53 protein-coding genes and 5 pseudogenes (1 of these 58 only partly in view) are annotated in these 57,471 nt (G+C 60.0%); 36 read left to right on the top strand and 22 right to left on the bottom strand.

The features are described from left to right. From FJ428_RS22660 to FJ428_RS22670, 3 genes are all read right to left on the bottom strand, one after another. A protein-coding gene (locus FJ428_RS22660; protein WP_140880264.1) for a branched-chain amino acid ABC transporter permease crosses the window boundary here: on the bottom strand, positions 1-219 show its beginning. It extends 768 nt beyond the left edge of the window; only the first 219 of its 987 coding nucleotides appear in the window; it begins with the start codon at positions 217-219; its stop codon lies off the left edge, out of view. 8 nt (positions 220-227) lie between these two features. Beyond that, entirely contained in the window at positions 228-1,100 is an 873-nt protein-coding gene (locus FJ428_RS22665) for a branched-chain amino acid ABC transporter permease (protein WP_140880265.1), read from the bottom strand. A 161-nt stretch (positions 1,101-1,261) separates the two neighbouring features. After that, positions 1,262-2,533: an ABC transporter substrate-binding protein gene (locus FJ428_RS22670; RefSeq protein ID WP_140880266.1), complete on the bottom strand. Its 1,272-nt coding sequence runs from the start codon at positions 2,531-2,533 to the stop codon at positions 1,262-1,264. A gap of 691 nt (positions 2,534-3,224) precedes the next feature. Here FJ428_RS22670 and FJ428_RS22675 point away from each other — a divergent pair. Genes FJ428_RS22675 through FJ428_RS22685 form a run of 3 tightly spaced genes read left to right on the top strand, consistent with a single transcriptional unit; the run spans position 3,225 to position 5,763 of the window. Continuing rightward, positions 3,225-4,034, top strand: coding sequence for an SDR family oxidoreductase (locus tag FJ428_RS22675; protein WP_140880267.1), 810 nt, complete (start codon positions 3,225-3,227; stop codon positions 4,032-4,034). A 25-nt stretch (positions 4,035-4,059) separates the two neighbouring features. Beyond that, entirely contained in the window at positions 4,060-4,287 is a 228-nt protein-coding gene (locus FJ428_RS30365; protein WP_348642861.1) for an NAD(P)-binding protein, read from the top strand. Between the two features lie 39 nt (positions 4,288-4,326). After that, positions 4,327-5,763 carry a glycosyl hydrolase gene (locus FJ428_RS22685; RefSeq protein WP_140880269.1) on the top strand — a complete coding sequence of 479 codons (1,437 nt, stop codon included), beginning with the start codon at positions 4,327-4,329 and terminating at the stop codon, positions 5,761-5,763. A gap of 345 nt (positions 5,764-6,108) precedes the next feature. On the opposite strand, the gene FJ428_RS22690 is transcribed toward FJ428_RS22685, so the two are convergent. The 7 genes and pseudogenes from FJ428_RS22690 to uxuA all read right to left on the bottom strand — a co-directional run. Next, complete coding sequence (locus FJ428_RS22690) at positions 6,109-7,773, bottom strand: ABC transporter ATP-binding protein (RefSeq protein ID WP_140880270.1); 1,665 nt, start codon at positions 7,771-7,773, stop codon at positions 6,109-6,111. Continuing rightward, on the bottom strand, positions 7,770-8,687 hold the full coding sequence (locus tag FJ428_RS22695; RefSeq protein ID WP_140880271.1) for an ABC transporter permease: 918 nt from the start codon (positions 8,685-8,687) through the stop codon (positions 7,770-7,772). Before FJ428_RS22695 ends, FJ428_RS22690 begins: the two co-directional genes overlap by 4 nt. 10 nt (positions 8,688-8,697) lie before the next feature. Next, positions 8,698-9,612: an ABC transporter permease gene (locus FJ428_RS22700; RefSeq protein WP_181167373.1), complete on the bottom strand. Its 915-nt coding sequence runs from the start codon at positions 9,610-9,612 to the stop codon at positions 8,698-8,700. Positions 9,613-9,681: 69 nt separating this feature from the next. Then, on the bottom strand, positions 9,682-11,187 hold the full coding sequence (locus FJ428_RS22705; protein ID WP_140880273.1) for an ABC transporter substrate-binding protein: 1,506 nt from the start codon (positions 11,185-11,187) through the stop codon (positions 9,682-9,684). A gap of 72 nt (positions 11,188-11,259) precedes the next feature. After that, entirely contained in the window at positions 11,260-12,165 is a 906-nt protein-coding gene (kdgD, locus tag FJ428_RS22710) for a 5-dehydro-4-deoxyglucarate dehydratase (protein WP_140825643.1), read from the bottom strand. A 63-nt stretch (positions 12,166-12,228) separates the two neighbouring features. After that, positions 12,229-12,981 (bottom strand): FadR/GntR family transcriptional regulator, encoded by a 753-nt coding sequence (locus FJ428_RS22715; protein ID WP_140880274.1) that lies wholly within the window; start codon positions 12,979-12,981, stop codon positions 12,229-12,231. Positions 12,982-13,267: 286 nt separating this feature from the next. Next, a pseudogene (gene uxuA / locus FJ428_RS22720) lies at positions 13,268-14,008 on the bottom strand (mannonate dehydratase); the annotation flags it as partial. Between the two features lie 121 nt (positions 14,009-14,129). On the opposite strand from uxuA, the pseudogene FJ428_RS22725 reads away from it, so the two are divergent. The 4 genes and pseudogenes from FJ428_RS22725 to FJ428_RS22745 form a co-directional block, all read left to right on the top strand. Next, positions 14,130-14,290 (top strand): annotated as a pseudogene (locus FJ428_RS22725) (mannonate dehydratase); the annotation flags it as partial. Positions 14,291-14,976: 686 nt separating this feature from the next. Beyond that, complete coding sequence (locus FJ428_RS22735; RefSeq protein WP_140880277.1) at positions 14,977-15,510, top strand: sigma-70 family RNA polymerase sigma factor; 534 nt, start codon at positions 14,977-14,979, stop codon at positions 15,508-15,510. Further along, positions 15,497-16,282 carry a hypothetical protein gene (locus FJ428_RS22740; RefSeq protein ID WP_140880278.1) on the top strand — a complete coding sequence of 262 codons (786 nt, stop codon included), beginning with the start codon at positions 15,497-15,499 and terminating at the stop codon, positions 16,280-16,282. The genes FJ428_RS22735 and FJ428_RS22740 overlap by 14 nt, the downstream gene beginning before the upstream one ends. 705 nt (positions 16,283-16,987) lie before the next feature. Continuing rightward, positions 16,988-17,182: a hypothetical protein gene (locus FJ428_RS22745; RefSeq protein WP_140880279.1), complete on the top strand. Its 195-nt coding sequence runs from the start codon at positions 16,988-16,990 to the stop codon at positions 17,180-17,182. 452 nt (positions 17,183-17,634) lie between these two features. Here FJ428_RS22745 and FJ428_RS22750 read toward each other — a convergent pair whose 3' ends face one another. After that, positions 17,635-18,060, bottom strand: coding sequence for a hypothetical protein (locus tag FJ428_RS22750; protein WP_140825569.1), 426 nt, complete (start codon positions 18,058-18,060; stop codon positions 17,635-17,637). Between the two features lie 349 nt (positions 18,061-18,409). Between FJ428_RS22750 and FJ428_RS22755 the strand changes: the two genes are divergently transcribed. From FJ428_RS22755 to FJ428_RS22770, 4 genes are all read left to right on the top strand, one after another. Further along, the gene (locus tag FJ428_RS22755; protein WP_224519016.1) at positions 18,410-20,380 is read left to right on the top strand and encodes an EAL domain-containing protein; all 1,971 of its coding nucleotides are present in this window, start codon (positions 18,410-18,412) and stop codon (positions 20,378-20,380) included. A 425-nt stretch (positions 20,381-20,805) separates the two neighbouring features. Continuing rightward, positions 20,806-21,042: an SDR family oxidoreductase gene (locus FJ428_RS30775; RefSeq protein ID WP_246675636.1), complete on the top strand. Its 237-nt coding sequence runs from the start codon at positions 20,806-20,808 to the stop codon at positions 21,040-21,042. A 170-nt stretch (positions 21,043-21,212) separates the two neighbouring features. Beyond that, complete coding sequence (locus FJ428_RS22765; protein ID WP_224519014.1) at positions 21,213-22,112, top strand: class I SAM-dependent methyltransferase; 900 nt, start codon at positions 21,213-21,215, stop codon at positions 22,110-22,112. A 515-nt stretch (positions 22,113-22,627) separates the two neighbouring features. Further along, complete coding sequence (locus tag FJ428_RS22770) at positions 22,628-25,249, top strand: EAL domain-containing protein (protein ID WP_224519013.1); 2,622 nt, start codon at positions 22,628-22,630, stop codon at positions 25,247-25,249. Between the two features lie 82 nt (positions 25,250-25,331). Here FJ428_RS22770 and FJ428_RS22775 read toward each other — a convergent pair whose 3' ends face one another. The 3 genes from FJ428_RS22775 to FJ428_RS22785 form a co-directional block, all read right to left on the bottom strand. Continuing rightward, positions 25,332-25,697 carry a response regulator gene (locus FJ428_RS22775; RefSeq protein WP_140825698.1) on the bottom strand — a complete coding sequence of 122 codons (366 nt, stop codon included), beginning with the start codon at positions 25,695-25,697 and terminating at the stop codon, positions 25,332-25,334. A 106-nt stretch (positions 25,698-25,803) separates the two neighbouring features. Further along, positions 25,804-28,506 (bottom strand): PAS domain S-box protein, encoded by a 2,703-nt coding sequence (locus tag FJ428_RS22780; protein ID WP_140825697.1) that lies wholly within the window; start codon positions 28,504-28,506, stop codon positions 25,804-25,806. A 259-nt stretch (positions 28,507-28,765) separates the two neighbouring features. Further along, positions 28,766-29,524: a Crp/Fnr family transcriptional regulator gene (locus tag FJ428_RS22785; RefSeq protein ID WP_224519012.1), complete on the bottom strand. Its 759-nt coding sequence runs from the start codon at positions 29,522-29,524 to the stop codon at positions 28,766-28,768. Between the two features lie 385 nt (positions 29,525-29,909). Between FJ428_RS22785 and FJ428_RS22790 the strand changes: the two genes are divergently transcribed. The 11 genes from FJ428_RS22790 to FJ428_RS22840 all read left to right on the top strand — a co-directional run bounded on the left by FJ428_RS22790 (position 29,910) and on the right by FJ428_RS22840 (position 37,762). Beyond that, positions 29,910-30,236 carry a low affinity iron permease family protein gene (locus tag FJ428_RS22790; RefSeq protein WP_140880310.1) on the top strand — a complete coding sequence of 109 codons (327 nt, stop codon included), beginning with the start codon at positions 29,910-29,912 and terminating at the stop codon, positions 30,234-30,236. Positions 30,237-30,628: 392 nt separating this feature from the next. Beyond that, positions 30,629-30,889: a hypothetical protein gene (locus tag FJ428_RS30780; protein WP_224519011.1), complete on the top strand. Its 261-nt coding sequence runs from the start codon at positions 30,629-30,631 to the stop codon at positions 30,887-30,889. A 593-nt stretch (positions 30,890-31,482) separates the two neighbouring features. Continuing rightward, positions 31,483-32,058 (top strand): hypothetical protein, encoded by a 576-nt coding sequence (locus tag FJ428_RS22800; protein ID WP_140819208.1) that lies wholly within the window; start codon positions 31,483-31,485, stop codon positions 32,056-32,058. A gap of 41 nt (positions 32,059-32,099) precedes the next feature. Then, on the top strand, positions 32,100-32,495 hold the full coding sequence (locus tag FJ428_RS22805; protein ID WP_140501411.1) for a phage holin family protein: 396 nt from the start codon (positions 32,100-32,102) through the stop codon (positions 32,493-32,495). Further along, positions 32,492-33,409 (top strand): hypothetical protein, encoded by a 918-nt coding sequence (locus FJ428_RS22810; RefSeq protein ID WP_140880280.1) that lies wholly within the window; start codon positions 32,492-32,494, stop codon positions 33,407-33,409. The genes FJ428_RS22805 and FJ428_RS22810 overlap by 4 nt, the downstream gene beginning before the upstream one ends. Before the next feature lie 53 nt (positions 33,410-33,462). Beyond that, on the top strand, positions 33,463-33,807 hold the full coding sequence (locus FJ428_RS22815; protein ID WP_224519010.1) for a SemiSWEET transporter: 345 nt from the start codon (positions 33,463-33,465) through the stop codon (positions 33,805-33,807). Positions 33,808-33,890: 83 nt separating this feature from the next. Further along, positions 33,891-34,808 (top strand): NAD(P)/FAD-dependent oxidoreductase, encoded by a 918-nt coding sequence (locus FJ428_RS22820; protein WP_224519009.1) that lies wholly within the window; start codon positions 33,891-33,893, stop codon positions 34,806-34,808. A 285-nt stretch (positions 34,809-35,093) separates the two neighbouring features. Beyond that, positions 35,094-35,612, top strand: coding sequence for a ferritin-like domain-containing protein (locus FJ428_RS22825; protein WP_140501426.1), 519 nt, complete (start codon positions 35,094-35,096; stop codon positions 35,610-35,612). A 34-nt stretch (positions 35,613-35,646) separates the two neighbouring features. After that, a complete protein-coding gene (locus FJ428_RS22830) occupies positions 35,647-36,000 on the top strand; it encodes a hypothetical protein (protein ID WP_140819202.1) in 354 nt (117 codons plus the stop codon). Continuing rightward, positions 35,997-37,283 (top strand): SDR family oxidoreductase, encoded by a 1,287-nt coding sequence (locus FJ428_RS22835; RefSeq protein ID WP_140880282.1) that lies wholly within the window; start codon positions 35,997-35,999, stop codon positions 37,281-37,283. The genes FJ428_RS22830 and FJ428_RS22835 overlap by 4 nt, the downstream gene beginning before the upstream one ends. Next, positions 37,283-37,762: a DUF2269 family protein gene (locus FJ428_RS22840; RefSeq protein ID WP_140819198.1), complete on the top strand. Its 480-nt coding sequence runs from the start codon at positions 37,283-37,285 to the stop codon at positions 37,760-37,762. The genes FJ428_RS22835 and FJ428_RS22840 overlap by 1 nt, the downstream gene beginning before the upstream one ends. A gap of 159 nt (positions 37,763-37,921) precedes the next feature. On the opposite strand, the gene FJ428_RS22845 is transcribed toward FJ428_RS22840, so the two are convergent. Both FJ428_RS22845 and FJ428_RS22850 read right to left on the bottom strand, forming a co-directional pair. Continuing rightward, positions 37,922-38,803: a manganese catalase family protein gene (locus FJ428_RS22845; protein WP_140880283.1), complete on the bottom strand. Its 882-nt coding sequence runs from the start codon at positions 38,801-38,803 to the stop codon at positions 37,922-37,924. A gap of 183 nt (positions 38,804-38,986) precedes the next feature. Then, positions 38,987-39,841 carry an SIR2 family protein gene (locus FJ428_RS22850; RefSeq protein WP_140880284.1) on the bottom strand — a complete coding sequence of 285 codons (855 nt, stop codon included), beginning with the start codon at positions 39,839-39,841 and terminating at the stop codon, positions 38,987-38,989. Between the two features lie 398 nt (positions 39,842-40,239). Here FJ428_RS22850 and FJ428_RS22855 point away from each other — a divergent pair, with 398 nt between their 5' ends. Then, complete coding sequence (locus FJ428_RS22855; protein WP_224718670.1) at positions 40,240-41,415, top strand: beta-glucosidase; 1,176 nt, start codon at positions 40,240-40,242, stop codon at positions 41,413-41,415. A 73-nt stretch (positions 41,416-41,488) separates the two neighbouring features. Here the strand turns inward: FJ428_RS22855 and glf are convergent, their stop codons facing one another. Next, on the bottom strand, positions 41,489-42,631 hold the full coding sequence (gene glf / locus FJ428_RS22860; RefSeq protein WP_140880285.1) for a UDP-galactopyranose mutase: 1,143 nt from the start codon (positions 42,629-42,631) through the stop codon (positions 41,489-41,491). 2 nt (positions 42,632-42,633) lie between these two features. After that, positions 42,634-43,806: a glycosyltransferase gene (locus tag FJ428_RS22865; RefSeq protein ID WP_140501397.1), complete on the bottom strand. Its 1,173-nt coding sequence runs from the start codon at positions 43,804-43,806 to the stop codon at positions 42,634-42,636. 387 nt (positions 43,807-44,193) lie between these two features. Between FJ428_RS22865 and FJ428_RS22870 the strand changes: the two genes are divergently transcribed. Continuing rightward, positions 44,194-45,117, top strand: a complete 924-nt coding sequence (locus FJ428_RS22870) for a hypothetical protein (protein WP_140880286.1) — start codon at positions 44,194-44,196, stop codon at positions 45,115-45,117. Positions 45,118-45,359: 242 nt separating this feature from the next. On the opposite strand, the gene nadE is transcribed toward FJ428_RS22870, so the two are convergent. After that, positions 45,360-46,199, bottom strand: a complete 840-nt coding sequence (gene nadE, locus FJ428_RS22875; protein WP_140880287.1) for an ammonia-dependent NAD(+) synthetase — start codon at positions 46,197-46,199, stop codon at positions 45,360-45,362. A 155-nt stretch (positions 46,200-46,354) separates the two neighbouring features. Between nadE and FJ428_RS22880 the strand changes: the two are divergent. The 12 genes and pseudogenes from FJ428_RS22880 (at position 46,355) to FJ428_RS22935 (ending at position 56,098) form a co-directional block, all read left to right on the top strand. Beyond that, positions 46,355-46,935 (top strand): annotated as a pseudogene (locus tag FJ428_RS22880) (DUF2243 domain-containing protein). Between the two features lie 30 nt (positions 46,936-46,965). After that, positions 46,966-47,127: a hypothetical protein gene (locus tag FJ428_RS30370; protein WP_181167365.1), complete on the top strand. Its 162-nt coding sequence runs from the start codon at positions 46,966-46,968 to the stop codon at positions 47,125-47,127. An 890-nt stretch (positions 47,128-48,017) separates the two neighbouring features. Then, positions 48,018-48,200, top strand: a complete 183-nt coding sequence (locus FJ428_RS22890) for a hypothetical protein (RefSeq protein ID WP_140880288.1) — start codon at positions 48,018-48,020, stop codon at positions 48,198-48,200. A 94-nt stretch (positions 48,201-48,294) separates the two neighbouring features. Then, positions 48,295-49,035 (top strand): annotated as a pseudogene (locus FJ428_RS22895) (lactate dehydrogenase); the annotation flags it as partial. Between the two features lie 50 nt (positions 49,036-49,085). Continuing rightward, complete coding sequence (locus tag FJ428_RS22900; RefSeq protein ID WP_224519007.1) at positions 49,086-50,594, top strand: plasmid partitioning protein; 1,509 nt, start codon at positions 49,086-49,088, stop codon at positions 50,592-50,594. An 89-nt stretch (positions 50,595-50,683) separates the two neighbouring features. Then, a pseudogene (locus FJ428_RS30785) lies at positions 50,684-51,085 on the top strand (hypothetical protein); the annotation flags it as partial. 47 nt (positions 51,086-51,132) lie between these two features. Next, positions 51,133-52,278 carry a GNAT family N-acetyltransferase gene (locus FJ428_RS30975; RefSeq protein WP_181167367.1) on the top strand — a complete coding sequence of 382 codons (1,146 nt, stop codon included), beginning with the start codon at positions 51,133-51,135 and terminating at the stop codon, positions 52,276-52,278. A gap of 74 nt (positions 52,279-52,352) precedes the next feature. Then, positions 52,353-53,798 carry an MmgE/PrpD family protein gene (locus FJ428_RS22915; RefSeq protein WP_224519006.1) on the top strand — a complete coding sequence of 482 codons (1,446 nt, stop codon included), beginning with the start codon at positions 52,353-52,355 and terminating at the stop codon, positions 53,796-53,798. A 226-nt stretch (positions 53,799-54,024) separates the two neighbouring features. Next, positions 54,025-54,216 carry a hypothetical protein gene (locus FJ428_RS22925; RefSeq protein ID WP_140880289.1) on the top strand — a complete coding sequence of 64 codons (192 nt, stop codon included), beginning with the start codon at positions 54,025-54,027 and terminating at the stop codon, positions 54,214-54,216. 207 nt (positions 54,217-54,423) lie between these two features. Next, positions 54,424-54,594 carry a hypothetical protein gene (locus FJ428_RS30385; protein WP_181167368.1) on the top strand — a complete coding sequence of 57 codons (171 nt, stop codon included), beginning with the start codon at positions 54,424-54,426 and terminating at the stop codon, positions 54,592-54,594. Between the two features lie 141 nt (positions 54,595-54,735). Continuing rightward, positions 54,736-55,479, top strand: a complete 744-nt coding sequence (locus tag FJ428_RS22930) for a DUF4142 domain-containing protein (RefSeq protein ID WP_140880290.1) — start codon at positions 54,736-54,738, stop codon at positions 55,477-55,479. 22 nt (positions 55,480-55,501) lie between these two features. After that, positions 55,502-56,098, top strand: coding sequence for a hypothetical protein (locus FJ428_RS22935; protein WP_140880291.1), 597 nt, complete (start codon positions 55,502-55,504; stop codon positions 56,096-56,098). 172 nt (positions 56,099-56,270) lie between these two features. Here FJ428_RS22935 and FJ428_RS22940 read toward each other — a convergent pair whose 3' ends face one another. From FJ428_RS22940 to FJ428_RS22950, 3 genes are read right to left on the bottom strand one after another with little or no spacing between them, the layout of a single operon-like run. Further along, the gene (locus tag FJ428_RS22940) at positions 56,271-56,477 is read right to left on the bottom strand and encodes a hypothetical protein (protein WP_140880292.1); all 207 of its coding nucleotides are present in this window, start codon (positions 56,475-56,477) and stop codon (positions 56,271-56,273) included. Then, on the bottom strand, positions 56,474-56,806 hold the full coding sequence (locus FJ428_RS22945) for a hypothetical protein (protein WP_140880293.1): 333 nt from the start codon (positions 56,804-56,806) through the stop codon (positions 56,474-56,476). Before FJ428_RS22945 ends, FJ428_RS22940 begins: the two co-directional genes overlap by 4 nt. A 10-nt stretch (positions 56,807-56,816) precedes the next feature. Then, the gene (locus FJ428_RS22950; RefSeq protein WP_140880294.1) at positions 56,817-57,326 is read right to left on the bottom strand and encodes a hypothetical protein; all 510 of its coding nucleotides are present in this window, start codon (positions 57,324-57,326) and stop codon (positions 56,817-56,819) included. Positions 57,327-57,471: the final 145 nt, after the last annotated feature.

The following is a 57,471-nucleotide window of genomic DNA, read 5'->3' on the forward strand; positions in this document are numbered from 1 at the left end:
CAGCGCGGTGACATAGGCGCCGAGCCCGAAGAAGGCCGAATGGCCGAAATTGATGTAACCGGCATAGCCGCCGAGTATGTTCCAGGAGCAGGCCAGCCCCGCCCACATCAGCGCGCCGGTGGCGATACGCAGCCAGTAGTTGTTGACCAGCATCGGCAGTAGCGCCAGCACGCCGATCACCGCGATCAGCAGGAGGAGGCCGGCCCAGCGTGGGTTCATGTCGGGTCTCACAAGCCGTGCCGCAGGATCCCGCGCGGGGATACGAGCAGGACGAGGAACAGCGTTGCGAAGATCGCCAGCAGCGAATAGCTCGACCCGACATAGGTCGCGACGAAGGCTTCGATGACGCCGAGCAGCAGCGCGGCGACAAGGGCACCGCCGACGGAGCCTAAGCCGGCAAGCACAGCCACGAAGAATGCGAACAGCGTATAACGCAGGCCGACCTCCGGATTGACCGAAAAAATTGCACCCATCAGCACGCCGGCCATGGCAGTGATGCCCGCATAGAGCCCGTAAACATTGGCGCTGAGGCGGCGGATGTCGACGCCCATCAGCGCGGCGTTCTGCCGGTTTTCGGCCGTCGCTCTGATCGCCAACCCATAGCGGGTGCGGTAAAGGAATATGAACAAGCCGCCGGCGATGGCGACCGCGAACACCGCCGCCGCCACGCGGATCAGCGGCACCGTCAACGGCCCGACGGCGAGGCTCTCGCCGCTCAGGGCCGTCGGAACGCTGTGGGTGTTGAAGCCCCACGCGGTCAGCATGCCGCCGCGCAGCAGCGTGAACAACCCGAAGGTCAGCGCCAGCGCCATCAATTCCGGCCGCGCCGTGCGGCTGTTGCGGACATTGTAGAGGATCGGCCCGATCAGGTAGCCGATGGCGCCGAACAGCACGAAGGCGACCGGGATCGCCAGGAATCCGTCGACGCCTAGTCCGGCGGCCATGTAGTAGCCGAGATAGCCACCCAGCACGACCCAGCCGCCCACGGCGAAATCGATGACATGCAGCACGCCGAAAGCGAGCTGGAATCCGATCGTAAAGGTGGCGATGACGCCGCCGATCAGAAGGCCGTTCAGCAAGGTCTGTAGGAAAAGATCCAAGGTGCAAACCGTCCCTCAGTCAGACAAGCGAAAGAGCGGGAATGCCACGGCAAGGCGAGCGCGCTCAACGGCATGGTCCGTCATTTTCCGCGCACGCGCAACCGTGGTTCCGCCAGCCAGGATAATGGCGACGAGGCCGCCCACACTCGGTCCAAAATGGCCTATTTCCAGGCCGGCAGCGGGTAAGTGAGGTCTGCTGCCGCGGCTTCCTTCGGCCCCACCGCCACGGTCTTGCCACCCTGAATCTGGATCAGCACCGGCACCGGCTGGACGTTGTCGTGGTAGTGGTTGCCTTCCTTCTCGAACTTGATCGGTCCATAGAAGGTCTGGATGTCGGTGGCGGCTATCGCGTCCTTCAGAGCCACCCTGTCTTCGGGCGTGAGCGCCGGCTTCTTGCCAAGCCGCTTGACGGCATCGCCGAAAACGAGTCCGCTGGCCGCGCAGGCCGCTTCGGTATAGTCGGGCTCGTGTCCAGACTTCTTTTGCGCCATCTCGGCAAACTGCCTTGCGGTGCCGAAGACGTCGTCCTTGTACGGCACCGATGGCAGCCACACGGAGACGCCGCAGGTGCCGTCGGCGTCAGCGGCAAGCGCCTGGGCAAAGGCCGGGTCGGTGACGCCATAGTGCATTATCAGCGCCTTGGGCCGGAAGTTGAGCGACTTCGAGGTCTTGACGACGTTGATCAGCGGCTCCTCATGGCCGCCGACGGCGACGATGTCGGGGTTGAGCGTTGCGATCTTGGAGATGACCGGGGTCAGGTCGCCCGAAGCCGGCACCAATTCGTAGGCGACGAGTTCCAGTCCGGCTTCCTTGGCCCCGTCGCGAAAACCTTCGCCGGTTTCCTTCGAGAAGGGCTCGTTGACACCAATCACCGCAATCGTCTTGGCCGTTGGGTTGGACAGTTTCGCGAGCACGGTCAGCGACTTGCCTGCGGTGGTGTCGACGGCCGGGATGATGCCGAAGTTGAATTCCGGCTTGGCCTTCCAGACGTTTGGCGATTCCGCGGAGCCGGAAATCATCGGCACCTGGTACTTCTGGCAGATCGGCTGCACGGCGATGGTGGAGCCGCTGGTATAGGGGCCGAACAGCACATCAACCTCGTTCTGCACGATCAGGCGCTCGGCAGCGTCGGCGCCGGTCGCTGGGTTGCTCTGGTCGTCACCGTAGAACATGTCGACCTTGAAAAGCTGGCCGGCGACCTCGACGCCGCCCTTGGCGTTTATGGCCCCTGCCCAGAGATCGTAACCGCGCTTGGTCAGGTTGCCACCGAGTATGTTCTCGCCCGACAGCGAGGTGATGACACCGGCCTTGAAGGTCGCCACCTGCGCGCGTGCCGTTCGCACGAATGGTATGCCCAACGTGCCCGCCGCCAAGCCGATGGCGCTGCCGCCGAGGAACCGGCGGCGCGAAAAACCTTTGCTTTTGATGGACATCATTCAACTCCCTTTGTCCGACTGTCAGATGGAACCGATGATGTTCTTGTTCATACCACAAGACGCGGTTGTGCGGCCAGGAAGATTGCCTCACCAGACGGCTTTGATGGGTTCGAAGGTCTTCGCTGGATCGAAAAGACGGAGAGCTTTGCGGGCGCTACAGTAGGGTTGAGGATGAGAAGGACGGTTCACACCGACCCCAGCGGCATAGTGCCCAGGCTGAAGGAACGGGCTGGCACGACAGGCCGAGGTTCCCGTAGAGCCTGATGCTCCCGGCGCTGTTGGGAACGGCGGTCGCCGAATGGTCGATGCAAAGACAAGTTTCGCCGTCTGATTGATTGCCCGCTTGAACTTCAGCACCTTGTCCAGCCGCTGAAGGGCAGAAACAGCACGCCCAATAGGCAGCGCACGGCGAACGTGGCGAGGATAGCGGGCATCGGATGCTTTCTTCGGGCTCCGGCCGAAGTTCGCGCCGGTCATTCGTGCGCGATCGGCGCGCTCCCGACCCACTCTTACGTTGGAGCGTCGGATTTGTTCGCAGGCCGGATCACATTCATGTTCCTGCGCGTTACCGCATTGTAATGGCGCCAGCCGGACCTTTTGGTCCGCGGTTGCGTTTCATGGGAGCCGGCTGACCTGGCAGTGGCGATTATTTTAGTTCCAGGCGAGCTTCTTTTCGAATGAGTTCTCCATGTCCGATCACAAGCCTCTCGCGCGGCAGAAAGCCATCGTAACGGGGGCCAATTCAGGCATCGGCGAGAGCGTCGCCGTTGCTCTTGGCCGGGCGGGCGCCGACGTGGTGGTGAACTATGTCGAAAACGAGGACGCCGCGAAGGCCGTCGTGGACCAGATCCATCAGGCCGGCAGCAAGGCGATCGCCCACATGGCCGATGTCTCGATGGAAGACCAGGTTGGAGACATGTTCCAGCGCACGGTGCGCGAGTTCGGCACCATCGACATCCTTGTCGCCAATGCCGGCCTGCAACGCGACTCAGCGTTTGCTGACATGCCGCTGGCGAGCTGGACTAAGGTTCTCGGCGTCAATCTGACCGGCCAGTTCCTTTGCGCCCAGGCTGCGACACGCGAGTTCCTGCGGCGCGGCGTGGTGCCGTCCGTCTCGTGCGCGGCCGGCAAGATCATCTGCATCAGTTCGGTGCACCAGGAAATCCCGTGGGCAGGCCATGCGAACTACGCCACCTCCAAGGGTGGCATCAAGCTGCTCATGGAAAGCATGGCGCAGGAGCTTGCCCCAAGACGCATCCGTGTCAACGCCATCGCGCCGGGTGCGATACGCACGCCCATCAATACCTCCGCCTGGGATACGCCCGAAGCGCTCAAGGGCCTGCTGACGCTGATTCCGTATGGGCGCATCGGCCTGCCGGAGGACATCGCGCGGGCAGCCGTCTGGCTGGCGTCCGACGAGTCCGACTACGTTGTCGGCACCACGCTTTTCGTCGATGGCGGCATGACCCTCTTTCCTGGCTTTTCGACCAACGGTTGATCGGAATGGGCGGCAATATGATCTCATCGTCATCGGAAGCGGATCTGGCGGCGCTTCGCTCGGCCATCATCTGGCGCGGAACGGACTGCGCGTGTCGCTCATCGAGCGCGGCGGCTACCTGCCGCGCTCGCGCGCCAACTGGGATTGCAAGACCGTGTTCGTGGTCGGCGCCTGCCAGACGAAGGAAACATGGCGCCGCAGGGATGGCGATGCGAGCTTCTTCTCTCGATCGCAGTGGTCAATCCCACTCTGACAATCATCGCCAACGCGCTGCGCGTGGCGGGCGGCTTGTATGACGGCGACATTTTCATGCGATCTCAACGGACCGGCGACGGCACTGCCGCATTTCTGGGAACACACGATCGGCAGTGGGCACGCCACGCTCGGCCTGCGTGCAGACTGGCAGGCGCAATTAAAGCGAACGCATGACGAGCTCGGCATGCGCTATGTCCGCTTCCACGGCATATTATGCGACGAGATGGGCACGCTGATCGGCGAGGGCACCACATTGTTCTATTCGTTCTTCAACGCCGATCTCATCTTCGATTTTCTGCGCTCGATCGGTATGAGGCCCTTCGTCGAATTGAGCTTCATGCCCAGTGTTCTGGCTTCGGGCGACAGAACCGTGTTTCATTATCGCGCTAATATCTCGCCGCCGAAGGACTACGCCCAATGGGCGGTGCTGATCCGCAAACTGGTGAGCCACTGGGTGGGCCGCTACGGCCTGGACGAGGTGCGCCAATGGTTCTTCGAGGTCTGGAACGAGCCGAACCTGACCGCCTTCGGCAGCGGCAAGCAAAGCGACTATTTCGAGCTTTATCGCTATACCGCCAAAGCCATCAAGGGTGTCGACAAGCTGTTGCGGGTCGGCGGTCCGGCGACGGCCGACAATGCGTGGATCGGGGATTTCCTGAATTTTTGCCGGACAAGCGCTCTGCCCGCTGACTTCGTCAGCACGCACCATTATCCGACCGATGATTTCGGCCAACCTGGCGACGATACCGAAGCGCAGCTCGCCGCCAGCAAACGCAGCGCGTTGCGCGAGGAAGCGCGAGGCGCGCGCAAGCAGGCAGGCGATGTGCCCCTCTATTATACCGAATGGTGCACCTCCTCGAACCCGCGCGATCCCTTGCATGATGATCCATATGCCGCCGCGTTCATCGTCAAGACCGTTCTGGAAGCGACCGGACTGGTTCAGGGATACAGTTACTGGACTTTCTCCGATATTTTCGAGGAGAACTTTTTTCCCTCGCTGCCCTTCCAGGGCGGGTTCGGACTGTTGAACATCCACGGCATCGCCAAGCCGGCCTATCGTGCCTTTCAATTGCTGCATGAAGTTGGCACCGAGATGCTGCCGGTCGAGGGCGCTCATGAGACGGTGGACGCCTGGTTCGTCCGCGGCGATCGCGCGTTCACGCTGATACTGACGAATTTCGCCCTGCCGCGTCATCCGATCGAGACCGAGGAGGTGTTGTTCACGCTGAAAGCCGCATCGAGCGCGACTTCGGCTTGCGTGCAACGCATCGACGCCGAGCACGCCAACGCCAAGCGCCGCTGGGAAGAAATGGGCAAGCCCGAATATCTTGACGCGCCGATCGTGGATGAGCTCAAAAATATTTCGGAGCTTCGCAGCGAGCCGGTCGCGACCAAGAGCGAGGCCGGTAGCTTGGTCCTCAAAATTGCGCTGCCCCCGCTATCGGTCGCCGCCATTCGTCTGGCGAACACGTAAAGCCGAAGCCCGCTTTGGGAGACGTACGCCAGGCCGACCGTTTTTGTGCTGTCCTGCTTTTGAATAGGCTCTTACCCTGCGCCAGCCGCCGATCGGGGCGCCGGAACGGAGCCGATCGTGAAATCCTGATGGAACGCCGAGGTGCCAGAGGCTCGCAGGCTCCGCGATCGTTCCATGTGGATCAACGCGTCACCCTCGGTCGGCCGATGTCGGCTGCTACGGATTAATCGGGTTAGGAGAATCCCATAAGCCACTATTGTGAGCGCCGCGAAAAATTCACGAAAGAGCAACGCGGTCAGGCAGTTGCGTGCGCCGGTGCCCGGGTCACTTTTAGCCCCAATTTCACTAATCTGGAGAATTCGCAAACACACTACCCATTCGGCTCCCGTCCAACCATTTTGGTTGTGGAACGGCGTGTAACAGTTTGCGGGTGTATATGTGCCGTGGTTCAGCGAACAAAGCCTCCGTCCTGTTCTCCTCGACAACCTTGCCTTGCTGCATCACCAGGATGCGGTCGGCGAACCGGCGAACGACAGGCAAGTCGTGAGTGATAAAAATGTAGGACAGGCTCAGGCGCTGGCGAAGATCGGTAAGCAGCTCGATCACCTGCATCTGAATGGATACGTCCAGGGCCGAGACGGCTTCGTCGCAGACGATCAGCTCCGGTTCGCTCGCCAGCGCGCGTGCGATCGCGATGCGCTGTCGTTGGCCGCCGGAAAACTGGTGCGGGTGACGGTTGGCATGTTCAGCCCTGAGCCCGACCACTTCAAGAAGCTCGACCACGCGGTCTTTCCATCGATTGTGCGGCAGGATGTCCCGGTGGATCGCCCAGGGTTCAGAAATGATGGCGCGGACGTTCATGCGTGGGTTCATAGAGCCGAACGGGTCCTGAAACACCATCTGCACCTGCCTGCGGAATCTCTTCAGAGCGACATTCTCCAGCTTGAATATGTCCTCACCGGCGAAGACGGCGCGCCCGGAGGTCGGTTCGTTGAGACGCAGCAGCATCCGCGCGATAGTCGACTTGCCGGAACCGGATTCCCCCACGATCCCGACTGTCTCGCCGCGCTGAACGGCAAAACTGACATCATCGACAGCCCTGAATTCACGCTTGGCCGAAAAGAGTGAAGATTTGAGCGTGTAGCATTTGCTCAGATGCTCCACCCGTAGAAGCGTGTCGTCCTGGCGATCTGGTCGTGGTTTTGCGGTTGAATGCGCATCAGGCAGGGCTGTAACGAGCCCCCGTGTGTAGGCATGTTTTGGTTGCTTGAATACGTCTTCGGCCTTGCCGGTCTCGACGATTTTGCCAGCATTCATCACAACGATACGATCCGCCATGGCAGCCGCAACCTGCAGGTCATGGGTGATCATAATAAGCGCCATACCGGTTTCCCGCTGTAGATCGCGCAGGAGATCGAGAATCTGGGCCTGGATGCTGACATCGAGCGCCGTAGTTGGTTCGTCGGCAATGAGGATGTCGGGTTTGAGGGCGATCGCCATTGCGATCATCACACGCTGCCTCTGTCCGCCGGAAAACTGATGCGGATAATAGTCGATGCGCTTTTGCGCGTCAGGAATGCCGACACGCTCGAGAAGCGCGATCACCTTTTCCCGGACGTTGCCTTCGCCGGCCTCATGGCTTTCGAAGACCTCGGCGATTTGCCGCCCGACCGTGTAGACGGGATTGAGATAGGCCAGCGGATCCTGGAAGATCATGGCGATGCGGCGCCCGTTCAGTTCACGCCGGCCGTTCTCGTCCAATTGCGACAGGTCGGTGCCATCGAAGACAAAGGAACCCGACACGATTTCACCAGGCGGGCAATCGATCAGCCCCATGACGGTGCCTGTGCTGACGCTCTTGCCGGAGCCGCTTTCACCCAGAATCACGAGCGTTTCGCCACGGCAGACATCAAACGAGACGTCGTCGACCGCACGCACCGGGTCGCCTTCCGACAAGAAATCGACCGTCAACCCGTCGATGGTCAGAATAGGTGTGGCTGCTTCCGTCATCGAGAGATCTTTCGCAACGATTGCAATCGCCAGCGCTGCTGTGGATCCGCGACCGTTCGCGCCCAGCTAGACAGAACGTTCAGAGATAGCGTCGTGAGCAGGATGGCGAGCCCCGGCCAGAATGCGATCCACCAGGCCGTCGCGAGATAGCCCCGGCCGTTGGCGACCATGGCGCCCCAGGTAAAGTCCGGCGGCTGGATGCCGAGGCCGAGGAAACTCAGCGCGGATTCTGTCAGGATGACGGTGGCGAAGTCGATCGCTGCGATAGTCACAAGCGTCGGCAAGGCCAGCGGTGCGATATGGCGCACCAATACCCTCGTCGAACTCGCCCCCATGGACCTGGCCGCGCTGACGAACATGCGCTCGCGAAGTTCCAGAACCTCGGCGCGCGCCGTCCTGATGAAGACAGGCATGCGCGTGATGGCCAGCACGATGACAAGATTGAGCATGCTGGGACCGAGCGTATAGAGCACGATCAGCGCCAGGAGGAGCGAAGGAAAGCTCATCACCACATCGGCCAGCCGCTGGATGACGTGGCTGTACCAGCGCTCCGAATAGCCGGCGACGAGACCGAGCGTGCCGCCCACGATCATCGAACAGAGAACGGCCGCCGCGGCAATGGTAAGAGTCTTCTGCGCTCCGACGACCAGCCGGGCAAGGATCGGCCGCCCCAGGGTGTCTGCGCCAAGCATATAGATCCAGCCCTGTTGGGTCGAGAAGGGCGGAAGATTGCGCTGGCGAAGGCCGAGCTTGGCGGCTTGTTCTCCGACAAGCAGCGAGCCGACCAGAACGCAAAGCAGCAGCAGCGTCAGAAACGCCGCTGCAACCAACGCGAACTTGTCCCGGGTGAGATAGATCGCAAGCTGCCGCATGCTTCCGGGCGACTTTGGCGACGGCAAGGTCAGGTCGGTCATCGTCGGCTCCCTAGTAGCGGATGCGCGGATCGAGGCCGACATAGAGAAGGTCGATCGCGATATTGAAGATGAAAATGGCGATTGCTGTCACCAGGATGGTCGACTGAACCACGGCGAAGTCGCGCTGGATGATGGAATCGATCATCAGCTTGCCGATACCGGGCCAGCCGAAGATGGTCTCGACAACCACGGCGCCGTTGATCAGCCCGGTGGTCAGATCCCCCGCCACCGTGACGACCGGCAGCAGCGAGTTCCGCAGAGCATGTCCGAAGATGATCTTGCGGCGCTTTAAGCCCTTCGCGTGGGCTGTCTTGATGTAGGGCGACGCAAGAGCCGAGATCATCGTTCCACGCACGACCTGCACCAGCAGGCCGAACGGCCGCAGCGTCAGGACGAAGACCGGCATGATCCAGTGAAGAATGCTTCCGGTTCCCGAAGTGGGCAGGATACCCAGGCCGACGGAGAACACGAGAATTCCGACGATGGCGATCCAGAAATCCGGTGTGCTGGCCCCCGCCAGCGAGACAAGGCCGGCGATGCGATCGAACAGGCTGCCGGGCCGGGCGGCCGCCAGGGCCCCAACGACGATGGCCAGCACGATTGACAGGGACATGGCGACAACCGCGAGCTTCAGCGTCTGGGGAAAGGCCTCGAGTGCGACATCGACGGCCGAGCGATGCTGGCGCAGCGACTCGCCGAAATCGAGGGACAGCAGATCGCGCAGATAGTGGAGGAACTGCACGTAGACGGGCTGGTCGAGCCCATTGAGCCGCGCAAAAGCCTGACGGGCTTCGATGCTTGAGTCGAGAGGTAGATAGAGCGCCGACGGGTCACCGGTCAAACGGGTGAGGAAGAAAACGAGCGTCAACAGGCCGATCACGCAGAGGATGCTGTGATATGCCCGCCGCCCGATATAACCGAGCATCATGCGGAGCCTCTGAATTCGCTTGAGGGCCAGGCGAAGCTGTGCCCACGCCTCGCCTGCCACGCCGGTTCAGTTCTTGAGAGCGATATTGGCCAGCGGAATTTCGCTGTTGGTAGAGATGTCCGGCTTCCAGTCCAAACGCTTGCCGACGCGGGTGTAGCCGATCATATGGAACATCGGAATATCGGTCACCACGTCGTTGCGTACCTTGTCGAATATCGCCTTGAAATTCGTGGTGCGCGCCTCACCGGTGGATGCCATGGCATTCGCAACTTGTTCGTCAAGCGCCGGGTCGCTGACGGTCGAATAGCTGCCGTTCGAGGTGTAGAAGATTGGGATGGTGAAGGCGGCGTCGCCCTTGTTGTTGTCGTGCATCATCTGCAGCAGATTCGGGCCGCGGCCTTCCGGGAACGGCTTCTGCAGGAAGCGCAGCCAGTCGTTCACGTCGAGCATGGTCAATTTCACGTTCAGCCCGACATCCTGCCACATGGCCATCATGGCCTCCATGGCTTCGGCGCCGTTCGGATAGATGCCGTTGCGACCGATGAGTTGGATCTGCGTATCGGTCGGCACGCCAGCAGCCTTGGCTTCGGCGATCAGAGCGCGGGCCTTTTCGACATCATATGGCCAGGCTTCCAGCTTGTCGTCGTGGCCGTTAATGCCGGGTACGACCATCTGCGAGGCGCGCTTGATATCCTGGCCGAACAATTGCGCCAGCCCGTCCCAGTCGATGGCGAGGTTGAGCGCCTTGCGGATGCGAACGTCGTTCAACGGCGCGAAGCCGGCGTCGATGCGGATCGCGGTCGTTTCGGAGTTCAGATAGGCAAAATCGGTCTCGGGATTTCTGGCATCCTGGGCTGCGATGGAAGGCGTCAGATCGGCTTCGCCGGTCTCGACCATGGCGGCGCGGATAGAGGATTCCGAGCGCCAGACATAGCTCGCCTTGGTGATGGCGGGTTTCTTGCCCCAGTAGCCGTCGAACGCCTCGAGTACGACGGTTTGCGGGGTGAAGCTGGAAATCCTGTAGGGTCCTGTGCCGACAGGATCGTTGACCGCCCTGTCCACGGGCGTATTCGGCGAGACGATCATGACCACGCTAAGCAATGTCGGCAGGATAGGTTGCGGCTTGTCCGAGATGATTTCGACGGTCAGGTCGTCGACCGGTTTCACTGTCAGCTTTGCGTCGCCGAATTTTGCGATGTTGCTGCAGGTTAACTTCCCGCCGGTCATGCGCTCGATGGAGAACTTCACCGCCTCGGAGTTGAATGGTGCGCCGTCCTGGAATTTCACGCCTTCGCGAAGCTTGAGCGTCCAGCTGTTTGGATCCTTTTGTGTCCACTCCGTAGCGAGACCGGGCTTTGCCTGGCCCGAGGCCGCGTCGATGATCGTCAGCGGCTCGACCACGTTGCGCGCCAGGATTTGACCGATATTGGTGATGATGGTGCCGCATGGCTCCAGGTTTGCCGGCTGTTCTGGAAGAACTATGCGGACTTCGGACGCATCCTGCGCCAGGGCCGAGCCGATCCATCCGCCTGCGAGCAGGACGCCTGCCATGATTATAGTTGCGCTTCTCATGCATTCCTCCCGATTGGAAACAGTGACACTCCACGCGACAATGCCATCCGCTCGCCGTCGCACCGCCGATGATCAGTTGCGCGCGGCCTCAATAAGCCCGCGCAGCGCCTCGCGTTCGTCTTGTGTCAGATTGACGAGCGGCGGACGCACGGGCCCCGGCGTATAACCTACGAGATCGACGCCAGCCTTGATGATCGAAACAGGGTAGCCGGGCTTGCGGTCGCGCAGCGCTGCAAACGGGAAGAAGAAGCTGTGAAGGATTTCCTCCATCATCGTCCGGTCGCCGGAACGCATCGCGCGATAAAAGCGCAGGGCCAGTTCGGGTACGAAATTGAAGACCGCCGATGAATAGGTGGTGACCCCGACGCCGTTGAACCCTTCCGCGAAAAGCTCATGCGTCGGCATACCGCCTATGTAGCAGAGCCGGTCGCCCAGCTTGGCGGTGATGTGGCGCACCAGATCGATCCTGCCGGTGCCGTCCTTGAACCCGATCAGGTTCGGGCATGCTTCCGCCAAGCGCGCCACAGTATCGGCGCTGGCGACGGAATTGGCCCGGTTGTAGAGAATGACGCCAAGGCGGGTCGAATCGCATACAGCCTTGACGTGAGCGAAGATGCCGTCCTGCGGGGCTTCCGCCAGATAGTGGGGCAGGAGCAGCATGCCATCGGCTCCCGCCGCTTCGACGATTCTTGCCGTCTCCACTGCGAGCGCCGTGCCGTAGCCGCAACCGGCGATAATCGGGACATTTCCCGCGGCTTCTTTTGCCGCGGCGGTAACCTGCCCCACCTCGCTAGGCGCCAGCGAGAAGAATTCGCCGGTGCCGCCGGCGGCGAAGAGCGCCGCTGCCTCATAGCTGGAAAGCCGCTCCACGTGCCGGCGGTAACTGTCGAGATTGAGCTCAAGATTCTCGGTGAAATGAGTAACCGGGAACGACAGCAGTCCTGAACCGACACGCGATTTTATCTCTTCCGGCGACAACGAATTTCCTCTCATCTTGTTCGTTCATGACCAGAAAATTCATATGATGACTTTTGAGATGAGTCAACCGTCCCCATCGGATTTCGGGGCCGGCCTCCACGCGGTCAGCGACCGGTAGCGCTTGATGCCGGTGACCAGATGTCGGCGCATCGCCTCACGGGCCCGGTCGGGATCGCGCGCCAGGATCGCATCGGCGATCTCGCGATGTTCCAGCAGGATCGGTTCGTCCCGGCTGGGCAGGGGATCGACGCCGCCCATCACCGAGCGGAACTTCACGCGCGGAATCATGCGACGCCCGACATGTTCGAGAAAGCTCCGGAAGCGAGCGTTGTTGGTGGCTGTGGCGATCGCCATATGGAACAGGAAGTCGGCCTCGGCGGTCGGTTCTCCCTGTGCAATCAGCGACGCGAAATGATCGACCTGCGCCTGGATTTCAGCCTCTTGAGCAGGGGAGCTCCGGGCCGCTGCAAGTCCGGCAGCCTCGACTTCGATGGCGATGCGCAGCTCGAGCTCCTCGATGATATCAGAAATCTTGTCGGTCTCGCCAGTGAACAGTTTCAGACCCGGATCGATCTGGCGGGGACCGATGACGAACACGCCGGCTCCCTGGCGGGATTCGACCAATCCGTCGGCGCGAAGGGCGGCAATCGCCTCGCGGATCACCGTGCGACTGAAACCGAACCGGTCGATCAGCGCGGGCTCAGTCGGCAGTTTGTCGCCGGGCGCGTAATAGCCAGCCTCGATCTGCGCCCGCAAGGCGTCCGATACCCGCGACGATAGCGAACGGCGCGGCCTTTGCCGACCTGAACGTTGCATGGCGCCTCCAGACGATCAATGCCAAAAGCCATCATATGAATCGGGGCCTATTCTCCGATGATGATCTTACGGGGGAATGGAGGATTTGTAAAACGGCAGCACCATTCCAGTTCTTGGTCAGTGCCGAGTGCGGGAAATCCGCGCCGGGTCTGTGAGGGCAAGCCAAACGGCTGAGCTGTTCGACAGCGACGCCGCGATGGAGCCCATTGAATTGCATCGCAATAATCGTCTTTTATAGAACATGCCATTCGATTGGACCCGATGTAATCGGCGCTCAGCGACACTATCAGGACGCTGGAGCGGCGGGAGTCCGGCTGATCTCACACACCAGACGCAGCCTGTCCGTGACCGTCGGCGGAGAGCGCTTGCTGCGAAGCCTACGCCCTTCCTCGAGCCGCCGCTTTTGCGCGCGTAGCAATATCGTAACCACGGCCACCATGTCGGTGTCGCCCCCCAAATGATCGGCCTCCATGAAGGAGCCGTCCGACTCCTTGGCCACATTGCGAAGATGAGCGAAATGGATCCGTTCGGCAAAACGCCCCGCGATCGCCGGCACGTCATTGTCCGCCCCTGCCCCCAGGGAACCGGAGCATAGCGTGAGACCGTTCGAGCGCGACGAAGCTGCATCAAGGATGAGGGCAATATCCTCGGCATTTGATACGATACGCGGTAAGCCGAACGATGGGCGCGGCGGATCGTTGGGGTGTACGCACATATTGATGCCGACCTCTTCGGCGGTAGGGATGACGGCAGCAAGAAAGCGCATGAAATTCTGCCGCAAATCCGCCTTCCCAATGCCGTGGTAGCGAGCGAGCGCCGCCTTCAGCCCCGGCACGTCATAGCGCTCGTAGGCGCCAGGCAGGCCGGCCATGATGTTGGCCAGCAAGCGCGAGCGGGCGCTTTCTGAAGAGGCGTCGAACCATGCTGTGGCTCGTGCCAGGATCTCGGGCGTGTGCTCCCTTTCAGCACCGGTGCGTTCGAGCATGAAGCAATCGAAGGCAGCATATTCGTGCGCATTGAAACGCAACGGTCCGGAGGGCGAGCAGGTCCAGAAGGAGTTTAGCGATGACCGGCCACAGTACCGATCTGGCGGCATACCGGACTCTGTCAGGCGAATGAGACCAACGGGCTTGTCGCGCTGGGCCCGCGACTGGCGCATCCCGATGCGGCCTGACCACGGTCACGAGTTGCTCGACGACGTCGGCAAGCTGACCCATCCTGGCTATCCGATGATCGGCCGCCTCAAGGGCTTGCCGAGTTGCGCGGCGTCATGACGGCCGTAGCAGCGCTGGAGCGCTTGCCACTCTAGCTGTACCCACCCCTGCCGCACGCCGCCGCATGAGGTGCGGACGAAACGATTCAAGAAAGCATGCTCAGCCCTGTTTGACTGGCCTAATGGGTGCAAGAGTAAGATCAAAGGTCGCCGGCAAAAGCGGGTGCGAGCTGCTGATTGCGGCTGTGGTGTCCGAATCGGCAGGCAGAATGATAACCATTCGCACCTGACGCCTCGGGAAGAGCGGTCTTCCCGCCCCCAGAAATACGATGGCGAGAGCGCATAGCGCCAGGACTGCGGCGAAGGTGTTTGCGATGAACTCGCCAAGTTGCATCACAATCTCGTAAGGGGCACCCGGTTAGACGATTACCCGAAGATACCGACGAACAAGGGATCTTATTCCACGGTGCTTCGCAAAAGGGCGGCAAAAAAGATCGATTGGAATGGAATAATATCGGGCACAGCTCAGTAGATGGCGCAAGAACGAGGGTGAACGGAAATGCGTGGCGCGTAAACTGATCGTCACGATGATACAGGGAGCGGTAGCGAGTGCTGGAGGGTGGCTTGCCTCTCGCAGCTTGCAGGCGGGAGGAGCACGCTCCCATCGGCCCAGCGGTTGCCTGTCCCTGTCCCTGACCGCTGGGCCGATCCTCGGGTTTTCGGCCGGCAGAGGATGAGTCCGAGCTGGAAATGGCGCTCGAGCCAACGCAGTATGAGACGGGATGAAAACGACGATCGACGTCATACCGCATCTGGAGGATCTTTGGCGTTACGGCCGGGTGCTCACAGGCAATGACTCTGACGCCGACGATCTGGTGCAGGAGGCTCTCGCCCGTGCGCTGTCGATGGCGGGCGGCTATGACACCTCCAGACCGCTGCTTCCCTGGCTGATCCGGATCGTTAGGAACACTTTTTTGACCGGCGCTAGCCGGGCCAATGCTGACCGACGACGCTTGGCGTCCGTCGCGGACACGTCCGACACGGCGTGGCCGCCTTCGCAAGAACATTGCGCCGAGCTCTCCAAAGTCGGAAGGGCGCTCGCGCGAATGCCGGCCGATCAGGCCGAAATACTCCATCTGGTTGGAGTGCTGGGCTTTACCTACTCCGAAGCGGCCGAACTGCTTGGACTGCCGGCAGGAACCGTGATGTCCCGGCTTAGCCGAGCTCGCGCTGCCTTGAAGCACAACATGGAAAATATGGACGATGGAGCTTCCCCTCATTTGAAGGTCGTGGGAGGGCGTCATGTGGCCCGATAATCGTGTTTCGCAAGAGGATATCGGCCGCTTGCTGGATGGCGAGCTGTCGCCGTCGCAGAGATCCGACCTGGAAACCAGGCTTGCCCGCGATCCGGAACAGGCGGCAGAGGTTTTTGCCCACGCGCAGCGCATGGAAGCGTTGCGCGAGTCCCAACCCCGGCGGTTGTTTCCGCCCAGCGTGAGCCTGAAGAAAGCCAGGCAGCTGGAGAGGGCGTTTCGCCGCAGGAAGATGTTCGCATTGCTCAGACTTCAAGTCGCGGCCGTCGCGCTGGTTGCGATCGGGTGGTCGGCCAACTCGCTGACCGTGCCGCTTCGCCAGGGAGGCAAGACAGCCGATGAGACCTTCATCCTGGCCGCCCGAGATGCCTTGCGGGTGGCACAACTGAATGCAGGTCCGGAGACGGGCACCGAGCCTAAGCAGGACAAGATCGAGCGACTGGTTGGCGCCGTCAACGTCAGCATGCCGACCCTTCCATCGGTGTGGGTTGTGAAGGATGTCCAAGTACAGCCTTGGAACGGACAGCAAAGCCTGGTCGTGACGGCCGACACACCAAGCGTCGGTCGGATCACACTTGTCGCGGCTCCGATGAACGGCGAGGACGCCGTTTCGCCGACCACAGCGACCGACGGTCGCGTCCCGACAGTCTATTGGCAATCGGGAGGCACAGCCTACGCCCTGATGGGCTCGGCCGCGCCGGACCGGCTTGAGGTGGAAGCAAAGCAAATCGAAGTGGCAACGCGAAGAAACGTCTCTGCGAAGATCAGGGGCTAAAAGGTTGGCAATGGCATGAGGTAAACAAATGCGCTCAGCAATTGGTCTATGGAACTCCGTACCGTTCGTGATCAGTTGGAAAGGTATAGGTTGGACTTGCTTTGATCGGTCGGCGACGGCCAGCGCGCCAATAGCAAAGACAGAACAATGAACGTCTTGTCATTCGAAAGGCGGTATTTTCCCGCCACGTGTCCTGTCTGCACCGGCACGGCGCTCGAGGCCGAGGTCACTCTTCGCAAGATCGAATTCCAATGTGCGTCTTGCGGAGGTTTCGAGATCACCTCCGCCGCGCGCTCTGCAATGAAAGGGCTGTCGCAGGAAAACCGTTCACTGTGGTTGTCGCAAGCTAGGCAACAGGGGGCCACGATTCCGCTGGTTGCTTGCGCAAACGAGACCCTCCTAACCGACCACTTTGATGAGACAGGCTAATGCGCCGGGTGACGGAGAGTACATTGCCGTTCTGCGAGACAGCGAGCACCAGAACTGGCTGCTCGGCGGTGAACGGTGTGGGCGGAACGGGACCGTCCTGGCGCATCAAGCAGCGGCTCTGCCCAGGTACTACCCGCACGGATCTCGCCTCGTCCTGGTGACGATAAGAGACAATTGGATCGTTGCGCTCCGGGACTACGGCGGCGCGGAAATCAGCCAAAACGCCAACGGAGGATCACGAGAAGGGCCTTGACTGCTGGGAAGAAGGATACGGCCATGCGGCACACCGATCTTCAGGCCGCGGCCATGCTACGTGCTTCGACGATAGCCTTTGATGTGCGCACTGAAACGGCAATTTCGGAAATCGCCGCCGAGATGAGCCTCGATCGGTTGGAGGTCATTCGCCTTGCGCTTCGAGAATGGCTGGCCATGCGCAAAAGCCTGCGCATTCCCTCGGACATCCCCGAGTAGTCCACTATCCATGGCTGACGCGAGCCATCCCGCACAGGCACGTCAAGGCCGGCACAGTCTGGACTCCTACGAGCCGATCAACGTCCTCAACCCCGTGGCCTCGATCTGGATTGTCGATGGACCTGAAATCAGGTTCGGCGTGGGCTGGCTGAAATTCCCCTTTTCAACACGCATAACGATCCTTCGGCTGCGCTGTGGCGAGATGGTCCTGCATTCGCCTGTGAGATCTTGCCCAAACTGCGATCGGCGCTTGGAATGCTGGGACCAATTCGATGCCTGGTTGCGCCGAACTCGTTTCAACGTTGGTGGCTGCCTGATTGGAAAGCTGCTGTCTCCCAGATATGCTGGTGGCCACCGGCACCGGCCCTTGATACCACGCTTCATACATGGTCAGCCTCCATTGCGACGGTCGCTCGGCATAGCGCTGCCTGGCGAAAGTCCAAGATCGGCAATCAACTCTTGGTGTTGTCCTGAGCTACACTGTTCGCCGGGATTGTGTCCATCGCTGCCAATTTGTCCGCACATAGATCTGCGGCGCCTGGCACATCCTTCTTCACGCCGGCCAGTTTGACCCACCCGCCGTCGCTGATGAAGCTGTCTCTCTGATAGGAAGACGTTCCCTTCAGCTTGGCCAGGTTGTCGCTCGCGTTGGACGCAGTGATGAATTTCTCCACACAAAGATTGGCCGCAAGTTCAGCCTTGGCCTTGATGGCGGATGTCTTCGCCATCGCCGATGCCGTCCCTGCCGTCGTCCAGCCACCGGCGGTGAAGCCGACGACCATCGTCAGTACAGCAGCACCCACTAGCGACCAAAACCAAAGTGTCTTGGAAGGTTGGTATTCGTCGAAGCGTTGCGACAGTGTTCGATCGGTTGTCATGGTTTCCTCCTTTTGAGATACGCTCTTCGTTTCAGCGTCATTTCCGCAGCTGTGGCCCGACAGTGGCCGGAATTCGAGCGATGATCGACAGGACAAGGCTCCCCGGCAGGATCGATCCAGTTCAGGAAACAGGGCAGGGGGATGCAGGGTCCGATTGGCAGCACTTTCGGGCGCGAGCACGTGCGCGCCGATCCTCTATCGTCCTCACGCATCTCCCGCACTCTGGCGCCTGAGACGACGTGCTTGAGCACCCGGAAATTTCCCAAAACGGCAAGAACGGACAAAACTTCACCTCGATGCTGCATATACCGAGGCTGCCGCCAAACTATTCCAAGCCTGGCGCGATTATGTGAACTCGCGGGCAGGCAATCAAGAATGGCTCGACGCCAATCTTGGCAGCTGGATGAAGACCTACTTCGGCCACGACGCCGCTTATATCGTCAATCCTGCCAATCAGCCGATCTATGCCTCCGTAGATGGTGCAAAGCGTGAGCCGAGCAGCTTGGCGAACATCTGGCCACCCACAAGCGCGCTGGTAAACGATCTGAGAAAGCGTCTGCGACGCGGCGACAGGGCCGGCACCTCGGATCGTGTGCTGACGATCGGAGCATCCGATATTGTTGTGGTCTCCGGCCGCCCCGCAATCATAAGCGTGAAGCCAATTGTGTCCGACAGCGGCGAGATAGAACAGGAGCCTGGCGAGGAGTTCCTGCACATAGCTGTGCGCTACCTCGATGATTCGCTGGTCCAGGAGCTTCAGAGCGACTACCTCCTCGACGGCCTGCGCTTTTCGTGGACCGCCGAAACCCTGCCCCGAGAGGCAAAGAGCCCGTTGACGAATTCGGCTGGCGATGTGCTTGGTTACTACGTCTGGGCACCTTACCGGCCTGGATCTGCTGTCTTCACATCCATTTGGCCGATCTTGTCGGCTCTGGTGGTTTTTGGAATCGCAGCCTGCTCCGGATTGGTGCTGGTACTGCGCCGCCGTTCCTTGTCCCTCAACAGAACCCAAGCGGCAATAAGACATCTGGCAACACATGACAGTCTGACCGGCCTGCCAAACCGAAACGAGTTCGACCACCGGCTGGAGGAGACGATCGCCGTTTCAAGGCGAGACGATCACCCAATGGCGTTGCTTTACCTGGACCTTGATCACTTCAAGCAGGTGAACGACACTTTGGGACATCCCGCCGGCGACCAGCTTCTGCGTGAGTTTGCCGACCGGCTCCGGCGTGCCACAGCTGAAGGCGACATCGTTGGGCGCCCTGGTGGCGACGAATTTACGATAATTCTGCACCGCACGCAGGATCTGGAGGAGGTCGAGCGTCTATGCACCAAGCTGGTCGAGAGCGCACGGCATCCGTTTGATCTTGCCGGAACGCAAGTGTTCATCGGCGTCAGCGTGGGTGCCGCGCTATGTCCGAACGACGGCAAAACAGCCGTCGAGCTCACGCGCAAAGCCGATATCGCGCTCTATTCCGCAAAGGCGAATGGTCGTAGCGGCTATGCCATCTTCAATGCTGAGATGGAGGCTCTGATTGCGCAGCGGCGTGAATTGGAACGCGACCTCCGCTCCTCTTTGGAATGTCCAGAGCAGTTCGAAGTTCATTACCAACCGCTCTTTTCTGCCAAGCAGCGCAGCGTCGAAGGCGTCGAGGCGCTCGTGCGTTGGAACCATCCTGTAAGAGGGCGAGTGCCGCCGGACGCTTTTATTCCGCTTGCCGAAGAATCCGGACTAATCGAGAGGATAGGCGAAATCGTGCTCAGGCGCGCCTGCCTTGAAGCCTCTGGTTGGCCGATCAAGACCGTGGCGGTCAACGTGTCGGCAGTGGAGTTGAAGAGTCCAAGCTACGCCGTACGTGTGGCCAATATTCTCATGTCGACGGGGTTTAGTCCTCAGCGGCTGGAGCTGGAAGTCACCGAAACAGCAATGTCTGACAAGGACGGCGCTGGGCAACACAATCTGGCGGCCCTTAGGCAGCTCGGTGTACGTTTCGCGCTGGACGATTTCGGCACCGGGTTTTCCTCACTGGGGCGACTGCAGCAACTTGACGTTGACCGTATCAAGATCGATCGCAGCTTCGTGCACGGATTTGGCTCGGCCACTGGCGACGAAGCGATCGTGCGAGCTATTGTCGGCCTCGCCAAGGCGACAGGATTGAAGACCACCGCGGAAGGCGTCGAAACCGCTGAGCAGAGCGAATTTCTCGGCGCAATCGGATGCGATGACTTGCAGGGATTTCTGCTCGGAAGGCCCGTTCCGGCCGCGGACATAGACGCGATCCTTGCAGGTCGCCCCAATAGCGTATGGCGCGCATAACCACCGTTTGCCAGTAGACCTCGCTTCCTTGGTAAAGCAGGGCATCATCGACTTCAGGTGATGACGGTGCTGCCGGGGCAGGCCAGGGCAGATGTAGGCGACCACCGGGACGAACGGGGCCGCTTTGCGGAAACCCGCAATTCGTGTTGCCGAGATGAGGTGCTGAGAGCAAGTTGTGGGGGATGCTGCTCACTTTTTCAGCCGCGGCCGGCAGAGGGCGACTGGAGCCTGCCTCATCACAGCCTGGTTCGCCATCCACCGCACCTATCCATTTCGCAGTGTTCGGAGTGCAAACGAACCCCCAATGCGGCAAACAACTCATCGAGACGCCCCTCCCGGATTAGCCTTGAGGGCCTGTGGCTCAACGCAGGCCTTGCGAACACGTTGCGGTCGACGAGATTGATGCGGCTTTCTTCAACCGCATGATGAACACCAAAGTTCGCGGACCAGTCCTCCAGCTCGCCGCTCTCAGCAACAACCTGAAGGATGGCGCTTCCGTGGTCGTGACGTCGTCGACCTCCACATATGAAGGCGCCGCCACGGCCAGCGTTTACGCGGCCACCAAGGGCGCTTTGATCTCCCTTTGCCGGTCCCGGGCATCGGCCTTGGCGACCCGGAGCATCAGAGTCAACGCGCTGGTCCCTGGCGCGATCGACAGATGAGATTCGATCGTGTAGGCGCGCGATGTCGCGGACGAGCTGAACCAGCTCTTCGTCGACCAACCTGACGTCGTCCTCAGAAGCCCCCGCTGTCTTGTCGATTATGGCCTTGCGAACTGGGGCACCGACCTCAGATTGACGCACGACCTTTTCGCTGCAAAGGTATTAACGACTTGTTTACCAAGCATCAGCCAGAGTTGACGATCGGAGCGGGCGTGGAATCTTTTCTGGGTACGAACCGCCTTAATTGGGATGATCGGGCCGAACTGCATTCGACTGACACAACCGGCAGCTACCAGATCGAAAACGTGCTCGCAGGGGGATCCAATCTCTATGAGCTCGAAACGAGAGAGGTCGGTAATATTGCCGGCAAGGATATCATCCATCTACAATGTCATATTGGGCTCGACACGATCAGTTTGAAGGGTCTCGGCGCGCGCAGCGTGACCGGCCTCGACTTTTCACCGACAGCCATCGCCGCTGCGCGAGATTTCGCTGCCAAGGCAGGCACCGACGTGCGCTTCGTGGAAGCGCCACTGTTCGAGGCAGTCGAAGCACTTGGCCGGACCTTTGACGTCGCTTACGTGACTTGGGGTTCGGTAAACTGGCTGGACGACGTGAGCCGATGGGCGCGAGTGGTTGCCGATCTCCTGCGACCGGGCGGCCGGCTCTACATGGCTGAGGGCCACCCGTTGATGTTCCAGTGTGATCGCAAGGCCGAGTCGCTGGAGTTGAAGCACGACTGGCGAACGCCCATAGCTCATCCGCTCGCCTGGAACGAGGAGCTTACCTATACCGGCGACGACCGGCGCTTGAAGCATCCTCGCTACTATGAGTGGATTCATCCAATAAGTGATGTCGTGAACGCCCTGATTTCAGCTGGGCTCACGCTCGATTTTCTGAATGAGCATGACACGGTTTCATGGCAGCACTTTTCATTTGCGGTCAGAGCCGGCAAGAATATGTATGGCTTGCCAACGAACTCTCCCAAGATTCCGATGGCCTATTCCATCGGCGCGACGAAGCGGGGCGTCGGTCCGATCCCATTTCTCGCTGCGCCTAAGGCGGTGTGACGGCATGGGTCCACTTTAACGGCGTCTGGGTCAGGTCCCTTCCAAGCTCAGAGTTCTTGCAGCCACGCTTTCAGTCGAGGTCAGCCGCCTCTTCCGAGCGCCGGTTGGTTGGGCTTTCCACGTTGATCTGCTTCCTTGGCGAACGCCCTAACTTGGAGCGAGGCCGTCTCCTGGTCTTGCGTTTGAGCCAGCCGCAGGGTGTAGCGCGAATGAGCGGCCCAGCGTTGCGGCCCGTCTGCACCCTCTTCGCCGGTCTTCTCTGATTGCGGTCAGCCAGATAGGCAAGGAGGTGTTTGTCGACGAGTCCTTTCAATCTCCGTGTCGTCGACAGTGTAAAGATCTCGGACGGACCGGCGGCGACCCGAGATGACATCAAACTCGTGTAAAGTTTTTCCAGGATTCTGAAGCTCAAAATTAATTAATGAAAGCTAGTGTTGTAGCGCGGGTCGATCCGAAACCTGAGCAACACAGGGAGTTCCACCCCATTGGCTCTTTTCGGCGCTAGGTTCGGCGGGATGAAAGATGCCGTTTTTTCTTCGGTGAATATTCCAGCCGCCATGGCAGTTTTGGTTATTGCCATCAGCGCAGCGTATGCGGACCATCAAAACAAAATCGTCTCGGACCAAGCCGTGCGCGCGGATGTCCTGGCCAAGGTCAATTTGATCCGTGCCAAACTGGAAGGTAACATCAACGGAAACCTTCAACTTGTGCATGGACTAGTCGCGACAGTCGTGACTGAACCCTATATGGGACAGCAACGCTTTGCTTCCCTCGCGAGGAACCTTTTTGGCGAAAACTCACAATTGAACAACATTGCCGGCGCGCCCGATCTGGTGGTTTCCTTGTTGTACCCGCTGAAGGGCAACGAGAAAGCGATGGGGCTCGATTACCGCAAGGATGATTGGCAACGCAAAGCCGCGCTAAGGGCGCGAGACGAGCGCAAGTTGATTCTTGCCGGTCCCGTCGACCTGAAGCAAGGGGGCCAGGGCTTCATCGGCCGTTTTCCGGTGTTCGTGTCGAGTGCGGGCGACCGTGAGAGATTTTGGGGTATCATATCCGCGGTCGTCGACGTGCAGCGTCTCTACAAGGCGAGCGGCCTGTTTGACGATGATCTCGGGATTGACATCGCGCTCATCGGTAGAGACGCCCTTGGTCCAGGCGGCGTTCAATTCTTCGGCTCCGAAAGCGTCCGAAAAAGGAATCCGGTGACAGCCGAAGTTCTGCTTCCGTCCGGTTCGTGGCAGATCGCAGCCACCCCTAAAAACGGCTGGCCTTCGACGCCCAGCAACGCTTGGCTCTTGCGCACGATTATGGCAGCGGCCGGGGCGCTGGTTGTGATCCCATTCCTCGTAGCAGGTCGGCTGCTTGGTGAAAGACAGCGCAATTATGCGGAACTGCGGCGATTGTCCAGACGTCTGGAACTCGCTTTGGAGGCATCAGCTATAGGCGTTTGGGAACATGATCTCGCGACCAATAACCTGTCGTGGGATGATCGTGTCAACGAAATATATGGCAAGCCCAGCGATGGAGGTCATCGCGGCTATTCGGATTGGGCGGGCGCAATTCACCCCTTGGATCTGGCTCGCGCCAACGCAGATTTCGACGGTGCTGTGGCGAGCGGCGGAACGTATTCGTCGGAGTACCGGATTGTCCGTCCAGATGGTGAAATTCGCTATGTTCGATCCAAAGCCACCATATACCAAGCCCTAAACGAGACGCCCAAGATGATCGGCGCCGAATGGGATGTAACGGCCGACGTCTTGCTCAACAGCGAGTTGATTCGCGCAAAACAGCTGTCGGAGACGAAAAATGCAGAACTCGAGTCGGCCAAGGCGCGCATAGAGCATATCGCGCTTCACGATTCCCTGACCGGTTTGCCCAACCGTCGTTACCTCGATCAGGTCCTGAAAGAGTATGCAGCAAAAACCACGCGAGGCTGCGGTTATGTGGGCCTGCTTCACATCGACCTCGACCGGTTCAAGCACATCAACGATACGCTTGGCCACGCCGCGGGTGACGCGATGCTGGTTCACGCGTCTGCTGTGCTACGATCCACGGTCGAGGAGGGGGGATTCGTCGCCCGTATTGGCGGCGACGAATTCGTCGTCCTTTGCACTGTCAAGGATATCAAGCAATTGGGGCTGCTGGCCGATAACATTATCAGTCAGATGAGCGAGCCTGTCTATTACCACGGCCACCGCTGTCGCTTTGGTGCTAGCGTGGGGATCGCAGTCGACAACGACAATGACATCGAAGCCAAGCATCTGCTGGTGAATGCCGACATCGCGCTTTACCAAGCAAAGACTCGTGGGCGCAATCGATATGATTTTTTCACGGAGGTGATGCAAAGCGAGATCGTCGACACCAAGCGGACTGCCGACGAAGTTCTCGGCGGCCTGGAGCGCAATGAGTTCATAGCCTTCTACCAGCCTCAATTTGACGCCAAAACCCTCGAAATCGTCGGCGTCGAGGCGCTTGCGCGGTGGAGACACCCAAAACAGGGAATCTTAGCCCCGGATGCCTTCCTAAGAATTGCCGACGAGTTAAATGTCGTCTCGATGATCGATCGATCAATACTGAATCAATCACTTTCAGATTTTGCAAAGTGGTCCAATGCAAATCTCAAAATACCACGCGTGTCGGTCAACGTTTCCGCTCGACGTCTGCAAGACGAAGAACTCATAACGAACTTGCGAGAGTTAAAAATCAAGAAGGGAACAGTTTCTTTTGAACTCGTTGAGTCTATCTTCCTAGATGGCAGCGATGATTTGATTGCTTGGAACGTCAATCAAATAAAAGAACTCGGTATCGATATAGAGATAGATGATTTTGGTACGGGATATGCCTCTATAGTCAGCCTGATCAAACTGCAGCCTCGCCGGTTGAAAATAGATCGACAACTGATCATCCCAATCGTCAGATCTTCACAACAAAGGCGGATTGTGTCGTCAATCATCGAGATTGGCAAGTCTTTGGGGATCGAGGTCATTGCAGAAGGTGTCGAGACGATGGAGCACGCCTGGATACTAAAAGATTTGGGCTGCGACATACTGCAAGGCTATGCCTTCGGTCATGCGTTGGATTCCGAGGGACTACAGCTCTTTGTTCAATCTCGGCGCCTGCGGGCAGTCAGTTAAACGTCAGACGCGGCGCGGCCTCGATCGGCGGCAATATGCAGCAATGGTGCGCCACCGCTTCCTTGCGTATCGGTTGTGACGATCAGCCTTTGTTTTCGAGCTCGTGCAAACCATTTTGAATGGCTTCGATGAGCATCGCCGTAGAGTAGGGTTTTTGAACCCAACCGAGTGGTCTTGCCGCTTCGGCCCGAAGCTTTACGTGGGGGTCAGCGTGCGCGGTTGCAAAGATGCACCGGATACCGAAGTCCCGGTACAGTTCCAACGCTGCATCAATTCCGTCCCGCTTGCCAAGCAAGCGGATATCCATCAGGGCAATCGCAGGGTGGGCGGAGCGCGCAATTATGATGGCCTCCTCGGCTGTGCTGGCGATCCCAGCCAACACGAAACCTGCATCGCGAAGACCAGCCTCGACGTCGAGGGCGATGAGATAGTCGTCTTCGACGATCATGATGGATGGTTCCCCGGAAATTCTCGCTTCTGCACCAAGCCCATCGTCTCTGGAGAAAACCAACTGAGGTCTGAATGGTAGGTACGAATGCCCAGTTCGGCCGGTCTCAACTATTGCCGTTCTTAAGTTCAACGCCGTTCTCCCCGGGAGCCTGAGAAAAAACCACGATGCAACGAGACGGATCTGGCTCAACTTCGAAAATGCCACCAATCTGTCGCGCCAAGCCTTCAACCAACCGCAAACCTGACGAGGAATGACGCACTGCCTTCAGATCGAAACCTGGCCCTGCATCCTCGACCGTCAACACCTGCTTTTGACCATTCCGCTTGATCCCAACCCGAATGGTGCTGCTTCCCTTGGCCGCTGATCCATGTTTGACGGCGTTGACCAAAAGCTCATTGACTATGAGCGCAAGCGGCATTGCGATGTCGTTGGGCAACTGGATGGGATCGGCGTCGCAAACCAGTTGGACATTGGCTGGAAACATCTGCTTTGTGGTTTCGCAAATGGCTTCGACAAAAAGTGGCGCGCTGAAATTGGATGCATCTGGCGTGTCGTAGAGAACACGTTGAGCCGCAGCCATGGTCGCCACTCGTTTGCTTGCCTCTTCGATTGTCTTGCGAGCCTCGGGATTTTGACTGGCCCTGGCCGCTACCGAAAGCAAGGACTTCAACATCATCATGTTGTTCTTAACGCGATGATTGAGTTCGTTAAGCAGGATCCGCTGTTGTGTCTCAGCTTGTTTCCGCTCGCTTACGTCGACCAGCATGTTGATACCGCCGACAATTTCTCCAGCCGCATTCCGCATTGGCGTCGGGTAAGGAATGAATGGAATCCTGGTGCCGTCCGGCCGCTCGGCAATCGCCTCAACTCCCCGTACCGGTCGCCCTTCACGAAGCGAAACAGCCATTGGACACTGGTCGTGCGGAAGCGGCCTTCCATCTGGCCAATAGAGCTTCCAGGTGACGCACCATTCATCACTGCCGATCACCGGCGTGCGGCCAGCGAGTTCGACCGCGGCCGCATTGAAATAGGTGATCTTGCCGTTCTCATCGGTCGTGTAGATTGCAGCAGGGATGGCGGCGAGAAGATCCTGAAGGTGACGTTCACTGTCGCGCACCTTTGCTTCCGCGACTTTCTGCTCAGTTATATCCCGGGCAATTTTGGAGGCGCCAACGATACGGCCCGCCGCGTCTCGGACAGGCGATATCGTCAGAGAAATGTCCACTAGCGACCCATCCTTGCGGCGCCGGACTGTTTCGAAATGATCGACAATTTCGCCCTTGCGTATTCGACCAAGGATGAGCGGCTCCTCTTGCAGCCGCTCCGGAGGGATGATGATCGTGATGGGCTCGCCCAGCACCTCCGAGGCCGCATAGCCGAACAGGCGCTCAGCCCCGCGATTCCATGTCAAAATGATCCCATTCAAATCCTTGCTGACGATCGCGTCATGGGAAGACTCCACGATTGCTGCCAGCCTCTGAGCAGCATTTTCGCCCTTTATGCGCTGAATGCCGAAACCGAGCTGACGAGCGATGGTCCGACCCAATTCAATCTGCTCTTCCGAATACTCCTGAGGCTGGTCGAAGTAGGCCATGAACTTACCAAGGAGCCGTCCACCTTGTGTGATCGGAATGAAGTAGACCGCACCGATTCCCTCGCTGCGGATCGCCTGTTTTAATTGTTCCGGCAAGTCCGCATGCTTTGCATCGCCGACACAGATAGGCTGCGGTTCTTGGCTCTCCGTCGACCAAGGCGAGTGTCCTTCCACCGCTAAGCGGTAAGTATCGGACAGGCCACGCCAAGCCACAAACTTCATGCGCCCATCTTTATCCAACAGCAATATCGAAGCACGCTGGCATTGGAGCGCACGTTGGATTGCATCGAGCGCCGGCTCATACACATCCTCTTGCGTGCGCGCATGCTGCAGCATTTCAGTGAATCGATGTATCGCACCCTGTTCCTCGGCACGTTTGGCAAGCGCCGCCTCAATCCGCTTGCGCTCGCTGATATCGTGCTGAACCCGTACAGCGTATCGAAACGACCCCTCGCAGTCATGAACGCTGGTCGACGTCACAACAGCCCAAAAAACTGATCCATTCTTGGAAACAAATCGCTTCTCAAGTGTGTAGCTGTCGATCTCACCGGCCACTTGCCGTCGATACTGCTCGCGATCTGCTTCAACATCGGCGGGAAAGGTGCGGTCAAAAATCGATCGTCCAATCAGCTCATCCTGCGTGCATCCCAAAAGGTCACACAGATGGGAATTCACCCGCAGCAGTTGGCCTTCGGCGTTCGCTTCCACGATACCTGCGGCAGCGTTCTCATAGGTGATGGCAAGGCGCCGCTCCTGTTCGCGTATAAGCTCCTGCGCCTTGACCGTCTCAGTCACATCGATGGTGATGCAGCGGGTGTTGAGGAAGCGGTCACCCACTAGGCGAACGTTGGACGTTATTTCTACCCAGCGGATCGAGCCATCTTTGGCCCGCAGCCGGGCCCGGTAGTTTTTAAGTTCCTCCCGCCGGGACAGGCGGTCCAATATGTCTCCAATAGCAACCTGATCTGCGTGAAATTCGCGAATATTGCGGCCCACATATTCCTCGGCCGTGAATCCCAACATTTCCAATTCTGCGCGATTGGCGCGCAGGATGGTGCCGTCTTTCCCGACGAAGTGAAGTGCGATGGCGGCATTCTCGAAGAAATCCTCAAACTCATCACTGAGGATCGGATCGGGAAGCTGACGCTCGCGACTCCTCTCTGAGAAAGAGGCCACCTCATCGAGTCGAGCAGGAAGGCCCCCTTGTTTCATTTGGTACCCCCGTCTCCTAAGAAGCAGTTGGAAATGCGTGAGAGCACCAAAGGTTCCACATTGACCCGTCAGTCGGCCAGGCGCATCAGATCCGTCAATCGATACTGCGGATCGCGTGCTTCATGGGCCGACTGGAAAGGTTCAAAGCAGAGGAGCTCAGAAGAAAATCGCCTGCCGTCCGGTCGCGAAGCACTATTCACCAGCACGATTATGCACGAGCCGATGTGATTGAGCCCACGAATGAGGCGAATAACCCCTTTTATCGCGGTTCTTTGCGAAGGTTGAGATAAGTCGCGTCGAACTCAGCGGCTCGCGCCAAGCGATCCCAGTTCGTGATGGTCACCACCTTACGCTGCCAGGTGATAAGGCCAGCACGCCGCAATGCCATGAGCGTCCGATTGAGATGGACAACAGACAGTCCGATCGTGTCGGCCAGCATGTTTTGCGTGAGAGGGAATTCGAATGACCATTCCCGGGTCAAGCCGACGACCTGCATGCGCAGGAACATCTCGCAAATGATGTGCGCCAGGTGGGCCTCTGCGGACCGGCGTCCCAGGCAGGCAATCCATACCCTCTGAATGGCGGCATCCACCGCCAGTATCGTTGTCAGCACCCGGTACAGATGCTGGTGGGTCTCAGTGATCCGACGCAGCGGATCATGGCCGATGAACGCCATGCGAGCGGGTGCCAGAGCAACGACGTTGTGGTCCATAACGTGCAACAGGAATGCATGCAGATCAACGAAGTCGCCTGGAATGTGGAGGGCCGTTATCTGGCGCCTGCCATCGGCGAAGGTGACAGTTCTTCCCGTGATCCCCGAGATGATAACGCAGCTCTCCTTGGGTTCAGCGTGCTCCGCGACGATTTCCTCACCGACTTCGTAGTCACGTACCCGCCAGGGACCGTCTTGAAGTACTGCCCGGTCTTGGTCCGTGAGAGCGTCCCGTCGCTCCAGCACTTTGAACAACACCGATAGGCCGACAACTGATCGGTTCGGCAGTATTGTCTCACCTAGCAAGAGTCGCCTCCTCAATGTCCAGCGCCGCTCAAAAGCTCAGATCACGTCGGATCGCCTTCCGTACCTCGCCACTATGCTTGGGAACTGATCACGTTCCGACAGCCGCAGATCATGGTACCGCTGTCTGAGGGGTCGAGGGCGGCAAGCCAACCATCCATTCTTCGCGGGACCGACAGTCGCCGAGCGCTCGTGGCGTGTTCTCCAGCACCCATTCCGGCAAGCTGCATCTTCCCTCATGATCTCCACCTCGTGAACGTAAAGCAGCACGAGGCCGAAGGTTCCGTAGAATGCAACGTTCGCTGCCACCACTGCTTCGCACCCCGACTGCATGCATTTGAGACCTTGGGAAAACGGGAACCGGCGTTGCAGTTGAAAGTTCTTGATGATGGCAAATCACCCGATCACGAGCGTGCTCACCTCAATCGGCACGTTGACCTCTCGGCCGGCAGCATTCCTGGTGCTGCTGGCTTACGCGGCCCTTTGGCTATTTCTCGACAGGGCGAGTTTGAACTGGCACGGCGCGGCGACCCTGTTCACCTGGGCCATGACACTGTTCATTCAACGCGCAGAACATCGCGACACGCAGGCGATCCATGCCAAGCTGGATGAGATGTTGCGAACGAATAGCTCGGCATCGAACATCACCAGAATCGATGATGAGGAACCAGAGGAAATCGAAAAGCATCGCACTCGCAAACAGCAGGGCGATTGAGATGTGCCATTCGGCCTCGTGGCGCCACGGGCGGGCGCGCACCCAGTGAGGTTTGGCGTAAACCGGCGAAGGCTGCTTAACAGCCTCAAATACGTGGCCGTTGCCGTCATCGCCAGCCTGATCACGTTGCTCAGCATAAACTTGGCACCAGAGCCACGCATTTTGCGAGCGCTTGTCCCGCACCGTTTCGACGCGTCGGATCCCGATTTTGCAAGGAGCATGAGCAGTTATTCGCAAGGACAGCTGTTCGATTCAAACGCGGTACAAACCCTTGTCAACGGAGATGAGATCTTTCCTTCAATGCTGCAGGCATCCATGCGGCTCGGTCTACAATTGATTTCGAAACCTATATCTATTGGTCGGGGGTCGTCGGTTATGAGTTCGCGACCGCGTTGGCAACCAAAGCCCGGGAGGGTGTCGAGGTCCGTGTGCTCGTTGACTGGGTCGGCAGCCTGCCGTTCGATGAAGACCTGATCGAGATCATGACAAGCGCCGGCGTGCGGTTCCAGCGCTATAGACCTATTCATTGGTATACGTTGGATCGTGTAAACAACCGGACCCATCGCAAGCTGCTCACCGTCGACCTCTATGGTCCTTCCTTTCGCGCGGAGGGAAAGCGCTTGCTTGGTCGCTGCTCGATTGCTCAACGCTAGCAAGGCCACCGCCGCAACCAGGCCGCCGACCCAGACGCGTGATGATCGTTTCAGTGAGAATTGAAACCGGAAAGACAAGCTGCCGTGCTCCTTGCGTAGGTTGAGGCGACTGGCGAATCGCCGCTGGGACGTCGCACCCCAAAGGCTCACCATTTTTCGCCACCCGAACCGAGACGCCACAGGGTTGTTCCGGCGCCTGATCGCCTGACCTTCGAACGAGACTACGGGCGTACCTCGGCCTAGGGCTCCTCGAGATTGAGCCCGCGGAAGGTCGAATGACAGCCGGGGGAGGCGTTAGTCTTGCCAGCCGTTTCCACAGACTGGATAGCCAAAAGAGCACCGGTGACGAGTAACCCTTGGGCTCCAAACATGGCGACGTGCTCGCGTTCAACTCGCACGATCAACCCACGCAGGGGGTCTGTAAATCTAAGGGAGCTAAAAAAGTTTTGGCTGATGGAACATCGCGCGGTTCAGCGTGTTTGCTTTCGACGAAAATGGAGAAGTCAGGCCGTGAACAGCGTCATTTATCTCATAGGTCTCGTTGTCGTCGTGCTGGCAATTCTCTCCTTCCTCGGTTTTCACTAGGAGCCGTTATGCAACGCGAAGGCGATCCAGGACGTCCAGCATCCGATTTCGATACGGCAAAGAGCGAGCTCTCCGACCGGCTCCAGGAAGAAACCCAAAATGCCACCCGGTTGATTCACGACGCCAGTGACGAAGTCGTCAGCAAATCTGGCGAGTACGCGTCGGAAGCGCAGGAGGCTTTGTCAGGGAAGGCGCAGGAAACGCAGCGCGACATGAGCGCGAGCTTAGCCGCTTTTGGGGGCGCGTTGCGGGCAGCAAGTGAGCATCTGGCCAACAGCGATCAAGCCACCGTTTCGAAGTTCGTGCTTACTGCCGCTGGCGGGCTGGAGCGCCTCTCGTCCTCTTTGCGGGACAAACCAGTCGAACAAGTCTTAGGCGAGGTCAGGTCCTTAGGGCGCGAAAACTCTGGAGTGCTTATCGCCGGGTCGGTTCTCGCCGGTTTGGCTCTGGGACGCTTCATCAAAAGCTCGCCACCCGCTGATTCGAGCGAAGCGGACGGTCGGCTGAAAAGCAGTGGCGCCCCAAAGACTGTAACGCGCCCGAAGACCACAGGCAGCTCTCCACGGGACGACCTCACGTCATAACGAATGCAGCCACTTTCTTGGCCGAGCACGGAGCATGACCGATGAACAACGATCAGGACGGCCGCAGTCTCGCGAGCCTTGTGAGCGACCTTACACAGCAAGTGACGACCCTGCTACAGACCGAAACAAGGCTTCTGCGGGCCGAAATATCCGAAAACGTCAGCAAAGCCGGGCACGGCGCGGTCGAAGTCGTAGGCGGTGCCGTGTGCTTGCTGGCATCGCTGGTGGTACTGCTCCAAGCGCTCGTGATCGCTTTGGCTAAGGCGGGTCTGGGGGCCGGGTGGGCCTCGCTGCTCGTCGGTGTCGTCGTGGCGATCCTGGGGGTGATTCTCCTTCGCACGGGAATGGCCGGCATTGCGCCTTCCGGATTGGCTCCTGACCGCACACAAGAACAACTCAACAGTGATGCGCGTGTGATCAAAGGACAAATGAGATGAGCGAGAAATCGGCAGCCGAACTCGAACGCGAAGCCGAGATTGCCCGCGCAGCGGTCGTCGATACCGCCGAATCCATCCGCAGCAAAATGACACCCGGTCAGTTGATCGACGAATTCACCGGGTTGTTTGCTGGCGGCGCAGGGACCGCCGCCCTCAGCAGATTCCAGACCCAAGTCAGCGACAACCCTTTGGCCCTGATGCTGGTTGGGACCGGCCTGGCTTGGCTGATGCTTGGCAGCGGTGCTTCGGCGGGTGGCTCTCCTGCAACCCAGGCTGTCAACAATCAGGCCGACACGGATGGGGGGACGTTCGGGGTCAGCGATGTGACGGGGGCTGCGGAAGGGCCGAGTTCCGGACAAGAGATCCCCAATGGTGGACCATCGGCGGTCGCAGAGATGCTCTCGGATGCCGGCGGTACCGCTGGCTCGATTGCGAGCAATGCAAGCGAAGCGGCCGCAACTGCGGCTGGCGAGACCAAGGATAAGGTTGTAAACACCGTGGGGCAGCTTGGCTCCAGTGCGAGTGATATGGCTGTGCAGGCGAGTCGAACCGCGCAGGAACTATTTGAGCGCGAACCACTGGCACTTGCCGTCCTCGGCCTGGCGGCGGGTACGGCTATAGGCGTGCTTCTGCCTCGCACAACCATGGAAGACGAGCAACTCGGCGGCTACCGCGACAAATTACTTGGCAGCGCCAACAGTGCTTTAGAGGACAGCGTGGAGCAAGCGAAAGAGATCGCTGCCGAAGCTTACGAGACAGTCAAGAGCGAGGCGGACCGGCAGGGCTCGAGCGGCACCGCCGACACGTTAGCCGGTAAGGTCGGTGAGGTCGTCAAGGCCACCGCAAAAAGTACCGAAAAGGCGGTTCGAGATCGACTTCCCGAATCGGATCAGTCCTCCACGGCCAAGCCCTAAGCCATCTGCAGGGTGCCAGGGCAGCGGTCAAGTTGAACTTAGAGACACCCGTCGTGAACAAAACCGCGCGCCGACGGTTTGATTGCATGGAAACTGAGACACTGGTCGGCTATCTCGCGGCACTATGTTCAATGGTGAGCTTTACGCCGCAAGCCTGGAAGATCATAAAGACGCGCGACACGGGCAGTATCTCCGCGCCTATGTATGCGATTACGGCAGCAGGCTTCGCCCTCTGGCTCATCTTCGGGTCCATGAAAGGCGAGTGGCCGCTCATCATCACAAACGCCGCCTGTCTCGTTCTCTCGGCATTCATTCTTCTGATGACGGTCCTTCCTCGCGCGAAGAAGGACGCGGTCGCGGACGTGCTGGATCCCGCTGCCTCGAGGACTGAGCGATGATCTTCGTTTGGGTGCGTTCTGAGGTTTACGAGGCGCTCAGCGGTGGCAGCCAGGAATGACGCGCTCATGTCGGGAGTTCTCTTGTGGTTTCAGACGATGAAATCCGTCCTGGCGAATCATACGACTGCCTGGTCGTCGGCGGCGGACCAGCCGGCCTGACCGCCGCGACCTACCTGGGGCGTTTTCGGCGCCGGATCGTCCTTGTGGACGCCGGCCAAAGCCGCGCAAAGTGGATACCGGTAACCCACAACTGTCCCGGGTTTCCTGACGGTATTGCCGGTGTTGAGCTGCTTGATCGTCTGCGGCAGCAGGCACTGCTGAGCGGAGTCGATCTCGTGGACGATACGATCCACGACATTAAGCGGGGTGGGACCGATTTCATCGCCACGGCATCGGTTCCCATTCGGGCTCGCGCGGTGCTCATGGCCACCGGTATTGTCGATACGCTTCCAGACACGCCCGACGCCGCCGATATGATCAAGGCCGGCACGTTGCGGCTGTGTCCGATCTGTGACGCCTACGAGGTCATCGACGGACGGGTTGCGGTGATGGGCCCGGCAGATCACGCAATGAAGAAGGCGTTGTTTATGCGAAGCTACACAAGTGACGTCACCATGTTGGTCGAGACGACAACTCGATTCGACCCCGCCGCCGACGCCTTGCTCAAAAAGGCTGGAATCAAGGTGCACGCGTGCCTCCCGGGCTCGATCCGCTCTGCCGGCCATCAGGCGACCGTCAGGCTCGTTGCCGGAAACACGCTGTCTTTCGATACCATCTATCCCGCATTGGGCTGCACGATGCGATCGAAGCTGGCCACCAACCTCGGCGCGGAATGTGACGAAATCGGCAATCTTGTCGTGGATTCGCGCCAGCGAACCGCAATTGCGGGCCTCTACGCCGCAGGCGATGTGGTTGACGAAATCAACCAGGTCGCGGTCGCCTTCGGACACGCGGCGATCGCCGCAACCGATATGCACAGCTATCTTGCGCAAAACGAGTGAACAGGTCCGCCCTCGTTCAGTCGTACAGGATGGCGCGTGGCGCAGCCCTCGCGGGGATATTCGTCGTTTCCCCGGCATCCTGGTGCCCCATTGGCGCCGTAAGAGCCTCAATGCGGCATTGACGAGACAACACCAATTGTGTGCGCATTCAGGCACTGCCGTCGATGCCGCTTATTCGCAACCGACGGGGTGCCGGCGTCTGCTGGGGAAAAACGGCGGAACAAACAAGGGGCCGCCTCGTTTGAACGGGGTGCCGCCCGGCGCGCTTTCAAGCAGGAGATGAGGATGGCAACCAAGAAAGCTTCGCAGACAAAGGGACTTGAGGATCTCTTCCACGACGGCTTGAAGGATATCTACTACGCCGAGCGCAAAATCCTTTCCGCCTTGAAGAAGATGGCGAAGGGAGCTGAATCCGAAAAGGTGATTGCTGCCTTTGAGAAGCATCGAGGTGAGACGGAAGGCCAGATCGAGCGCCTGCAGCAGGTGTTCGAGATCTTCGGCAAGCGGGCACAGGGAAAGACCTGCCCGGCAATCGACGGCATCATAGAAGAAGGGCAGGAGATCCTGGAGGACTTTCAACAGGCTCCAGCCCTGGATGCCGGGCTCGTGGCCGCCGCGCAAGCCGTCGAGCATTATGAGATCGCCCGATATGGAACGCTGATCACCTGGGCCGGTTTGCTTGGGCTGAAAAACGCCGTTCCGCTGCTCGAACAGTCGCTCAAGGAGGAGAAGGCGACCGATGAAGCACTGACGCAACTCGGGGAGGCCGGTGTGAACGAGAGAGCGATGCAAAAGGCGGCCTAGATATCCGCACTGGATCACGCCGAGGAGGTCCGTCATGGATGTCCGGCAATTGATGGCGCTTGACCAAGCAGCGGCCGCGCCTATGTCCGCGGAACCGGCGTCGAGCAAAAGACAGCTCCTGTCCGAACGTCGCACCAAAGCTGTTGAGATCGATGAGATCGACCCAGGCGACGGCCGGGTGATCAACCATGATGGCGAGCAACTCGCTATCAGCGAGGCGGCAGACGGTTCGATTGCCGGCTGCATCGACGGTTGGAACCCGGTCGACCGGACATGGTACTGGTCCTGCCGCGGATCCGGCTTCGACAAACAAGGCGTGGTTCTTTCCGGGCCGGCAAACAGGGCACCCCAGACTCGAGCGCCGGTGCAGGCCGGGCTCCAGGGATGAAGATCCTCGTCACCGGCGCTACGGGTTTGATAGGCGCCTCACTATGCGCGCGCCTGGAAGCGGAGGGACACGAAGTACGGCGCGTGCTCCGCCGCGCCCGACCTGCGGGCTTTCCGAAGAATTCGGACGTCATCGTGGATATGACGAAGGCGGTCCGACCGGAGGACTGGTCTTCCCCTCTTTCAGGCGTCGATGCCGTCGTGAACTGCGCCGGCGTTCTGCAGGACAACGCGCGGGAAAAGGTTCAGGAGGTCCATGCCTTCGCCGCTTCCGCTCTCTTCAGGGCCTGCGAACGGGCCGGCATCAAGACGGTCATCCACTTCTCGGCGATCGGTGTCGACCGCGATCAGCCGTCCGCCTTCTCCGCCAGCAAGCTGGCCGGCGACAAGGCATTGATGGCGCTCGATATCGGCTGGGTGATCCTGCGTCCCTCGGTGGTGCTGGGGCGCGGCGTCTTTGGCGCAAGCGCATTGTTGCGTGGGCTGGCCGCACTACCATTGTTGCCCGCCATGCCTGATACCGGTCGCCTGCAAGTCGTTCAGCTCGATGACATTGTCTCCACTGTTCTTTTCTTCCTCCAGCCCGCGAGTCCTACTCGCTTGACGCTGGAACTTGCGGGGCCGGAGGCACTCACCATGACAGAGCTCATCAGTCGTTACCGCCAGTGGTTCGGATGGAAAAAGGCGACCGTATTCACCGTGCCTGGCTGGGCGGCGAGAGGCCTCTATCGTCTGGGCGATCTGGCTGGATGGCTCGGCTGGCGACCGCCGATCCGCAGCAATGCGCAAAAAGAAATCACTCGAGGCGCTGTCGGTGATCCGCAGCCTTGGATCGCGACGACAGGCATTCACCCGGCAAGCCTCGCATCAGCACTTGCGGCCGACCCGGCAACGGTCCAGGAGCGATGGTTTGCCGGGCTCTATTTCATCAAGCCGGCGATCTTCGTTGTGCTGCCATTCTTCTGGATCATGACCGGCATCATCTCGCTCACGACAGGCTGGCGTAATGGCGTCGAACTGCTGATCGGCACTGCGGTGGCGCCCCACGCCGAGGCCGCGGTCGTGGCCGGTGCAATCGCCGACGCGGCTGTCGGCGCGCTAATTGCCTTCCGGCCGACAAGCCGCCCGGGTCTTTGGGGTGCGATCGCGATCTCGCTGTCCTACGCCATCGCCGGCACCATCCTGCGCCCGGATCTCTGGAACGAGCCACTCGGCCCGCTGATGAAGATCCTGCCGATCCTCGTCTTGCACTTCGTTGCCCTGGCGATCCTGGATGAGCGCTGATGCTTTATTTCGTAATCAAATATCTGCACGTCATCGGCGCAGCCGTGCTGCTTGGGACAGGGGCGGGGATCGCCTTCTTCATGCTCCTTGCCCACCGGACCGGCAATGCCGCAACGATCGCGGCAGTTGCCCGCATCGTGGTTGTCGCTGATTTCCTCTTTACCGCGACTGCCGTCGTCGCGCAGCCGATCACCGGGGTAGCCCTTGCCTGGCAGGCTGGCTATTCACTGAGGGAAGGATGGATCGTGCTGTCGATTGTGCTTTATATCGTGACCGGCCTGTTCTGGCTGCCGGTTGTTTGGATGCAGATGGAGATGCGCAATCTGGTGGCGCGCGCCGCCACATCTGGCGACCCGCCGCCGGAGCGATACAACAAGCTGTTTCGGTTGTGGTTTGTCTTCGGCTTCCCAGCCTTCGCCGCCGTGCTCGCCATCTTCTGGCTCATGATCACGCGTCCCCTCATCGATTTGTTCGATTGACGGTGACGATGGTTCGCTGGCCAAGTGATGGGCAGCAGGTGAGTTCCGCCAATACGGCTACTTCACCCTGAGCAGAGGCGCGACGCCATAGAGTGCTTTCCCCCGGGATTGGCGGCACGGGAGAAAGCGTTGGCGTCAGCCCCGAGCTGGAAGGTGTCACTAGGCGCGAGCGCGGTTGCCGTCCGACCCCCTGGCGCGACTGGAGCCTTTGGCAGAACCGATCTGTTCGCTCTGTGCTCCGCTGTCCGCGCGGGGGGAGCCAAGCATGGGTTCCTCACCCATCGGCTGGCCCGGGACGGTCGTGAACTCTCCGTTGCCGTCAATGGATTTGCCGCTCGACCAACGGCCCTCGGGCGGCGGCACGCCGTCGACGAAACAGTTGACGAATGCATAGCTGACGTCGCGAAGTTCCTGTTCCTGGGGGAAGGAGTTTGGAACCGGCAGCGAGGTCGCGAGCCCACCCATATCCTCGATGGCTGCTAGCCATTGCTGCTGGTGCATCGTGTCGCGGGCGATCAGGAACGATAGCATCTCCTTCATGCCGGGATCGTCGGTCATATTGTAGAGGCGTGTGGCAAGCACTCTGCCACTGCTTTCCGCCGTGACATTAGCGATCATGTCGGCGGCGAGATTGCCGCTGGCGTAGACGTGTGAAGCATTGAAGGGCACGCCGTTTGAATTTTCCGGCAATGCCGCGAGTCCGGTGGAAAGGATGTGGCGGAAGTTCATGCCGTTCAACACGGAGCCGCCGATCGTATCGGCTGAAATGTCTTCTTGCAAAGACAGCGGCGCCCCTTCCAGATTCAACGCCACGGCCGTCGCGAGCATCTCGATGTGGGCGAGTTCCTCAGTGGCGGTGTTCAGCAGCAGGTCCCGGTACTTGCTTGGGCCGCGCGCCCCCCAGGCCTGGAAGAAGTACTGCAGCGCTACTCGTATCTCGCCTTCGACGCCCCCGATCGCCTGCTGCAAGGCGCGAGCGAAGATCGGGCTGGGCGTTTCCACGCGCACAGGGAATTGCAATTTCTTGTCGGTGTAAAACATCTCATATTATCTCCATTGATCTCGCCCAACCGACCGCAGAACCAGATGTTCCTTCTGTTCGACAGTATTTATCCTGACCATGTCGAGTTGCACGCGAGTGCGCGAAACGTGTGCAATCCGCTTCGGCAGGGCGCGGTTGTTTGGCGCAAGACCACCATGAAGCGACCCGCGGGGTGATCGCCTTCACCCCGCCCTCAAGGCCGCCCTGGTGCCCGGTTCGTCCCCCCTCATGGCGTCAAGCAGCTTGGACAGGAACGCCGCTAGCGCTTGTTCAGGCTGAGCCGCCTCTTCACTCAACATTTCGATGCCCCATCGACCCAGCACCGCCTCCTGGACGACGCTCGGGCTTGGCATGAATACGAACGATCTGGGGCGGTCGGTCTCATAGCCGGACAGCCTCCAGGTCTGCCACAGGCGGTGCAAAAGCAGGCGGATGTTCATATCCGACATGCTGTAGCCGATGAAAAGGATCGTCCGCCCCAATGCATCCGCGCGGAATTTCACATCCAGGGGTGAATCGAAGGACAGCCGGTCGAAATAGTCGGTCTCGGCCAGAATGAGGGAGGAGTCGTCGTCGAAGTCGCCGTGGTATTTGACGATCTGGGTGACCCCGTTGCTGGCCTTGGCGATGTCTTTTGCGTTTGCCACCTTCACGTAGTCGCGGCTATGGACTTCGAAGGCGACCTCGAGGTTGCGATCGTAGTTGGTCGTGTAGATGATCGGGAAGTCCAGTGCCACGATCAGGCGGTGGATCTCCGAACGTCTCACTTTCTCATGCGAGACACTCCAGTTCCGATCCATCCAGCTTCGCAGCGGTCCGATGGTGCCCCGCTTCAACCGGTAGAACTCCGCCAGGGTCTGGTAGCTGACGTCCGACGGCGCGATGATGCCATCATCGATGCCCAGGTCCTCGACCAGATGATCGATGAGCTTACGCCAGGAGGGCAGGCCGACACTCATTGACACGCCAGCCCCAACGAACAGGATCGCGCGCCGCTCCCTGACGGAACGCGCGAGCTCCTCGATGGGGGAAAGCATGGACAAACCTCCGACCGATAATCATCCCAACTACCGGGACGGTCGCCGGTTCCATTCTCGTGCAGGCGGTGACCCGCCGTGGGGGTTTGCGACGCGCCGGGGAACAATCATCCGCATGGGGTTCGTAACGGGCGCAGCCGGAACAAAGCATTGTGCTCGCGGTTTAGCTCCGGCGCCGATCGCCAGCGGAGAAATGCATCAATGACAATCAAGGAGCCGGCACACTCGGGTAGGCTAGCCTGGCCGCACACAGCCAAGCGCGGCATGGACGAGCAGGACAGAAGCCAAGCAGAGGCTCGCGCCAGTCGGCATCCTGAAGCCGATCCTGTCGACGAATCGCGTAGCACCGTGAACTGTAACGAGCTACGGGCAAATCGCCAGACCCGCGAGAGAGCATGATGGCCAGGCCGGCCCCCACCGAACGATCCGGCCCGGTCCAGGATGTGGTAGACGGTGGTCAACACCGAGCGGTCGGCCGAACCTTCGAAAGCTTCTTCATGGCCGGCTTTGAATGTTCCTCCCACAGGCGGAACGACGGTGTCCGGCTCGATCTTGTTCGCGCTACCTCGCACAACATCCATGCCTTGGCGGACTACCGGAGCTGTGCCGAGCTCGGGCTTCGAACGATCCGAGACGGGTTGCGCTGGCACCTGATCGAAACGGCGCCGGGCATCTATGACTGGTCGAGTTGGGCGGCCATGATCGAAGCGGCTCGTGCCGTTGGCGTGCAGGTGATCTGGGATGTTTTTCATTACGGGTCGCCCGATCACATCGATCAGGGATCGCAGGAATTCATCGACGCCTACGCCGCTTTTGCCGCGGAGGCCGTGCGGTTCCATCGCTCCTTCACGGGCACCTCTCCGCTGCTTTGTCCAATCAACGAAATCTCGTTCTTTGCCTGGGCCGTCGAAGTCGGCTACTTCCCGCGTGTCGGCCCAAAGAAGCGCGGATGGTTCAAACGGCATCTCGTCAAGGCAGCGGTCGCGGGCATCCGTGCAATGCGACAGGCCGACCCCGACTGTCGATTCGTCTGGGCTGAGCCGCTGATCCATATCGCGCCTCGCGACGGCAGCCGAGCGGAACGGCAACGCGCGCAGAACGCCCGGCGAGGTCAGTTCGAGGCGTATGAGATGCTGATGGGACAGGTCGAGCCTGAACTGGGCGGCAGCCAGGATCTTGTCGACGTGATTGGCCTGAACTTTTATCCTCACAACCAATGGTATCTAAACGGTCCGACCATTCCCATGGGCCACCATGAATATCGGGCGCTGTCCGAGATGTTGCTCGAGGTCGCTCACAGGTTCCGCAAGCCGATGTTCATTGCTGAAACCGGGTCCGAAGGATCCGCCGGGCCAGCATGGCTGCATTATGTCTGCGATGAGGTCCGCGGCGCGATGAAGCTGGGCGTCCCCATCCAAGGCATTTGCATTTACCCCGTGACAGCCTATCCGGGTTGGGACAATTCCCGCCACGCCGAAGTCGGCTTGTTTTCTACCGTGCACGCGGATGGTTCGCGCAGCATCCGGCAGCCAGTTGCGGACGAGCTGGCGCGCCAGCGCCTTCTGTTCGCGTAAGCCCGGCCATCACGCGTGCAGCATGGGCCTGTCGGGTAGAACGGCATCGCGTTCGGCTTCGTCCGGCAAATGGTTACGGCGCGAGCACAGCAAATGTCGGCGCCTCCAAAGAAGCCGAGGCCGGCAGGGTCTTTTGTATCCTCGCGAATGTGGCCAAGGCCTGACCCACCACTTGATCCATGTTGTAATAACGGTAGGTCGCTAGCCGTCCAACGAACCAGACGTTTGGGCAGGCGTCCGCCATTGCCTCGTAGCGTTTGTACAGCTCCTCGTTCTCGGCTCTCGGAACAGGGTAATAGGGATCGCCTATATCGGTCGGGTATTCGTAGGTGAGGCTGGTTTTCGGATGCCGTTGGCCTGTCAGATGCTTATACTCCGTGACGCGGGTGTAGTTTTCCGTCTGCGGATAGTTCACCACCGCCACTGGCTGGAATTGTTCGCAATCCACTGTCACATGGTCGAACCGCAAGGAACGGTAAGGCAGACGGCCGAGCCTCCAATCAAAATATTCATCAATCGGCCCAGTATAGATCAGCTGCCGAAAGCCGATCTTGTCGCGTATCTCGCCATAGTCGGTCTGCAGCATCACCTTGATTTCAGGCCTGTCCAGCATCCGCTCGAACATCCGCGTATAGCCGCCGGCGGGCATGTTCTGGAACGTATCGCCAAAATAGCGGTCGTCGCGGGTGGTGCGGGTCGGCACCCGTGCCGTTACGGATTTACTCAGTTGGGACGGATCCACGCCCCATTGTTTGCGAGTATAGCCGCGAAAGAATTTTTCGTAGAGTTCCCTGCCCACGGTGCTGACCACCACGTCTTCGGCGGTTCGGACCTCCTCCACCGTTTCGCGTCGCGAAGCGAAGAAGTCTTCCAGTTGTTCGGAGGTGAGATCAAGTCCGTAGAGACGATTGATCGTGTCGAGATTGATCGGGATGGGCAGCAGTTTGCCGTCTACCAAAGAGAGGACGCGATGTTCGTAGGGCCGCCACGCCGTGAACTGCGACAGATAGTCGACGATGGATTGCGCGTTGGTGTGGAAGATGTGGGGACCATAGCGATGGATCAGGAGTCCCGCTTCGTCGTAGCAGTCATAGGCGTTGCCGCCGACATGATTTCTGCGGTCTATGAGCAGGACACTTTCGCGGCGTTGCGATGCAATGCGCTCGGCAAGCACGCTGCCGGCAAAGCCGGCTCCGACGATCAGCCAGTCGAACATCGTCAGGCTCTCCTGCGCAGCGGAACGACAGTTTTCATCGCCTGGACACCGTGGATGTGTGAGGTCATGGCATCCCAAGTGCGTTCCCACGACTTGTCGGCGAGATAGGCATCAACTGCCCTCACCTGCAGGTCTCTGGGGCGGGCAAGCATGCAGCGAAGCTTGGTCGCAATGTCGTCGGCGTCGACGATCTCGACGAGACCAGCCGCACCGTAGGTGCGAACGACATCAACGATCGCGGTGGAGATCACGGGCAGTCCGGCCGCAAGAAACTCGGGTGTCTTGGTTGGGCTGATGTATCGCGTTGCCTCGTTGAGCGCGAACGGCATCCAACCGACTGCCCAATGACGAAGATAGCTCGGCAGATCGGCATAGTTCTTGGGCCCGAGCCAATGCAAATTGTCTGCCCGTGGCAGGGTCGCCGGATCGATCTTGACCACCGGCCCAAGCATGACGAACTGGATGTCGGGCATCGCGGCAGCCGTCTGGCCAACAAGGGCGATGTCGAGCCGTTCGTCGATCACGCCGAAATAGCCAACCCTTGGATGGGGAATGGCTGCCTGGTCGGATGGTTCCTCGCCCCCCTCTCTCGCCATGTTGAAATGAGCAGCGTCGATGCTGCTTGGAAACGCAAAGATCGAACGATGCTGACTGCGCTTTGCCTCATAGAGGCTTTGCCCGCCCGTGAAGACCAGATCGGCACGGCGGAACAGCGCCCTTTCCAGCTGTGCCAGTTCCGCGGGCGCGTCGCGGAAGGCGGACAACTCATCCATGCAATCGTAGACACACACATTGCAGCGCAGATGACTGCTGAAGCGCAGCGCCATTGGCGTGTAATACCACGCAATCAGCCGGTCATGAGGAACGGGTGCGACGAGTTCATTGACGAAGCTTCGCTGGATGGCGTCCACCTTTGTCGCGGATGTTCCAAGCGGGACGACCGGCGTGACAACCCTGATTGCCGGAGCTACGTCGTTCACGCGCATGAAGGGACCGCGGACATCTTCGAAGGCTGGTTCTTCGAAGTAAATTACCTGTTGCTGCCGGGCGGCGAGGGTCAGGAGGTGCTGTGGCCTTTGAAATACAAAATTCCATCGGAGATGTGAAAAGCAGATAACTACTGCATTGTACGCTATAGACGTGCTTTTTTTTGTTTTTGCCGGCGCGATTTCCATATATTTTCCCTTTTAATACGAGTCAAGTCTCGAAGAATTAACCTAGGTTAATTTTCGACACTCCTGCCTGATGCTTTCAGTTCCATCTAACTTTCGATTTAGTAAGTTGTTCCCGCGGTATTAATTGATTTGCGTGGGCGATCATCGGCCTCAACGATCAGAGGTAGGGCCGCTCGACTGCTTCGCGGGCGGTCCGAATGCGGCACGAGATCCGCTGGAATTGGGACCACGGCGCCCTAACGTGGCGCTTTGTCACTCCTCGAGCTGTTGAAGGCCTGTGGGAAAATCGACACGTGTTAGCCGACGCTGCTAGAATAAGAGCGCCTCGAATCAGTTTGTTTGGACCTGGGTGTCGGAAGCTGAGAGAGGCTGTCGAGGTTTATGGACATGCAGATCAATTTTGAAACGCACGTCTTTCCGTTGTTTCACCCGCAGCAGGTGGACGACCTGAAAGACCCTTGTCCCGTATTCGACGGAACGCTCTGGCACATGTTCGGATCGAGCGGCACCGTCACGAGGGAGGAATGGAAGATACTGCACGCCACAGCGCCGGATCCGCGTGGCCCCTGGACCGAGCATGAACCGATCGCCTTGCCGATCACCGGCTCGGGTGTGGCGGCGCCCGGTGTCATCCACGAAGGCGGGGTTTTCCACATGTTCATCCAGACCGAATTCATGAAGTCGGGTGGGCGGTGCGAGCATGCGGTGTCTAATGATGGTTTCCACTGGGTTGTTTTGACGTCGGCGATATTATCCCTGCCGGACACCGATGAAGATGGCATCTACGATCCCCATCCGGCGGTCATCGGCGGCAAGCGCTACATCGTCTACTCGGGAATGCCGAAATTCAGCAGGGTCCCGCAACCCGACGTCTATCTCGCACGCAGCCAGTCCGACTCCTGGTTCGGACCATGGAAGCGCGCTGGCAAGATCCTGGACCACCTGGACGTTCCGCATCACAACGCACGCGAGCATCCCGACTATGAATGGGGCATCGAAGGCGCTCAACTGGTCGAGTTGCCGGATGGACGCGTGCTGCTCAATGCAACCTGCTTCCTGCCCGAGGGGCCGCGCGGCAGCCGCCAGCGTGTATTCTTCGCAATTGCCGATCGCGTCGAAGGACCTTACGTGTCCGTCGGCCCAGTGCTGGATCCGGGCGAGCCGGGAGAGAACGGGCACTCGACTGTGATGATAGAGGGCCGGCAACTGACGCTGTTCTATCAGAGCCGGCGCGAGGCAACGAATCACAGGTGGCGCTATGGGCTGGCCACGTGCGACCTGGATCAGCAGATTTTTTCAAACGTCGCTTAACCGAGCGCGCCCGGAAAGGCGCCATCACCGCGACGGACAACCGTCCCTACGCAGTGCTCGTTTCGATCGAGAGTCGCCCTCGGGGCCGACCGCCGATGCATTGCGCGCGATAGGACGGCTCAACTTATTCGCTGAATCCAAGTGAGCCCGAGGGCGGGATTCGGCACCTGACGCTGTCGGATCGGACGTGGAAGATCTGGCGGCGGTCGCAGCAATAGTGAGCATCCATCCCGAGAGTCCGGCTATTGTCGTGATGGACCGGACGAGGCGACGGGCGCCACTGGAAGCGCGCGCTTGTGTGCGGTGCCGGCGTGCGCTTGAAATATGCGCGTGCGCGCGGCTTCGTCGATCTCCCGACCTTCAAGGAAGTCATCGATTTGATCGTAAGTTACGCCATAGGCATCTTCGTCCGGGCGAAGCGGAATTAGGTTCTCCAGGTCGGCAGTCGGAACCTTGGCAACTAATTGAGGCGGAGCGCCCAGATGCGCCGCCAAGGCGCGAACCCTACGCTTGTTCAACCCGGAAAGAGGAAGGATGTCGGCAGCGCCGTCGCCGAACTTGGTGAAGAAACCCATCAGTGCTTCGGCCGCATGATCGGTACCGATGACCAGCCCTCGGGTGGCGCCGGCAAGCGCAAACTGGGCAATCATCCGCTCACGAGCCTTGATGTTGCCAAGCAAAAAGTCCTCTCGGCCGGCATCGCCGAGGTCGGTGCCCGCAAGCTTGATCGAATCCAGCATCGCGTCGGCGGCGGGCTTGATGTCGACCCGGCGCACTTCGTCTGCTTGTATTGTATCCAGTGCCCGCTGCGCGTCGCTCTCGTCGGCCTGTAAGCCGTATGGAAGCCGAACGGCCAGGAATCTGGCCTCATATCCTGCCGTTCGCAGTTCCTCCACCGCCCGTTGCGCAAGAAGAGCGGCGGCAAGCGAATCCACGCCACCGCTTACGCCCAGAACGTAGGTGTTGAGATTCGAGGCACGCAGATAGGTGCCGAGAAAGTCGATGCGTCGGCGCGCTTCAAGCGCGACGTCAAAACTGGACGAGACTCCCAATGCTTCGATAATCAGTTGTTGGTCGGTCATGCGCAGTTGCCTCCTGACATCATAGCGTTCTGTCCAGTCGCCATACCACAAGGCCGGTGGCAGTCACCGTCTCGGTCTGCCAGCTGAAGCGGTTCTCGAAAAGATCCGATGACGACGCGCCGGTAGCGCAAAAACGGTGATGTACGGGCTCGACGTTGGGTCCCCTTAGGAGAAAAAGGAACAGCGACGAAGCGCCTCACAGGTTCCCGACCTCGCCCGGGATCCTGCTCGGGCTTGGCTCAGGCTGGTTCTTCGAGGGAATCGTTCTGCATCAGTTGCTCCAGTGGCATCATATGGCGACTAGCCGGCTATCCCGCCGGCAGTCTTGAGAACCTTCGGTTCAACACGTCCCTCGATGGCTGGTTCCACGCCGGCACATACGTGTTCGTCGCACTAGGTCTCATTGTGCTATGGCGTGCGACGCGCCAACCTCATCTCGGGTGGTCAGGAAAGTTGCTACTTGCAACGATGCTCATGGGCTTTGGCATATTCAACCTGGTCGAGGGAGTGGACGATCACCAGCTTCTCGGCACACACCATGTCAACGAAACCGTCCCGCGGTCCCAGTGGGTCTACTGGGAGATCGGGTTGTTTGATTTGGGGTGCGCTGATGCTGCTCGGCGGGTGGGCCTTGTCAAACGGCAAGCGGAAATCCCGGCTGTGGCACTATGAAGCGTTGGACTCTAGCGCTTATTTCAGTTTGCCTTGGAACCGGATTGTAGCAGCGATGTTATAGACCTCTCGAGAACGCGGGGAAACATCGCACATGCTGACTGCCATTCGATCCTTCTTTGGCCGCAACACCCGGAGGAGGAACGCGGAAGAGCAGACCGATCGAGAACTGCCCATCAGGAAGGAACTCGACACCCTTGAGGCTATCCGTTTGACCGACATGGCCGGATTGGGCTCCTGGTCGCTCCACCGCTAGCCATACCTCTGATATGCCGCTACCATCAGATCACCCCGAGCTTGCGTGCCGAGCATGTTGAGCCGGCAGCATCAGAGACCCCTGCCCCGCGGCACCGGCGGCTTCCAGCGGTTAGCGCCTGCCGTCCGAAGCATGCTCACGGAGGCCGTATCCAGCGATTGAGAGTGTTCGACGGAGTGGCTGGCGTCCATTGCGAAGCCCGAGGCCTTGATGACATAGATCACGCCGGCTTCAGCACCCCCTTGCCAGTTCGACTGCGGCTGACGGGTGATTGCATCCGAAGTCAAGTGTACCGATGCGACGCCGGAAGCGCGCCATCTTGCACGGCTCGAAGCGATAGCCGTTCGGCCACCGGGAAGATACGACGGGAGTTTAGAGGTTTGGAGTACACGGGCTCCTACTCCAAGAGCGCGGTGCCCGGGCTCAAGCGGCCAGCCCCGACGACTTAGAGGGCTTGGTTGCACTATCCCACGGAGTGCTGGTTGTTACCCATGAAGCCTTGGATCCCAAGGCTATCGGAACCGTTGGGGTTTTCCTTCAGGCCCAGCCGAATTGGTCATCCGCCTGCTGTTCGGTGATGCCGGTGGAAGGCATGGCGCAGTGACGTTGAACTGAAGGCGAATGGGCTCGGTATGAACGGCTCTCGGGCGAGCACGTGAAGGAGTGTGAGACGGGGGACAGGGCGGCCGCCATTGAGGAGGTGCAATCCCGCTCTCATGTCCGGCTTTCCTGATTCAGGTCCTGGCCTTCCACAATCAACCCGCAAGGGGTTCGCTACGCAAGCGTGCGACCTCTGCGGCTGCGCCTACAAGGTGACCGCGGCCATGCCCTGAACACGTCGGGCGCCTGTCGAGCGGGGATGGACCCCGCCCAAAGACGGGAGCCAAACGATGTCGCACAATTTCACCCTTGCTCAGCACCATGCCTTCAATCTCGCGCAGACCTTGATGGTCCCGGTCACGCTCTTCCAAGTCGATGGCGAGTTCGGCGTCATGGTGTCGAGCGAATATGACGGTGACGAGCGCTCGGTGGTCCACGAATACGATCCCTACGAGTACCGCCCGGTTCACTAAGCGGGGATCGTTGCCTGCCACTTGCGCCCTACAGGGCGCAAGTGAGGCTTCGCCGCGAACACGCCCCGGCAATGACGACGAGGTCGACGGCCTCTATCTGTCAGGCCATGTCCGCAGCAAGCTGAAGGTCGCGGAAGCCGCTGCCGTTCTCGATCCGGCCTATGAACGCAACGTCACGGCCCTGCAGGGCGTGCAGCCGGTCGACCTTCGCCCCTCCGACATCACCGCGCGTCTCGGCGCGCCGTGGATTCCTGCCTTCGATGTCGTGGCCTTCGTCAGGGAGACGATGAACGTCGACATCAAGATCCATCACATGCCGGAACTGGCTTCCTGGACCGTCGATGCGCGCCAGCTTGGCTATCTCGCGATCGGCACATCGGAGTGGGGGACGGGGCGCCGACATGCGGGTGAGCTGCTGACAGATGCGCTCAACAGCCGCGTGCCCCAGATCTTCGATACAATCAAGGACGGCGACAGCGAACGGCGCGTGCTCAATGTGGTCGATACCGAGGCGGCCAAGGAAAAGCTTCACAAGATCAAGGAGGCCTTCCAGCGCTGGATCTGGTCCGACCCGGACCGGACCGACCGGTTGGCCCGCGTTTACAATGACCGCTTCAACAATATTGCGCCACGAGGGTTCGACGGTTCCCATCTGAAGCTGCCTGGCGCCTCGGGCTCCTTCGTTCTTTATGGGCATCAGATGCGTGGAATCTGGCGCATCATTTCGGCCGGTTCGACCTACCTCGCTCACGCCGTCGGCGCCGGTAAGACGATGACGATGGCCGCCGCCATCATGGAGCAACGCCGCCTCGGTCTGATCGCCAAGGCGATGCTCACCGTCGCCGCGTCAAGCAGGCCATCGCCGCCGGGCTTGAAGAGATCGCTGTGCTGGTGACCGAACGCGCCGAGGATGGCGGCGCCATGCGCTCGCTCGCAGAAACGCTCGCGCATGAACAGCTCAATCCCGTCGATCAGTGGCGCGCCATCGAACGCCTCGTCGCACTCGGCTGGACCGAGGAAGCGATCGCTGTCGCCCTGGCCCTGCCGGTTCGCCAGATCCGCAAGCTGCGTCTGCTCGCCAATGTCCTGCCGGCCATGCTTGACCAGATGGCCAAGGGCGATATGCCCAATGAGGGTCAGCTGCGCACCATCGCTTCTGCCTCGCTCGACGACCAGAAGGAGGTCTGGAAGAAGCACAAGCCCTCGAAGGCCGACCCGCAGGTCTCCTGGTGGAGTGTCGCGCAAGGCCTGCAGAAGACCCGCATGTATGCCCGCGATGCCAGCTTCGGCGACGAGCTCGCGCAGGCCTACGGCATTGCCTGGGTCGAGGACCTGTTCGCCCCGGCCGATCAGGACAGCCGTTACACCACCGATGTCGAGGCATTTCTGGGCGCACAGCAGGAGTGGATGACGCAGAACCTGCCCAAGAAGGGGGTGATCACCGAGACCAACAACTGGGGCCAGCCGGAGCTGCCGAAGAAGGCGGAGCGCGTCTATGGCAAGCCGGGCAAGTCCGACCATACGGCCCTGTATCTCGACCGTGAGGGCAAGGTGCAGACCGTGCACTTCCGCATGCCCGAGGTGAAGAAGCCGAGGAAGGGCGAACAGCCGGTCGGCGAGGGCGACGATGCTGCGATCGTTGTGAAGACCCGCCCCGATGTCGCCCGCAAGGGCATCGAGATGATCGGTGATCTGCGCACCGATGCTCTGCATGAAGCGCTGTCGCGGGCGCCGATCGAGGACGATACGCTGATGGCGCTGTTGGTCCTGGCGTTCGCGGGACAGAACGTGACGGTGGCATCAGGCACGCGCGACATCTCCTATTACGGGGCGGCCGGCCTTGGCGAACATGCCGCACGCCTGTTCGATCAGGATGGCAAGCTCGACTTCGATATCGACACGCTCCGGGTCGCGGTACGCTCGCTGCTGATCGATGTCTTGTCGTGCAGGGAAAACCGTTCGGACAGTGGCGTCGTCTCCCGCGTTGCTGGCGATGTGATCGGCGCCGACAACTTCCTGCCGAACATGGGCACGGAGGACTTCCTCTCGTGCCTGTCGCGAGCGGCGCTGGAGGCCTCGTGCGCGGATACGTCGGTCCTTCCTCGTCAGAAGGTCAAGGACACCCGCGCAGCCCTCGTCGAGCACTTCAAGGAAGGTCGCTTCGTCCATCCGTCGGCGCTGTTCGGTCCCGACCAGATCAAGCTCACGTCGTGGCTGAAGAAGAACGAGCGCGTCGAGCAGCCTGAAGACGACGCTACGCCGGAAGATCGGGACGAGCTCGACGGCGATGCGGTCGTCGAGCCGGCGCATGACTACGCCGATGAGGCTCCGGCTTCCGTCGACCAGAACCTCGCCGACGAGCAGCGCGAGGCCTACAAGGTGGCCGCCGAGTAGGCCCTACCTCTTCCCTCCCGAACGATCATCCCGCCGCCGGTGCATCACCGGCGGCGGTTCTGTTTTCCACCCAACATCATGGAGAAACCATGTCCGCTCAGTTGATCTACGACCTCGTGCCGCTCGGCTCGACCCTGACATATTCCGACGGCTCGCCGCGCCCGCCCGAGAGGCACCGCAAGAAGCTGGCCGCTTGGGAAACCCGCAATTCCGGCGGTCGCCTGATCCGCAAACAAGCCGAAGCGCGTGTTGGCAACACGACGATCCCTGCCTCCATCACCCTCCATGAGGGCGACTATGGCAGCCAGGGGACGATCGTCCTGCGCGTCCACCGGACGTTTTCCGTGAGCAGCGACCTTAAGTTCGCCGTCAAGAAGCGGCCGGCGATCGGCTCCGTGCTCGTCCTCGATCGGGCCGGCGAGGATGCCGATCTTGTCCATTTTGCCCCCAACCGCGTCGCCGCCGAGGAATGGCTTTCCCGCCACGGTTATACGTCGCTTGCGCGACGGTGTGCTCCCGGCGGGAGCTTTGCAGCCGGATGGCCATCTACCACTTGCATGCGCAGATCATCGGCCGGGGAGAAGGCCGCAGCGCGGTCGCGTCCGCCGCCTATCGGCATTGCGCGCGGATGGAGATCGAGGCGGAGGCGCGGGTCGCCGACTATTCGAACAAGCACGGGCTTGCCCATTCCGAGTTTGCCTTGCCTGAAGCAGCGCCAGCATGGCTGCGCAGCCTGATCGACGGGTGCGACGCGGCAGGCGCTTCCGCTGCCTTGTGGAATGCCGTCGAGGCTTTCGAGAAGCGAGCCGACGCGCAATTCATGCGCGAGACGGATCTGGCGCTCCCAGTCGAATTTTCTCGCGAGCAGAACATTGCGCTGGCGCGAGCATTCGTGGCGGAACAAATTCTTTCGCGCGGCATGGTTGCCGATTGGGCCTATCACGACAGTCCCGGCAATCCGCATATCCATCTCATGACGACGCTGAGGCCGCTGGCGCAAGACGGATTCGGGTGTTCCTGCCCGGCATATCTTCCTCGGTCTTTCCTGCGTGTTTGCTTGCGCGAGCGGTGCGATCTTATGGATGCAGTGGAGCATGGCAACGCAAAGGATCGATCCATGAAGTCGCGATCGGTATCCGGCAAAGCGTCGTTTCGGGAGCCATGGGCATTTCCAGACGCGGTCCGCCCTGATCGGATCAATCTGTGCCCAGTAACGGTCTTGGAGCGTGCCGCCATCAAAAAACTGGTGCTCGATCCAGGACAGGAGCAGTTCGCCGGCTCGGTGGATGCGGTTTTCGACGGTCTGGAAGCCAGCCAGTATCCCGACCAGGAACATGCTTTCACGATTGTCGTCGCGAAGAAGACGGTAGGGTTCTTCATCCTGCGAGAGAAACAGGCTCCGCCAGGGTGGGCGCCGCGCGGCGCTGTGACACTGCACAGCTTTCGGATCTCTTCTCCGTGCCAGGGAAAAGGTTATGGCCGGGTGGGAGTGGGTCTGGCGATTTCCTGGCTGAGGCGGAACCGGCCCGAGGTCAAGGAACTGATGCTTGCAGTCAACGCACGCAATGTGCCCGCCAAGTCGCTCTATCTCAAGGCGGGGTTCGTCGACACCGGATCGATCTTTCGCGGTTCCATCGGTGACCAGCATATTTTGACGTTCCACCTTCTGCAAAGCGAGGGCTGAAAAGAAATTTCACAGCCAGTCTTTCCATGCCAGAAGGCAAGGTATACTAGGTATATTTTTCTTTGGAGAGATAGATGCGGTTAATTACCGAACAGCTGGCCGGCTTTGTCAGCAATGTGCGCTACGAGCACCTTTCAGACGAGGTCATTGAAAAGAGCGAACGGGCCATCCTCGACACCCTCGCGGCGCTTATTGGCGGGGTGCCGACCGACAATACCAGGCTCTCACGCGTCGCTGCTAAGGCTTGTTTCGGGTCCGGCGGCGCACACGCTTGGTTCGCTGAAGGAGGGTTGCATTATCTTGGCGCCGTGTTTGCCAATTGCGCTGCGGCGAGCTCGCTTGATGTCGATGACGGCCATTGTCTTGCGGCAGGTCATCCGGGGGCTGCCATCGTTCCAGCCATCCTGATGGAAGCGGCAAAGCTTGGCAGTGACGGCCATGAGGTGCTTACAGCCACCGCGATTGGATATGACGTCGCCTTGCGCATTGCGGCTGCCCGGCGCTTTTCCGAAACGATGAGCTTTGCAAGTGGTCAGTGGACCGGGTTTGGAGTGGCGGCCGCCATTGGATGGCTGCGCAAGATGCACACGGATCAGCTTGCCCATGCACTCGCGATAGCGGGTGCCGAATCACCGCAAAATCTGCCGCAAGGCGATTGCCAGGCAAGCTCAGTCAAGGGCAGCAGTCCCTGGTCGACGGTTGCCGCGCTGTTCTCCGTCGAGCGGGCCAGTTGTGGGATGAGCGGCTCGATCGACATGCTGGACCGCGCTCATGCCTACAACGTCGGCGCAATCACCGCTGATTTGGGTAGCCGCTGGCTGATCTGCGAGACCTATCTCAAACCCTATGCGTCCTGCCGCTATACACACCCGGTCATCGACGCCGTGCTGGCGCTGGTCGCAGGCCGCGGCACAGATGAACCGATCGGCCGCATGGCGGTCGACATCTTTCCCGAAGCACGCAAACTCCCCAACGAATACGCGCCAAAATCGCTTGAGGGGGGACAGTTCTCCGTTCCCTTTGCTGCTGCACTCGCAGCGTTGCGCGGCGCGGAGGCGTTTCGGCCGCTTCGCCCCCACTCCCTTTCAGATCCGCAGGTGGTGGAACTCGCTCAAAGAGTGGAGGTTCGCTATCCTGATGAATTTGCCGGCACATTCCCGCAACGCACGCCGGCGCGCGTGACAATGGTCGTCGGTGGACACGAGCGAACCGCGGATGTGCCGCGTCCACTCGGCGACGCCAAGAATCAGATGGACCAATCCCCGTCGAGGAGAAGCTCCACGACCTCGGGCAGGACATCCTTTCGCAAGCCGAACTCGGCAAACTCGTCCAATCGGTGGCCCTGCTCAAGATGGGGGAACTCGCACCGTTGCTCGCATGTCTTACCGCCAAGCCAGTTGCAATCAGCGCCGCTTCCTGACCCGACGGGGTGGATAGCTGCCAGGCCGAGTGGTACCCCAGTGGATCGCCTGTCGAAGTCCCCCGAAGCGCATTCAGAAAGCCATGGAGGAATCCCTTAAGTGCGACGTTGTCTCCCTAACAAAGACCGTCGCGCTGACGAGCAAAGCGTCCTGACATTATGAAAGAGCTAAACGAGATGGGGACGGACAACGAGCTATGTGAACAGGTAGTTCAGTTGGCCTCAGCGAGTGGAAAGGTCGCCTCTTCGACCTCCACGAGTAAGGAACCACATGAGCGTCCCGAAAGTTCGGCAGTTTCGTGCAAGTCGACGAAGGGACCTCTCGCATGGCACCGCAAAGATACGACCTCAAGATGGACCTGGACAAAACCTGGACCGTGTTTGACGTGTTCACCGGGTTGCCGGCCGACGCGTGGGGCGTACCGGCCGTCGGTCTCGACAAGGATTACGCCGACGATCTGGTAGCCCTCCTGAACAGCCTCGACCTGAAGCGTAGGGTTGCCCAAGGTGACTTGTGATGGCAACCCGATGGTTCAACCCTCCAGTCGCTGTTAGTGCTGAGCAGTTCTGGATGGCGCGGGTATTACGATCGTGGCGGTTGTGCGCCATGCGCTGAAGGTGCTCGCCAATCAAAGCCTGGTTATCTTTTGCGCCCAACCACGGCGCCAGTGTCGCCCAGATCTCTCTGACAAAGCGGACGTGTTGTTCCGGTTATGCGAGCGATAGTGGCACTGGCCGGCGAGCTCACCTGTGCCTGTGCCGGCGCCACCCCGCACGAGATCGCAGTTACCCAGGCGATGCACAACGAGATCGTTGAATCGAACCGCTCCGGCGACAGCGTCGGCTATCCACGATTCGTCGATGAAGCCTTTCGAGATCGCTGCCGACCGCCCTGAGCCACGTTCGACCAATTGTCCCGGACAACGGCAACCAAGGTCGGCCCCAACCGCACGACGGCGCGCAGATGGCAGCGGCCGGAACAAAGCCTCCGTCTGGACATTAGGGAGCATCGTCCTCTCTAATCAAGGAACCCATTCATGAAGAACAGTCTCCGCTGGGCGTCGTTATCGGTCGCGGCAGCAATGGTGTTTGCGCTGCCTGCGCTGGCCGCAGAATCGGCCCAGGATTTTGTAACCAAGGCAGCGATCGGCGGAATGTTCGAGGTGCAGTCGAGCAAGGTCGCCCAGGACAAGCTCCAGGATCAGAGCCTCAAGGATTTCGCTCAAAAAATGATCTCCGATCATGGCGCCGCCAATGCCAAACTCGAGAGCATTGCCGGTGAGCAAAAGTTGCAGGTCCCATCGGACCTGGATTCGCCGCACAAGGCCGATGTTGACAAGCTTCAGTCGGCTGCGGCGCCCGTCGATGCACCCTATGCGAAGATGCAGAAGGTGGCCCATGCCGACGCTGTGAGCCTGTTCGAAGGATACGCAAAGGACGGCGACAACGCCGCTCTGAAATCGTTCGCAGCCGACACGTTGCCGACGCTCAAGATGCATCAGGAAATGATCGAAAAGATCGCAGCTTCGGCGCCGGCTTCCAATAGCACCACCCCGGCCGCCACCAGCACAAATACCACCAATCCGGCGGCGCCGGTGCCGGGTGCCAACAGCTTTACCGAGGACCAGGCCAAGAGCGCTATTGAGAAGGCGGGTTACGCCGACGTCTCCGCACTGACGAAGGACGACAAGGGCATCTGGCGTGGCACAGCGAGCAAGGACGGCAAGTCCGTCCCCATCGCGCTTGACTACCAAGGCAACGTTGTTGCCGGCGCCAACTGATCACAAACCAAGGACCATTCAAATGAAAACCATAACAGGACTGTTCGACGATTATGACGACGCCAGCGATGCCGTAGGAGAACTTGAGGCCACGGGTGTGCCCCGCTCGGACATCAGCATAGTAGCCAACAACGCCACAGGCTGGCACAAGGCTGAAGCGTCCGAAGCTGGGGAAGATGCCGCGACAGGCGCGGGCGTTGGCGCCGTAGTTGGCGGTGCCGGCGGACTGCTCACGGGGTTGGGCTTGATGGCCATTCCCGGCGTTGGGCCCGTGGTTGCCGCCGGATGGTTGGCTGCCACCGCTGCCGGCGCTGTTGGTGGTGCCGTCGTCGGCGGTGCTGCAGGCGGTATCATCGGCGCAATGACAGAAGCCGGCGTGCCGGAAAACGATGCTCACGTCTACGCGGAAGGCATTCGCCGCGGTGGAACGCTGGTCACTGCCAAGGTCGAGGACAATCTTGTTCCGAACGCGGAACAGATCCTCAGCCAATACAATTCAGTCGATATCGCCGGTCGGCGCAAGGAATACGAAGCCGGCGGCTGGACCGGATTCGATCCGGCGGCTGATGCCTATTCGGGGGCTGATCTGGAGCGGGTCAGCGGAAGACGCGACCGCTGAGCTTAGTCGGGGGCGGCGACCAGCCGCCCTCGATTTCTGCCTGAGCGACGACCACGCAGCGCAGCGGAAGCCAGCTGTCCGCCGATCAGATCGAGATGCTTTCGCCTGGCCCCGGCCAGCAAAATATCGAGCGAGCTAGGGTTGGCCGGCCATGTCCGGGCCGCGGGGGGACTCAATGTTGAATTACCTCGGTCCAAAGCTTTTTGGCGAAGCCGCGCTTGTCGAGTGCCCACACATCCCCTGTGACCACAGCTTTGCCATCCTGACATTTGTAGGAATAGACGGTATCGTGACCGCTCGCCGCGGCCGGCACGAAGTCTTTATTCGGGTTGGCCTTGCAGAATTCATCGGCGCCGGGATTGTCTCGTGAGGCGTTCATCTTCGTGCAGGGCAGATTGGCGCCACGAAGCAGGCCAACAGCTTGCCGTTCATGCAGCGATAGTTAGCCTGGGTCTCGAGTTCCGGTTCCTCCGGCGCGCTCTTGGCGTCGGGAAACAGCTTTTTGAACGCCTTGACCGTGCCGGCGTAAAGCGTGTGCGAATAGGGGCGGATCGTGTCGTCGTTCTTCACCTGGCGACAGAGCTTGTAGAGATCCTTCGCCGGGGCTGCCGTGGCGCTGCCGGCGGCCATCCCGAGCGCGAATGCTGACAGCGCAATGAATCCCATAGTTGAAAAGCGCAGCCGAGTTGAAAGGCGCAATGCAGTCATTTTGACCTCCTCAGGAAAACACGCAGGCATTGGCATCGCGGCCGCAGATCAGGCGCCTGGCGAGCTGGATGACAGCGGCGCGCAAGCGAACCGTCACCAGCCAGTAGCCGGCGCCGCACGCCGCGGCAATCATCAGAGGGAATGCCAGCGCGAACGCACTGGCCGAACCGGATGCGGTGGCCGGGCTGATATAGACCGTCATGGTGACGAAGGCGCCAGCGACATAGAGCCAGATCGACTTGGACCCGACCAGCCGGCGCACGATCTCGATGCCGATGGCGAAGACCAGCATCAGATAAATGATGCCCAAAGTGTCGATCAGGGCACCCGTGAGAAAGGACTGGTGGTTGCCAATCCAGCCGGCCGGCACGAGCCCTGGGATGAATGAGAAGAGATGCATCAGCGCCGCGGTGGCGAAGCCGACAGCGTAAGGCACCGTGAGCATGGCCAGGTAGAAGAAGGCGATCGTGGCGACTATGTCGAAGACCACCTTGAGCAGGGTTTTCAGGGCTGGGCGCATCTTGGCATCCTCCTTTGCCGTCCGCCATTCACAGCCGGTCTTGTCTCTCGCCTCTGCCCCGTTCGAATTCGTTTCGTCATTTAGGTAATCAGCTTATCGTCTAGCCGTCAACAATTAATTGATTGCCTAATTGACTTGGTATCGT

The sequence above is a fragment of the Mesorhizobium sp. B2-8-1 genome (assembly GCF_006440955.1).
Lineage (GTDB): Bacteria > Pseudomonadota > Alphaproteobacteria > Rhizobiales > Rhizobiaceae > Mesorhizobium.

Coding starts and splice junctions, on each gene's coding strand:
- FJ428_RS22805 (WP_140501411.1), top strand. CDS start 32,100: ATGAACAACGATCAGGACGGCCGCAGTCTCGCGAGCCTTGTGAGCGAC.
- FJ428_RS22740 (WP_140880278.1), top strand. CDS start 15,497: ATGTGGCCCGATAATCGTGTTTCGCAAGAGGATATCGGCCGCTTGCTG.
- FJ428_RS22690 (WP_140880270.1), bottom strand. CDS start 7,773: ATGACGGAAGCAGCCACACCTATTCTGACCATCGACGGGTTGACGGTC.
- FJ428_RS22935 (WP_140880291.1), top strand. CDS start 55,502: ATGAAAACCATAACAGGACTGTTCGACGATTATGACGACGCCAGCGAT.
- FJ428_RS22945 (WP_140880293.1), bottom strand. CDS start 56,806: ATGACTGCATTGCGCCTTTCAACTCGGCTGCGCTTTTCAACTATGGGA.
- FJ428_RS30975 (WP_181167367.1), top strand. CDS start 51,133: ATGGCCATCTACCACTTGCATGCGCAGATCATCGGCCGGGGAGAAGGC.
- FJ428_RS22865 (WP_140501397.1), bottom strand. CDS start 43,806: ATGGAAATCGCGCCGGCAAAAACAAAAAAAAGCACGTCTATAGCGTAC.
- FJ428_RS22830 (WP_140819202.1), top strand. CDS start 35,647: ATGGATGTCCGGCAATTGATGGCGCTTGACCAAGCAGCGGCCGCGCCT.
- FJ428_RS30370 (WP_181167365.1), top strand. CDS start 46,966: ATGCTGACTGCCATTCGATCCTTCTTTGGCCGCAACACCCGGAGGAGG.
- FJ428_RS22770 (WP_224519013.1), top strand. CDS start 22,628: ATGAAAGATGCCGTTTTTTCTTCGGTGAATATTCCAGCCGCCATGGCA.
- FJ428_RS22925 (WP_140880289.1), top strand. CDS start 54,025: ATGGCACCGCAAAGATACGACCTCAAGATGGACCTGGACAAAACCTGG.
- FJ428_RS22715 (WP_140880274.1), bottom strand. CDS start 12,981: ATGCAACGTTCAGGTCGGCAAAGGCCGCGCCGTTCGCTATCGTCGCGG.
- FJ428_RS22675 (WP_140880267.1), top strand. CDS start 3,225: ATGTCCGATCACAAGCCTCTCGCGCGGCAGAAAGCCATCGTAACGGGG.
- FJ428_RS22930 (WP_140880290.1), top strand. CDS start 54,736: ATGAAGAACAGTCTCCGCTGGGCGTCGTTATCGGTCGCGGCAGCAATG.
- FJ428_RS22855 (WP_224718670.1), top strand. CDS start 40,240: ATGGCCAGGCCGGCCCCCACCGAACGATCCGGCCCGGTCCAGGATGTG.
- FJ428_RS22840 (WP_140819198.1), top strand. CDS start 37,283: ATGCTTTATTTCGTAATCAAATATCTGCACGTCATCGGCGCAGCCGTG.
- FJ428_RS22700 (WP_181167373.1), bottom strand. CDS start 9,612: ATGCTCGGTTATATCGGGCGGCGGGCATATCACAGCATCCTCTGCGTG.
- FJ428_RS22835 (WP_140880282.1), top strand. CDS start 35,997: ATGAAGATCCTCGTCACCGGCGCTACGGGTTTGATAGGCGCCTCACTA.
- FJ428_RS22915 (WP_224519006.1), top strand. CDS start 52,353: ATGCGGTTAATTACCGAACAGCTGGCCGGCTTTGTCAGCAATGTGCGC.
- FJ428_RS22745 (WP_140880279.1), top strand. CDS start 16,988: ATGCGGCACACCGATCTTCAGGCCGCGGCCATGCTACGTGCTTCGACG.
- FJ428_RS22780 (WP_140825697.1), bottom strand. CDS start 28,506: ATGAAACAAGGGGGCCTTCCTGCTCGACTCGATGAGGTGGCCTCTTTC.
- FJ428_RS22870 (WP_140880286.1), top strand. CDS start 44,194: ATGCAGATCAATTTTGAAACGCACGTCTTTCCGTTGTTTCACCCGCAG.
- FJ428_RS22850 (WP_140880284.1), bottom strand. CDS start 39,841: ATGCTTTCCCCCATCGAGGAGCTCGCGCGTTCCGTCAGGGAGCGGCGC.
- FJ428_RS22890 (WP_140880288.1), top strand. CDS start 48,018: ATGTCGCACAATTTCACCCTTGCTCAGCACCATGCCTTCAATCTCGCG.
- FJ428_RS22810 (WP_140880280.1), top strand. CDS start 32,492: ATGAGCGAGAAATCGGCAGCCGAACTCGAACGCGAAGCCGAGATTGCC.
- FJ428_RS22845 (WP_140880283.1), bottom strand. CDS start 38,803: ATGTTTTACACCGACAAGAAATTGCAATTCCCTGTGCGCGTGGAAACG.
- FJ428_RS22825 (WP_140501426.1), top strand. CDS start 35,094: ATGGCAACCAAGAAAGCTTCGCAGACAAAGGGACTTGAGGATCTCTTC.
- FJ428_RS22940 (WP_140880292.1), bottom strand. CDS start 56,477: ATGAACGCCTCACGAGACAATCCCGGCGCCGATGAATTCTGCAAGGCC.
- FJ428_RS22950 (WP_140880294.1), bottom strand. CDS start 57,326: ATGCGCCCAGCCCTGAAAACCCTGCTCAAGGTGGTCTTCGACATAGTC.
- FJ428_RS22750 (WP_140825569.1), bottom strand. CDS start 18,060: ATGACAACCGATCGAACACTGTCGCAACGCTTCGACGAATACCAACCT.
- FJ428_RS22800 (WP_140819208.1), top strand. CDS start 31,483: ATGCAACGCGAAGGCGATCCAGGACGTCCAGCATCCGATTTCGATACG.
- FJ428_RS22685 (WP_140880269.1), top strand. CDS start 4,327: ATGACGGCGACATTTTCATGCGATCTCAACGGACCGGCGACGGCACTG.
- FJ428_RS22775 (WP_140825698.1), bottom strand. CDS start 25,697: ATGATCGTCGAAGACGACTATCTCATCGCCCTCGACGTCGAGGCTGGT.
- FJ428_RS22790 (WP_140880310.1), top strand. CDS start 29,910: ATGGCAAATCACCCGATCACGAGCGTGCTCACCTCAATCGGCACGTTG.
- glf (WP_140880285.1), bottom strand. CDS start 42,631: ATGTTCGACTGGCTGATCGTCGGAGCCGGCTTTGCCGGCAGCGTGCTT.
- FJ428_RS22735 (WP_140880277.1), top strand. CDS start 14,977: ATGAAAACGACGATCGACGTCATACCGCATCTGGAGGATCTTTGGCGT.
- FJ428_RS22705 (WP_140880273.1), bottom strand. CDS start 11,187: ATGAGAAGCGCAACTATAATCATGGCAGGCGTCCTGCTCGCAGGCGGA.
- FJ428_RS22670 (WP_140880266.1), bottom strand. CDS start 2,533: ATGTCCATCAAAAGCAAAGGTTTTTCGCGCCGCCGGTTCCTCGGCGGC.
- FJ428_RS22695 (WP_140880271.1), bottom strand. CDS start 8,687: ATGACCGACCTGACCTTGCCGTCGCCAAAGTCGCCCGGAAGCATGCGG.
- FJ428_RS30775 (WP_246675636.1), top strand. CDS start 20,806: ATGAACACCAAAGTTCGCGGACCAGTCCTCCAGCTCGCCGCTCTCAGC.
- nadE (WP_140880287.1), bottom strand. CDS start 46,199: ATGACCGACCAACAACTGATTATCGAAGCATTGGGAGTCTCGTCCAGT.